The 57,671-nt window shown below is 47.5% G+C and carries 48 protein-coding genes and 1 pseudogene (2 of these 49 running past the window's edge); 10 read left to right on the top strand and 39 right to left on the bottom strand.

The genetic code is table 11. The features are described from left to right. The 9 genes from TCA2_RS17720 to TCA2_RS17680 all read right to left on the bottom strand — a co-directional run. Positions 1–560, bottom strand: partial view of a carbohydrate ABC transporter permease gene (locus tag TCA2_RS17720; RefSeq protein ID WP_047912924.1) — the 5' portion only. It extends 262 nt beyond the left edge of the window; only the first 560 of its 822 coding nucleotides appear in the window; its start codon is at positions 558–560; its stop codon lies off the left edge, out of view. Positions 561–563: 3 nt separating this feature from the next. Beyond that, positions 564–1,499 carry a carbohydrate ABC transporter permease gene (locus TCA2_RS17715; protein ID WP_047912923.1) on the bottom strand — a complete coding sequence of 312 codons (936 nt, stop codon included), beginning with the start codon at positions 1,497–1,499 and terminating at the stop codon, positions 564–566. A gap of 182 nt (positions 1,500–1,681) precedes the next feature. Further along, on the bottom strand, positions 1,682–2,998 hold the full coding sequence (locus TCA2_RS17710; protein WP_047912922.1) for an ABC transporter substrate-binding protein: 1,317 nt from the start codon (positions 2,996–2,998) through the stop codon (positions 1,682–1,684). Between the two features lie 317 nt (positions 2,999–3,315). Further along, a complete protein-coding gene (locus tag TCA2_RS17705; RefSeq protein WP_047912921.1) occupies positions 3,316–5,385 on the bottom strand; it encodes a glycoside hydrolase family 65 in 2,070 nt (689 codons plus the stop codon). A gap of 147 nt (positions 5,386–5,532) precedes the next feature. Next, a complete protein-coding gene (locus TCA2_RS17700; RefSeq protein ID WP_047912920.1) occupies positions 5,533–7,089 on the bottom strand; it encodes an extracellular solute-binding protein in 1,557 nt (518 codons plus the stop codon). A 102-nt stretch (positions 7,090–7,191) separates the two neighbouring features. Further along, the gene (locus TCA2_RS17695; protein ID WP_047912919.1) at positions 7,192–8,058 is read right to left on the bottom strand and encodes a carbohydrate ABC transporter permease; all 867 of its coding nucleotides are present in this window, start codon (positions 8,056–8,058) and stop codon (positions 7,192–7,194) included. Then, entirely contained in the window at positions 8,058–8,921 is an 864-nt protein-coding gene (locus tag TCA2_RS17690; protein ID WP_238546447.1) for a sugar ABC transporter permease, read from the bottom strand. The genes TCA2_RS17695 and TCA2_RS17690 overlap by 1 nt, the downstream gene beginning before the upstream one ends. Before the next feature lie 272 nt (positions 8,922–9,193). Beyond that, positions 9,194–11,482: a helix-turn-helix domain-containing protein gene (locus TCA2_RS17685; RefSeq protein WP_047912917.1), complete on the bottom strand. Its 2,289-nt coding sequence runs from the start codon at positions 11,480–11,482 to the stop codon at positions 9,194–9,196. A 270-nt stretch (positions 11,483–11,752) separates the two neighbouring features. Continuing rightward, the gene (locus TCA2_RS17680; protein WP_047912916.1) at positions 11,753–14,203 is read right to left on the bottom strand and encodes a glycoside hydrolase family 105 protein; all 2,451 of its coding nucleotides are present in this window, start codon (positions 14,201–14,203) and stop codon (positions 11,753–11,755) included. A 310-nt stretch (positions 14,204–14,513) separates the two neighbouring features. Here TCA2_RS17680 and TCA2_RS17675 point away from each other — a divergent pair, with 310 nt between their 5' ends. The 3 genes from TCA2_RS17675 to TCA2_RS17665 all read left to right on the top strand — a co-directional run bounded on the left by TCA2_RS17675 (position 14,514) and on the right by TCA2_RS17665 (position 16,880). Beyond that, complete coding sequence (locus TCA2_RS17675; protein ID WP_052512142.1) at positions 14,514–14,849, top strand: nuclear transport factor 2 family protein; 336 nt, start codon at positions 14,514–14,516, stop codon at positions 14,847–14,849. Positions 14,850–15,131: 282 nt separating this feature from the next. After that, the gene (locus TCA2_RS17670; protein WP_047912966.1) at positions 15,132–15,866 is read left to right on the top strand and encodes a Fic family protein; all 735 of its coding nucleotides are present in this window, start codon (positions 15,132–15,134) and stop codon (positions 15,864–15,866) included. A 36-nt stretch (positions 15,867–15,902) separates the two neighbouring features. Beyond that, entirely contained in the window at positions 15,903–16,880 is a 978-nt protein-coding gene (locus tag TCA2_RS17665; RefSeq protein ID WP_047912915.1) for an aldo/keto reductase, read from the top strand. 110 nt (positions 16,881–16,990) lie between these two features. Here TCA2_RS17665 and TCA2_RS17660 read toward each other — a convergent pair whose 3' ends face one another. The 5 genes from TCA2_RS17660 to TCA2_RS17640 all read right to left on the bottom strand — a co-directional run bounded on the left by TCA2_RS17660 (position 16,991) and on the right by TCA2_RS17640 (position 24,186). After that, positions 16,991–18,568, bottom strand: coding sequence for a response regulator (locus TCA2_RS17660; RefSeq protein ID WP_238546439.1), 1,578 nt, complete (start codon positions 18,566–18,568; stop codon positions 16,991–16,993). Then, positions 18,537–20,465 (bottom strand): sensor histidine kinase, encoded by a 1,929-nt coding sequence (locus TCA2_RS17655; RefSeq protein WP_047912913.1) that lies wholly within the window; start codon positions 20,463–20,465, stop codon positions 18,537–18,539. Before TCA2_RS17655 ends, TCA2_RS17660 begins: the two co-directional genes overlap by 32 nt. 108 nt (positions 20,466–20,573) lie before the next feature. Further along, positions 20,574–22,241 carry an extracellular solute-binding protein gene (locus tag TCA2_RS17650; protein WP_047912912.1) on the bottom strand — a complete coding sequence of 556 codons (1,668 nt, stop codon included), beginning with the start codon at positions 22,239–22,241 and terminating at the stop codon, positions 20,574–20,576. 55 nt (positions 22,242–22,296) lie between these two features. Then, entirely contained in the window at positions 22,297–23,187 is an 891-nt protein-coding gene (locus TCA2_RS17645) for a carbohydrate ABC transporter permease (RefSeq protein ID WP_047912911.1), read from the bottom strand. 21 nt (positions 23,188–23,208) lie between these two features. Then, complete coding sequence (locus tag TCA2_RS17640) at positions 23,209–24,186, bottom strand: sugar ABC transporter permease (protein WP_047912910.1); 978 nt, start codon at positions 24,184–24,186, stop codon at positions 23,209–23,211. A 182-nt stretch (positions 24,187–24,368) separates the two neighbouring features. Here TCA2_RS17640 and TCA2_RS17635 point away from each other — a divergent pair, with 182 nt between their 5' ends. Next, entirely contained in the window at positions 24,369–24,953 is a 585-nt protein-coding gene (locus TCA2_RS17635; protein ID WP_047912909.1) for a GNAT family N-acetyltransferase, read from the top strand. A gap of 161 nt (positions 24,954–25,114) precedes the next feature. Here the strand turns inward: TCA2_RS17635 and yicI are convergent, their stop codons facing one another. The 8 genes and pseudogenes from yicI to TCA2_RS17600 all read right to left on the bottom strand — a co-directional run bounded on the left by yicI (position 25,115) and on the right by TCA2_RS17600 (position 36,062). Then, positions 25,115–27,436 (bottom strand): alpha-xylosidase, encoded by a 2,322-nt coding sequence (yicI, locus tag TCA2_RS17630; protein ID WP_047912908.1) that lies wholly within the window; start codon positions 27,434–27,436, stop codon positions 25,115–25,117. 23 nt (positions 27,437–27,459) lie between these two features. Then, positions 27,460–28,290: a carbohydrate ABC transporter permease gene (locus TCA2_RS17625; RefSeq protein WP_047912907.1), complete on the bottom strand. Its 831-nt coding sequence runs from the start codon at positions 28,288–28,290 to the stop codon at positions 27,460–27,462. Continuing rightward, positions 28,290–29,213, bottom strand: coding sequence for a carbohydrate ABC transporter permease (locus TCA2_RS17620; protein WP_052512140.1), 924 nt, complete (start codon positions 29,211–29,213; stop codon positions 28,290–28,292). Before TCA2_RS17620 ends, TCA2_RS17625 begins: the two co-directional genes overlap by 1 nt. A 17-nt stretch (positions 29,214–29,230) precedes the next feature. Then, entirely contained in the window at positions 29,231–30,475 is a 1,245-nt protein-coding gene (locus TCA2_RS17615) for a sugar ABC transporter substrate-binding protein (RefSeq protein ID WP_052512138.1), read from the bottom strand. 248 nt (positions 30,476–30,723) lie between these two features. Next, positions 30,724–31,776 carry a LacI family DNA-binding transcriptional regulator gene (locus TCA2_RS17610; RefSeq protein WP_193746075.1) on the bottom strand — a complete coding sequence of 351 codons (1,053 nt, stop codon included), beginning with the start codon at positions 31,774–31,776 and terminating at the stop codon, positions 30,724–30,726. A gap of 218 nt (positions 31,777–31,994) precedes the next feature. Next, a complete protein-coding gene (locus TCA2_RS17605; RefSeq protein ID WP_370510367.1) occupies positions 31,995–34,970 on the bottom strand; it encodes a CheR family methyltransferase in 2,976 nt (991 codons plus the stop codon). A gap of 66 nt (positions 34,971–35,036) precedes the next feature. Next, a pseudogene (locus TCA2_RS28075) lies at positions 35,037–35,513 on the bottom strand (chemotaxis protein CheB); the annotation flags it as partial. 177 nt (positions 35,514–35,690) lie between these two features. Next, a complete protein-coding gene (locus TCA2_RS17600) occupies positions 35,691–36,062 on the bottom strand; it encodes a hypothetical protein (protein WP_052512136.1) in 372 nt (123 codons plus the stop codon). 250 nt (positions 36,063–36,312) lie between these two features. Here TCA2_RS17600 and TCA2_RS17595 point away from each other — a divergent pair, with 250 nt between their 5' ends. The 3 genes from TCA2_RS17595 (at position 36,313) to TCA2_RS17585 (ending at position 38,599) form a co-directional block, all read left to right on the top strand. After that, on the top strand, positions 36,313–36,969 hold the full coding sequence (locus TCA2_RS17595) for a B12-binding domain-containing protein (RefSeq protein ID WP_047912905.1): 657 nt from the start codon (positions 36,313–36,315) through the stop codon (positions 36,967–36,969). Positions 36,970–36,978: 9 nt separating this feature from the next. After that, on the top strand, positions 36,979–37,599 hold the full coding sequence (locus tag TCA2_RS17590; protein WP_047912904.1) for a hypothetical protein: 621 nt from the start codon (positions 36,979–36,981) through the stop codon (positions 37,597–37,599). A 178-nt stretch (positions 37,600–37,777) separates the two neighbouring features. Next, positions 37,778–38,599, top strand: a complete 822-nt coding sequence (locus TCA2_RS17585; protein ID WP_047912903.1) for a DUF4097 family beta strand repeat-containing protein — start codon at positions 37,778–37,780, stop codon at positions 38,597–38,599. 67 nt (positions 38,600–38,666) lie between these two features. Here the strand turns inward: TCA2_RS17585 and TCA2_RS27260 are convergent, their stop codons facing one another. Then, positions 38,667–38,804: a hypothetical protein gene (locus TCA2_RS27260; RefSeq protein WP_193746074.1), complete on the bottom strand. Its 138-nt coding sequence runs from the start codon at positions 38,802–38,804 to the stop codon at positions 38,667–38,669. 38 nt (positions 38,805–38,842) lie between these two features. Then, entirely contained in the window at positions 38,843–39,001 is a 159-nt protein-coding gene (locus TCA2_RS27255; RefSeq protein WP_193746073.1) for a hypothetical protein, read from the bottom strand. A gap of 248 nt (positions 39,002–39,249) precedes the next feature. Here TCA2_RS27255 and TCA2_RS17580 point away from each other — a divergent pair, with 248 nt between their 5' ends. Together TCA2_RS17580 and TCA2_RS17575 are read left to right on the top strand one after the other, a co-directional pair. Then, positions 39,250–40,692, top strand: coding sequence for a methyl-accepting chemotaxis protein (locus TCA2_RS17580; protein ID WP_047912902.1), 1,443 nt, complete (start codon positions 39,250–39,252; stop codon positions 40,690–40,692). 321 nt (positions 40,693–41,013) lie between these two features. Then, complete coding sequence (locus TCA2_RS17575; protein ID WP_047912901.1) at positions 41,014–41,661, top strand: DUF1796 family putative cysteine peptidase; 648 nt, start codon at positions 41,014–41,016, stop codon at positions 41,659–41,661. Positions 41,662–41,764: 103 nt separating this feature from the next. Here TCA2_RS17575 and TCA2_RS17570 read toward each other — a convergent pair whose 3' ends face one another. From TCA2_RS17570 to TCA2_RS17550, 5 genes are all read right to left on the bottom strand, one after another. After that, positions 41,765–43,120: a glycoside hydrolase family 30 beta sandwich domain-containing protein gene (locus tag TCA2_RS17570; RefSeq protein WP_338000042.1), complete on the bottom strand. Its 1,356-nt coding sequence runs from the start codon at positions 43,118–43,120 to the stop codon at positions 41,765–41,767. A gap of 67 nt (positions 43,121–43,187) precedes the next feature. Continuing rightward, positions 43,188–44,828, bottom strand: coding sequence for a sugar ABC transporter substrate-binding protein (locus TCA2_RS17565; protein WP_047912900.1), 1,641 nt, complete (start codon positions 44,826–44,828; stop codon positions 43,188–43,190). A gap of 208 nt (positions 44,829–45,036) precedes the next feature. Further along, a complete protein-coding gene (locus TCA2_RS17560) occupies positions 45,037–45,924 on the bottom strand; it encodes a carbohydrate ABC transporter permease (protein WP_081872626.1) in 888 nt (295 codons plus the stop codon). A 26-nt stretch (positions 45,925–45,950) separates the two neighbouring features. Then, complete coding sequence (locus TCA2_RS17555; RefSeq protein ID WP_238546437.1) at positions 45,951–46,946, bottom strand: sugar ABC transporter permease; 996 nt, start codon at positions 46,944–46,946, stop codon at positions 45,951–45,953. A gap of 304 nt (positions 46,947–47,250) precedes the next feature. Further along, positions 47,251–48,261, bottom strand: coding sequence for a LacI family DNA-binding transcriptional regulator (locus TCA2_RS17550; protein ID WP_047912898.1), 1,011 nt, complete (start codon positions 48,259–48,261; stop codon positions 47,251–47,253). A gap of 512 nt (positions 48,262–48,773) precedes the next feature. On the opposite strand from TCA2_RS17550, the gene TCA2_RS26265 reads away from it, so the two are divergent. Further along, positions 48,774–49,313: a stalk domain-containing protein gene (locus tag TCA2_RS26265; protein ID WP_081872624.1), complete on the top strand. Its 540-nt coding sequence runs from the start codon at positions 48,774–48,776 to the stop codon at positions 49,311–49,313. A 225-nt stretch (positions 49,314–49,538) separates the two neighbouring features. Here the strand turns inward: TCA2_RS26265 and TCA2_RS17540 are convergent, their stop codons facing one another. From TCA2_RS17540 to TCA2_RS17495, 10 genes are all read right to left on the bottom strand, one after another. Further along, positions 49,539–50,711: a dicarboxylate/amino acid:cation symporter gene (locus TCA2_RS17540; RefSeq protein WP_047912897.1), complete on the bottom strand. Its 1,173-nt coding sequence runs from the start codon at positions 50,709–50,711 to the stop codon at positions 49,539–49,541. Between the two features lie 314 nt (positions 50,712–51,025). Then, on the bottom strand, positions 51,026–51,595 hold the full coding sequence (locus TCA2_RS17535) for a DUF4256 domain-containing protein (protein ID WP_047912896.1): 570 nt from the start codon (positions 51,593–51,595) through the stop codon (positions 51,026–51,028). 104 nt (positions 51,596–51,699) lie between these two features. After that, positions 51,700–52,566, bottom strand: coding sequence for a GNAT family N-acetyltransferase (locus TCA2_RS17530; protein ID WP_047912895.1), 867 nt, complete (start codon positions 52,564–52,566; stop codon positions 51,700–51,702). A gap of 79 nt (positions 52,567–52,645) precedes the next feature. Then, the gene (locus TCA2_RS17525; protein WP_047912894.1) at positions 52,646–53,104 is read right to left on the bottom strand and encodes a hypothetical protein; all 459 of its coding nucleotides are present in this window, start codon (positions 53,102–53,104) and stop codon (positions 52,646–52,648) included. Positions 53,105–53,179: 75 nt separating this feature from the next. Next, on the bottom strand, positions 53,180–53,584 hold the full coding sequence (locus TCA2_RS17520; protein WP_047912893.1) for an Imm7 family immunity protein: 405 nt from the start codon (positions 53,582–53,584) through the stop codon (positions 53,180–53,182). A 21-nt stretch (positions 53,585–53,605) separates the two neighbouring features. After that, positions 53,606–54,754: a WXG100 family type VII secretion target gene (locus TCA2_RS17515; protein WP_047912892.1), complete on the bottom strand. Its 1,149-nt coding sequence runs from the start codon at positions 54,752–54,754 to the stop codon at positions 53,606–53,608. Between the two features lie 215 nt (positions 54,755–54,969). Next, on the bottom strand, positions 54,970–55,350 hold the full coding sequence (locus TCA2_RS17510; RefSeq protein ID WP_047912891.1) for a hypothetical protein: 381 nt from the start codon (positions 55,348–55,350) through the stop codon (positions 54,970–54,972). 17 nt (positions 55,351–55,367) lie between these two features. Then, a complete protein-coding gene (locus TCA2_RS17505) occupies positions 55,368–56,462 on the bottom strand; it encodes a WXG100 family type VII secretion target (protein WP_047912890.1) in 1,095 nt (364 codons plus the stop codon). A gap of 110 nt (positions 56,463–56,572) precedes the next feature. Then, entirely contained in the window at positions 56,573–56,956 is a 384-nt protein-coding gene (locus tag TCA2_RS17500) for a (deoxy)nucleoside triphosphate pyrophosphohydrolase (protein ID WP_047912889.1), read from the bottom strand. A gap of 231 nt (positions 56,957–57,187) precedes the next feature. Beyond that, positions 57,188–57,671 carry the final stretch of a restriction endonuclease-like protein gene (locus TCA2_RS17495; protein WP_047912888.1) on the bottom strand. It continues 1,931 nt past the right edge of the window, so 484 of the gene's 2,415 nt are visible here — the last part of the coding sequence; its start codon lies off the right edge, out of view — the gene reads right to left on this strand; its stop codon occupies positions 57,188–57,190.

The raw sequence follows: 57,671 nt of genomic DNA, 5'->3' as shown, positions 1-57,671 counted from the left end.
GGAAGAATAATATACCTGTAAATACCGAGGAACCCCGTCCCGTCGATCTGTGCCGATTCCATAATTTCATTCGGGATGCTCACATAGAAGTTGCGGAAGATGAGCGTTGATATAGGCAGACCATATATGACATGCACCAAAATGAGCCCCGGCAGTGTATTGTACAGCTGAATCTGCTGCATGAATTGAATGAGCGGAATCAGTATGCTCTGGTAAGGAATAAACATGCCGAACAGAATCAGCGTAAAGATCGTTTCCGAGCCTTTGAACCGCCATTTGGCGAATACATAACCGTTCAGCGACCCAAGAAGAGCGGACAATATCGTTGCCGGAATGACGAGCAGCATGCTGTTCCACAAATGCGGAGCCAGTCTTGCAAAAGCTTGGCTGTAGCCGGACAAGTCGACTCTTTTGGGAAGGGACCACATTTGATTCAGTGTAATGGCATCAATGGATTTGAAGCTGGTGACAAGTACGACATAGACCGGAACCAGAAACAGAACTGCAAACACAGCGAGCAGCGCATATACGAAAAAGCGGGAAAGTCTTCTCTGTGCCACGCTCTAATCCCCCTTTCGGCTGGAGATGAGGTAAGGTACGATGAGGAACGAGACGAACAGCAGCAGCAGAATGGCAATCGCAGACCCATTTCCGTAGAAGTTGCCACGGAATGTCGTTTCAAACATATACACGCCTGGCATATCGGTGACAAACATCGCTCCAGGGCCCGTCATCGAATAGACAAGGTCAAAGATCTTCAAGGAAATATGTCCAAGAATAATAACAGCACTAACGATAACAGGCTTCAACAGCGGCAATATAATGGAGGTAAAAATCTTGCGCTCTGTAGCTCCATCCACGCGTGCAGCTTCGAATAAATCCTCCCCGATAGCCCGAAGACCGGCGAGGAGCATCGCCATGGTATAACCCGCCATCTGCCAAACAGCCGCAATAATGACGGCAACCAATGCCACAGGGAAACCGAATTCAATCTGCCCCATTTTGAAAAAAGATATAATCTCTGTACTGACATACCATTTGGGAGGACTGGATACACCAAGATTTTGCAGCAAAATATTGATTCCCGAGGAAGGATTCAGCAGCCATTGCCAGACCACTCCGGTTACGATAAAGGAAACGGCCATCGGAAAAATGAAAATGTTGCGAAAAAAGCCTTCGCCTTTAATTTTCGAATTCACCAGCATCGCGAGCAGCAGCCCGATCGCCAAGCACGCGAAGATGAAGAACACAGTAAACATGATCGTATTGCGGATATCGGATTGAAACCGGAAATCCTGGAATAGAAAAGCGAAGTTCTTGAGTCCGGCAAAGGATAAATCCTTCACAAGACTGTTCCAGTTACTAAGTGATACATATCCCGTCCAGCTGATGAAACCGTATACAAAGATGCCGATTGCAATCAGAGAGGGCATGAGCAGCAAGATCGCCCATACGGTATCAGGTATTCTTTTTTTGCGAAGAGTCGATGGTGTTCCCATTGTTTTCGCTCCTTTCTATCCTGATTATAGAATCAGGGAGCTGACTGCAAAGCTGGACTATCTTCAGATGATCTGGACATTTATGAGCTTACGCAATTGGCCAGATCATACAGGTGGGTAACTCCATTTGAAAAAAACAGCCTCCCCGGATCATATGGCCCGGGAGGCTGCCTGGTGGTCAATTACAATCCTTGGGAGGCTGCCGACTTAAGCCCTTGTACTGCCTGCTCTACATCTCCACCGGTAACGAAAATATTGATGACCTGATTCGCCTGTGTCAGGAATCCTTCAGAAGCGGCAGATCCGTGCGCAAGACTTGGTGTAAGCGCACTGTTCTTGAAATCCTCTATCGTTTCCTTGCCGTACACGTCGTACTTCTCCACATCCGCATCAATGCGGGCAGGAATGGATCCTTTCTCCGGATTAAAGGCATCCTGTCCTTCCACAGAGCCCAGCACCTTCAGAAATTCCTTCACCGACTCGGGATCCTTCACTCCGGTTGGTAATCCGAACGTATCCGTGATCACCATGAAGCTGCCGTCTGTACCCGGTGTAGGCGCGTATCCAAAATCAACACCCACCTCAAGCTTCAGGTCGCCCGTGAAGTAACCCTTTGCCCAGTCACCCATCACGTTCATGGCTGCCTCTCCGCTCGATACGAGCTGGGAAGCATCCTGCCAGTTGCGAGCCGCGTGGTCTTCATTTACATATGTCAGCATTCTCTTGAAGGTTTCGAGTGCTTCCTTCACCTTCGGATCGTCAAAGCTGATGTCTCCTGTCCACAGCTGTCTGTAACCATCGGCACCGAGTGTACCGAGAAGCACCGTCTCAAATAAATGCGTTGCCGCCCAAGGCTCCTTGTCTCCAAGTGCCAGCGGTGTAATGCCTTTTCCCTTCAATGCATCCGCTGCTGCAAAGAACTCATCGAACGTTGTCGGCACTGTAAGTCCGTTATCATCGAACACTTTCTTGTTATACCACAGCACATTGCCCCGATGGATATTAACCGGTACAGACCAGATGCTGCCGTCACTGCTGACGAGATCGATCAAATCCTGAGGGAACTTATCGTTCCACCCTTCCGCTTCATACAGCTCATTCAGCGGCTCCATCTTGCCAGCCGCCACCCAGCCCGAATTGAGCTCTGAACCGCCGTGAACCTGAAATGTCCCCGGAGGATCTCCCCCTTGCATCCGGCTGGCCAGCACGGCCTTCGCATTCGTTCCTGCCCCGCCGGCAACAGCAGCATTAATAACCTCAATGCTCGGTTGTTTATCCTTAAATACTTGAATCAGTGCTTTGAGGCCTGCTTCTTCTCCGGCACCCGTCCACCAGCTGAATATTTCAACCTGCTTACTGTCCGTCGAAGCAGGCGGTGCCGTTCCTTCTCCTCCGGTGGCTTCGCCCCCGGCAGGCGCCGAGGTTGAACCCGAACTGCATGCGGATAAAGCCAGTGAACCTAGTAGTGTCAGCGTTAGCCATACTGGTGATTTCTTCACATCAACACTTCCTTTTCATTCCGTTTGGATGGATGGTTATACTTACACTCACTTGCTTGCACCTCAGATTATAAGCCCCAAAATGTAAGCGCTACACTGGATTATGTTCAGGTCATCTGGACTTTATTTAGGGGGATATCCTATCCTTGATCGCTCAATAGCTGCCACAGAAGGCAGGCCTACAATCTGCAGCCCAATTAATCGCTAAAAATAAAAAAAGAAGCTCCAGGCATGAGTTATCATGCATGAAGCTTCTCTAATTACGGATGAACGCTTTATATAGAGAACTAATTATGTTCTTTAAGCTGGATAGCATCTCACAACCTCTGAACAAGCCCCTCCTGCTTGACGGTCCAGCTGCCATCCTGAGGGAAGCCGGGAGCATCACCGTTAGGTCCGTCAATCCAGCCCGCCGCCATCAGGGCGACTGCTGCAAGGAGTCCTCCATTGCCCGGTAAATAGGCCAGCAGATCATCCCGCTGATAATTGTGCCCATTTTTCAAATACGTATTTTTCACCTGGTCCATGAGCAGCATGTCTACGGCGAAGTCACCTTCGCCCAGTCTCGCCGCCGTCATCGCTGCCGTTGGAAAATCCCATCCCCATGAAGTTTCCCACCGCCACGCTTCTCTTACTCGGTGCAGAGTAGAGAGCATAACCGACCGGTCGATCAGCTTGCCGGGCAGAACACCAAGCGCCGCCAGCATGGACGGGTGATCTATATTCGCTCTTCTATACGTATCCGTACATAGCTCATGCGCCTCATATACACCATTTACCGGCTTCGGTACTGATAAATGCTCCATGACATGACGCCACTTCGGCTCGTCTGGCAGCCCAAGTCTCTCTCGCCACAAGAGTGCAATCTCAAGACCATGCCGCCAATATTCCAGTTCATATACGGGATTCATCGTCTCGCTGCCCCGGTGGTTCTCTTGTGCCGGGATAACGGGCGGACCGAGCACATAACGCTGCCCAGGCTCATCCCACACCGCGAAGGAAGCCATAAATTCAGCAGTTTCCATCACAATCTCCTTGTACCGTTCAAGCACAGCCTCTCCCGGATTGGCCTGATAGCACAGATAGGCCAGATCAATCGGATGCGGCTGTTGCCAGATCAGCAGCGTCGCGACGCTGGACGGGCTCTGATCGCCTTCCGGACCCACCATCTTCGGCCATCGGGCACCGGTATACCCTTGTGACACTGCCAGTTCACGTGCCTTCGGCAGAATCTTATCGTACCAGGACAGGCTGCGCTCCAGCAGATGAATTCTTCCCCACTGGGCAAAGTGAGCCGCATGCCACCAGTGCATTTCGAGGTGGGGCTTACCAAACCAGCTGTTGTACATCAGCCCGGTCTCCTGCGGGGGAATGGTCCCTGCGGAATGCAGCGCAGTCTGATATTGGGACAAGATGATTCTGCGCTCCAGCTCGGCACCCCGCGGATCACGGCTGCCCGCGAGCTCAATAGCCCCGCCGCTCTTCCAGAACTGCTCCCAATGTACGCCAGAAGAAGATCGGATAGCCTCGGCGGAAGCCAGCTCCTTGACCTCATCGGCAGAAGGTGCATAACAGACCGTCAAATCGAGCTGCGATAAGGAGCTGTTCGGAACCAGGCGATAGGCATGCCGGCCGAGCTGGACAAGTTCGCCGTCAGTCCATGCGAGCTTCACTACATACTTGTCTTCGTCCATGATTCTCCGGATCTCAGCTCCATGCTGATCTGCATGATGCAGCTCGCTCTTATGCTCCTCTTTGATCTCCCAGTTCAGACCTATACTGCTGCCCCAGCCGCGGGACTGTGGGTGGGGAGCAGGAAACCGGACGGATACAAACAGCCTGCCTTGCTCGATGAGCTCTGACTCTACAGTCAACCCGATCTGATCCAGCCGGTCATGGCAGCTGGTGAGAACGGTAACAGGTACGCCCTCTACACAGAACCGGCTCTTGATGATTCCGGTCCACAAATCAAGCTCTTGTTCAATGTCGCCAAGGTCCTGGAGCCGAATACGGCTTCCTTCCGAGGATAGCAGTTCAAGTCCGATGACACCGAGCTGGACCCGATGCGGATTCTGTCTCAGCCAGTGGAATACCTCCTCCTGACCGGCAGCATCGGTAGCATATCCCACTTGGCGTCCGTGCGTTTCAAATGAAGTGAGCTTTACATCCTCGTACCGATACAGATCATGCCCGCCCGTACTGTGCCATCCCCAGTTGGACTGGGTTCCTAGCGGGAACGTATACTCTTCAGGGAAGCTTTGCATACCGGTAATATCTACGGTGTAGGCAAACTCCCCATTCCCTACAGACAGTGGTGATAGGGTCTCGGCCTGCCGCAGCACCGGATTATGCCGGGTGACAAGCGATTTGCGATCAATTTTTTGCATAAGGCTAGAAGTCCTCCTGGTATTTTTTTGATGCCCAGCATGTTTTTTCGAACCATTCAATGAGGCGGTGCCTTCTCGGATCATATTAAGCGGTAAGTACTGTGCTTATGGCGGACGGCCTCATTGAATGTGAACCTGGTTGCTCCGTTACTGCTGGTAGCTCTGCACCTTCTCATACCATTCCTGTGCCCGCTTCGTGACCTCTGCACCGCCAGAGCTGTTCCAGCGCTCCACGAACTCATCAAATTTCTCCAGCGGCCATTCACCGATTACGATCTTGGACAAATATTCCTGGAACAGCTTATGAGACTGAATATCCGGATACCCTTGGTATACAGACGAAGGTAATCCGTCTCCCGCAATACGGCGGGCATCCGCTGTTGCCACTTCAAAGATGTCCTTGACCATCTGAACCTGATCCTCCGGGAAGGTCTGTTCAATTCGAACATCCATGGTCTCCTTCGTATTGTAATTCAGCATACCCAGCCCAATCGGTGTATTGTCATCCGCAGGGAGCAGCTGTTTCTTGCCGTCTACCACTTCATGGTGCACGCCTTCAATACCGAAGCGAATAAAATCCTCGTTCGCCGGATCGTAGAAGAAGTCAAGCAGCTTCAGCGATGCCTCTGCCTTGTCCTCGGATACCTTCGGAATCATCCACTCCGGCTCGCCTACACTTTTTTGGGTGACATAGCCTTCGTATCCTTCCACGGTCGGGATCGGCATTCCTTTGACGACGGCTTCTGGGGCAAGCGTCTGGATCGCGGCCAGCCGATCCTTCAAGTTTCCAGGCAGATGATACCAGCTGCCAACCAGATTGTTGTTAATCTTCGCTGTCCAGATTTCGCCCTTGTTCAGGAAGGTCTCGTTATCCAGCAGCTTCTGTTCGTACAGATCACGTACAAAGACAATGGCATCCTTCATGTTCTGTGTAACACCTGCATACTGCAGCTTGCCGTCGTAAATATCCCATTCCGGCTTCCCTTCCCACATTGCCACACCGTACATGGCGAACAGATGATCCATCCAGGTTCCGAACTCCCTGCCTGTCGTTGGAATCTCATCAGCCTGACCATTGCCGTTAGGATCCTCGTTCAGGAAAGCCTTCAATACTTCCACGTATTCTTCCTGTGTTGTCGGCATTTCGAGCCCTACTGCATCCAGCCAGTCCTGCCGAATCATTGGCGCACGCTCTGGAATCATATAGATCTTGGGAACATAATAAATCTTACCGTCTGGTGAGGCTGAACGTACAATATCCCAGGCTTCCTGAGGAATGCGCTTCCATAAGTTCGGAGCATACTTCGGCAGCAAATCGTCGAGCGCAAGAGCGCCATTCTGCGAGATCAGCGTCTGCTCTACGCCACCCACCGGTCTCATAATATCCGGCAGATCACCGGAAGCGATCATCACGTTCATGCTTTCCACCGGATCACCGCCTGACGAGGTTGTCTGCAGATTATACTGCACTCCCGTCCTCTCTGCGATATACTGCACATGCGCATCATCCGGCGTTGGCAGCTTGCCCTTGCTCAGATGCGTCTTATAGACATCGACTACCACATAATCCGGATTGGTCGGCGCAGCTGAGCTGCCTGTATCCGTATTGCTGCTGCAGCCAGCCAGCACCGTCGTTATCCCTAGCGTCAATGCCAGAACAGACCAAGTCCATCCTTTATGAGTCCACTGATTACGATTCCACAAGTGAGATCTCCCCTTTTTCAATAGGTTATATGACCCGCGATTTACACCATTCGCATATTCAAAATCATGAATTCATCACATGCAGTGATTCCGCCGGATGGGCTAGCCCTTTAATGAACCCAGCATCGCTCCTTTGACAAAATATTTTTGCAGGAAGGGATATACCAGAATGATCGGCGTTGCCGCAAATATAATAGTGGCCGCCTTCAGTGTTGTAATGTTGTAATCGAAGCTGCCGAGCATATCTGTCACACTCAGCATTTCCGGCGATACAATATATTCCCTCAGCTTCACCTGAAGCGGATGGAGATTCGGATCTCGGATGAACAGAATGGCCCGCTGGAACGTGTTCCAATAACCTACAGCATAGAATAAGCTGACTGTTGCAAGTACGGGCTTCGATAACGGCAGGAAGATCTGGAACAATACTCTGAAATCATGGCAGCCGTCGATCTGTGCCGAGTCAGACAACTCAGCAGGTATACCCATGAAGAAGGTACGAATAATGACCATGTTGAACGTGCCGATCAGTCCTGGAATAATCAGTGCCCAGATGGAATCCAGCATCCCGAGCGATTTGACCGTCAGATAGAACGGGATGAGCGGTGCATTGAATATCATCGTGATCACAATGCCGAACATGACATGTCTCTTGATCATGAACTTCGGATGCGCCAGCGGATAGGCGGTGAGCACAGAGAATAAGACACTGAGCAGCGTACCCACCACCGTAATGAAGATCGTGACGGCAAACGAATTCCACAAATCCTGCCGATTCAGAATGTACTCCCACGCTCCGAATGTAAATTCGACCGGGAACAAGAATACTTTCTTTGAATCCGCCGCAATCGGCGAACTGAAGGACATGGCCAGCATTTGCACGAGCGGTGCGAGCATCGTAAATGCAGCCAACGTCAAGAAGGTGTAATTGACGACCTTGAACACTTTTTCTCCAAATGTATTTTTCATCACCACAACCCCTGCTCTGTTTTTCTCGCAAGCCGATTAAAGATATAGAGCAAAATAAACCCAATGACGGACTGGAACAGACCAATGGCTGTTGTCATGCTGTACTGCCCCTGAAGTACCCCTGCCCTATACACATAAGTCTCGATAATATCTCCCACCGAATACGTCATTGGTGTCAGCAGGTTAAATATTTGATCAAATCCAAGCTCCAGGAAATTACCGATATTCAGTAGGAACAGTACTGTAATGGTCGGCAGCAGAGACGGCAGCGTAATATAGATTGCCTGCTTCCATTTGCCGGCACCGTCGACGACGGCTGCTTCGTATAGATTTGGATTGATCGCTGTGAGAGCTGCAAGATAAATAATCGTTCCCCAGCCCACTTCCTTCCAAATTCCTGACAGAATGACGATCGTCCGGAAAGCCCCTTCCTGCTGCATAAATAGAACAGGCTCATACCCGAACCAGCCACGGATTACGTTCACAAGTCCTCCTGTGGCCAGCAGCTCGAATACAATGCCGCCTACAACGACCCAGGACAAGAAGTGCGGAAGATAAAAAATACTCTGATACGTGCGCTTCATGAATCTCCCTGCAACCTCATTGAACAGCAGCGCGAGAATAATCGGCGCCGGGAAGCTGAATACAAGCTGATAGAGCGCAATGAGCGCTGTATTGCGGAGCACGTTCCAGAAATCCGGATACGTAAAAATGAACTTGAAATTATCGAAGCCAACCCAGGGACTGCCCCATATCCCATTCATAATCTGATAATCCTGAAAGGTAATGATGCTGCCAGCTAACGGAACGTATTTAAATAAGATGTAATACACAATTCCCGGCAGGATCATGAGGTAGAGCATCCAGTACTTGCGGACATTATGCAGGTAAGGACGAATGGATCCTCGTTTCGGTGTGGAATGAGACACCTCCGGTTTCGCTGTGATGTCAGCCATGTGTATGTTCGCCCGCCTTTCTCTTCTATAGTCGTAATGCCACGAGGGACACCCTCAATGTACGACTGACGGGGCAAATCAGCAATTGACCATTCCGCCAAAATATGGACATAAAGAGAAAAATCCACCCTTCTGCAGTATTTGCTCATAGGGTGGAGCTTCGGTTCATCATGTTTTGATCAAACAGTATATTTTTTGTATTTCATATGCTCTCTGTATTTTCCGGGCGTAATATCCTTCAGCTTGCGGAATACACGGATGAAGCTGTTCTCATGCTGATAGCCGACCATTCTTGCAATCTCCGCCAGCTTGTAGTCGGTCTCGATCAGCAGCTCGCCCGCTTTTTCCACACGCAGCTTGGTAAAATAATCGTGAATCGTCTCTCCCGTCTCTTGCTTGAACAACTGGCTCGCCAGACTGACACTGATATGCACAGAGGAAGCAATCTCCTGTACCCCTACATTCCCGTCCAAATGCCGTGTCATAAAATCAATCATCTGCTGCACCATCACAGCTTCCCTGCTGACAGCAAGCGATGCAAAATGATCTGCCAGCCTGCTCGTGTATTCATAGAGAAGCTCCATCATATCCGGCAGATCAAGCGTATACAGCTGGCGAATCTGAATGACTTCCTCCGGATCGGCCCCTTCCTTGGACACTTCCAGCTTCATCAATCGCTGACGAATATGGGTGAGCATGCCCGTCACCTCCGAAGGATACCATCCTTCTGTCCTCATCTGTTCCTCCAGCTTGCTTAACATTCGAGTAGCCTGCTCCTTCGAGCCTGACTCTACCGCCTGGAGTAATGCCGAAACGATGGATTCATCCTCTACGGAATCGGTCCGCTCATGGGAGGCTACTTCTTCAAAGGTAATGACCGTCCCATACCCTTTATATAAACGGTAGCTTAGTGCATTCTCCGCTTCATAATACGCACGCTGCAGCTTCATGACGTTCTCCGCCTGATGGCTGATCCCGATCGACGCCTTGGTCTGCAGAATATCCTGCAGCATCGGAAGGATCTGGCTGAGCTCCGCTTCCATCGGCTCCTCCTTATCCACACTGGGCTGGAGTACTAGGGCCAGCTTATCCTTGCCTAGATCCACGCTGACACTGCGGTAAGATGGAGCAAGCAGCTCCTCTGCAATATTATTCATTGCATATTTATATAGAAACTGATCATTGTCACTCCATTTATCCGCCCATTCCGAATACCGATCAATGGATATCAGCACGACACGAAGCGGCCTGTTCGTCCATTCCTTGAAATATTGACTCCACCTTGCTTCCATCTCTCGCCGCCCGGACAAATTACCCATGAAAATATCCTGTACGAACTTCGATGAGGCTTCTGCCTTCGTATGACGGATCTGCTGAGACAGGTCTTCATGTGCCCGCAGCAGCCGGACGGTAATATTCTCAAGCTTGCCTAGATCGAGACTGTTCTCTTCACGTTCATAATTTTTGAGAAGGGAATGCAGCCGGCGAATGGGCTTGAAGGTCACCGCATGAAGCTGAATGATCAGCCAGGCTCCGAGCACCAGCATAATGAGGGAGACCAGCAGCACGACGCTGCGGATCTTCTTGGAATTTGCCAATATATCGTCCTGAGAAGCAATGGAAACATATCTCCAGTCGGTCAGAGGAGAAGGATTGTAGGTCAGCAGCAATGACTCCCCGTTCAGCTTAACATCATCGTATCTTTGATCTCTCAGCTGCTGTGTGTGCACATAGATATCGGAGGGTTCAGCATGGGCATCCCCGATCTGATACACCAGATTTCCTTCGCTGTCGAGAATATACTGGGCACTCTCGATCTTCGAAACGGCACTTGGTCTCATCTGCGCGAACAGCTCTGACTTATTGAAATTCAGAGCAAGTATGCCCTTCATCTCGCCTTGGACGACAATTTTTCGAAAATAGGTAATTTCGTTCGTTCCGTTCTTGCCGCTCCCGCCTGCTGCCGTTCTCGATTTGACAAGCATGGTCTTCTCCTCAAGCTCGCTCCCTACGCTCACCCAGTCGGAATCCGGAAATGTGCTGAACCGGGAGCTGTAGCCCATGGGATAAGATACAAAGCTCTCTTCATCTGCATTAAAAATGTATGCGCTTTCTATAATGGGTGAATTAATGACCACATATTTCAAATACTCAATGAGCTGCCGGATTTCCGTTTGCGTGATCTGCTCCCCCTTGGAGAGGTAGCCATATACACCCGAATGCAGTGCCATCTTGATGGCTGTGCTGTCCGTATCCTTGATATAATCCTCGATAAAATTCATCTTATCGCTGAGCAGCTGGTGATGCATCTCGCTCAGTTCACTTTGGAGCACCGACTTGGATGTGTAATAGGAAGTCAGGCTGACCGCAAGTATAATGACGAACACCGCAATGGTCAGCGCAAAAACAAGTCTCGTCTGAGTCGTTGAGAGTAATGCGCGGAGCGAGTTTGACACTTTGGACATCATTCGCCTTCCCCCATCCTTTATTCGCTTGGATATCCGTATCGTTTTAATTAACATTTTCTTTCCATATGTTATCACAACTTGTATGACTGGCGTTCACAAAAATTTAAATTTTTACCTATTTGAATCCATTTCATAATCCCTTTAGCTGCTTCAATCCAATCCACCTTTTTAATGATTTATGAAATGGATTCATTTGTGAAAAAGAAATAACCGGACTGTATAGCCCGGTTATTCGGTGAATTCATATCGTTGGCCCCTGCATACCTTCCGTTATTGGCTGTGGACTACCGATGATCTTGCCCGATCTGTACGACGCTCCTTCAAATATTCGAGCAGCCTTAAGGACTCGATTCCCGCCAGCAGCACAATACCGATGCCGTGGGTGTCATTCAGCAGCCAAGACAAACGCTCCTTGTAGTAATGCGGAGAGAAAGAGTATCCCGAGCCTCGGCATACGCCGTATACATTCCCTTCACGATCAATACAATGGCGTATAATGCCTTCGCAGCCACGGAAGACCGCATCGGCGTATAGGTGCTGAATTCCCTCTGGAAGCCAGCCATACCTTATCCCGCGGGAAAAAGCATAAATAAACATGGAAGAGCAGGACGTCTCGCTGTAGGATTCATGATCGGTCAGCACCTGATGCCACAAGCCCTGCTCATCCTGAACCGCAAGATAGCCCTCGCACAGCTCCCTGTAGAAATGCAGCAGCTCGTCATAATCCGAATGCGTCTTCGGAAGAACAGCCAGCAGCTCCGTTAGAGAAAATAATACCCAGCCATTCCCCCGTCCCCAGGGCACAGTACAGCCTTTATCAAAATTCAAATTGTACACATGATGCATCATTTTCTGCTCAGGCATATACAATCTTTTCTTATACAGCAGAAACTGGGCAGCGGCATCATCCAAATACCGGGTCTCGCCGGTAAGCTTATAATACTGGCTAAGAAACGGGGTGCTCATGTACAGGTCATCGCACCATATCGTATTAACCATCAGCTCGCTGAAGCTGCGGTAGCGATATAACGTTCCATCAGGCAGTCGATCCTGCTCACGTGTAATATAGTCCGCAATACGATGCGCTGCCTCCTCGGCTCCTCTCAGTTTCTTCAGCTCATGAGCTCTGAGCATGGTGGCGCCGAAGGAACCACAGTCATCCAGACTATCAATCAGCGCAAGCTGATGGTTTATCCCTGGGGCACCATGCCGCTTGCTATCCCACATGACCAGCTCATCCAGAGACGTACACTGTTCAATATGATCCTCAGCATATTCAATATAATCCGGGCGGGACAGCTCTCTTCCCGTCTCCAGAATGCCATACAGCGTCACACCTAGAGGATAATTCCATTTACCATATAAGCGGGATTCCAGATAAGGGCGAATCCGAGCGGCCGGCTGGTCAGCTCTGTAATAAGTCCGTTCTTCTCCCTCTCCAAATAGGCGGTCCATATGAGGAACGTCTCGCGGCGGAGGCACATGATCCTTAGAAAAAGGACCCAGATACAGCCAGTGCCCTGTTAAGCCTTCAACGGGGTATGGCTTGGCCCAGGTTAGAGCTTCGCCTGTTTCATCTTCGGTCAGTACTTCCAGATCAAAGCCCCAGGCTTTACGGGTACGCGCTGACACAATGACAATATCATGTACACCGTAGTCCAGCTCCTTCTCCACCTCGAAGTAGCCCTGCTCCTGATCACTGGTGTACAACAAATTCCCGTCCACATATAGCTTGAATGTTCCTTCGTGCAGCCCTTTCCATGTCACTTTCCGTTCGCTTGCGGTGCTCCGGTGATCCAGCTTGGACCATGCCAGCGCAACGGCCCCAAAGGGACATCGTACTCCATATCCATCGGATGTGACTACTGTTTCGGCACTTGCATTGGTGCGGGCATTGGCTCTGTCATTTTCATCTTCAATCACGTTCGCATCCACACTTACGCTGGCATCGGCCTTGGCATTGGCGTTAACCGTCGCTTTCTCTCCAATCCCTGTCCCTGGATCAAACACTCTTGCGAAGGCACCAAGCTGCTGCTCCTCCTCGCTCCATTCCCTTCGGGGATACCAAGTCATATCTGTAGCTTCCTCTGATGCCGATATTTCCGTCACAAAAACACGTGCCAGCTTGGAGTCGATCTCATGAGAGACCACCTCCTTGGCATTGCCTGGTATCCAGCGTGTATGCTGAGGTTCGCTGTACACCCAGCCTTCCTGCCCATCACGCTCCATGGTTGGAGCAAGAAAATGGACGGGCGCGCCTTTAACAGAACCTGTGCCGAAGCTGGCACCGCAGCCAGTGGGTGTTTTCTCAAACTCCAGAACAAAGAAGTTCCAGCCCTTACGCAGCTTGCCGCGTAGTCCAGCCTTGCTCTCCGGCATCACATCCTCGCGATGATTCGATTCAAATGCCAGCAGTCCGTTGATAAACACCCGTGTATGGCTGTAACAGCTGATCCGATAAGCCTGTGTCGTTTCCTCATCAGCCCAAATTTTGGCCCAGGCATAGACGAACTGTCCATCCTGCAGCTGAGGAAGCTTTACCATAAGATTCATATCGTAACGGTATTCGTTATCTCTAATAAAGCCTTCCACATTCAGCACCCGGTACGTTGGCAGGGTCTTCGGATTCGCACCGATGTATCGGTTTACAACGGCTCTAAGTACATCCTCTGTTCTGTCCAGTGAAGCTCCAAAAGAACGTTCTTTGTTTACATATGGCATCGCCTGCAGCGCCTCCTAACGACGAAATGATATGGTTAGAATAAATTCCAGTCCATGGGCAGAACAATGGCGCAAATCTCCAAACCGTATCCCAAAGCATCACATTCCTGCAAAAACGATTCGGTTTGTTCTGTGTACATTTGGTTGATTGAACCCTGAACATTGTAGAGCCAGCAGAATGAGCATATGTCTCCTGTAAAGAGGGTAAGCAGCTCAAAAAATGATATATGTTAATGGATAATTTTGTGATACAATGCGGAGAAGCTTTAATACATTAAACTCATTTTACGAGAAAAAAGGAGAAATTACCGTGTCCATTACTGATGTTATTGATGCACAGCTAACCGCGTACAATGCGCGAAATATTGAAGATCTGCTCGCTACCTATCACGAGGACTGCGTCATTGAAGATGCTGTCGGCAACATTCAGAACTCTGGCAAAGAAGAAATCCGCGAGCGCTATACGGCTTTGTTCGAGATCAGCCCTGAGCTGAACGCAACCATTACGAACCGCATTGTGCACAATAACTATGTCATTGACCATGAATCCGTCACAGGACATCGCGGCAGAACAGACATACTGCTGGCTGTGCCAGTGTATCGTGTCGAGAATGGTCTGATTACACACGTAAGATTCATTGGATAATGAGGCAATATCCAGGGATTCCAATTCGGAGTTATCCTATACAATAGAAGGTCTGTACCTCATAAATTGAGGACAGGCCTTTTTTTATGAAGTTTTATTTCCTATCTGATGTCATTGGCTTCACTCTATTGTCATTGCAACAAACGTAGCAAACGCTTCTGCTTCTTCAAGAAAAGGAATATGATTACTATGCTCAAGCCATATCGCAACAATAGGAGTAGTATTGAAACTAGTTTCGTTTGATATAATGCTAGTAAGAAGAAGAGGGAAGGAACAATGCTCATGTTTAATCAAATTGATGCTCTTCGAACAGAAGTGGACAAGAAACGTCCCATCGACCCAAAGCTGATGAGTACCATCGCTCAGAAATTTCGTGAAGAGTGGACTTATCATACGAATGCAATTGAAGGAAATACTTTTACTTATCGTGAAACAGCATTCTTCTTAAGAGAAGGACTGACGGTCAAGGGGAAATCTTTAAGAGAGCATCTTGAAATAATAAACCATGCGGAAGCAATTGATTATCTTCACGAAGCCATTCAACAGAGAGATTTAACAGAGCGGATTATTAAAGATTTTCATGCCATTCTTTTTCAGGGAGTGAGAGATATTGACTTTTCTCCTGGTGACTACAAAAAGATGGATAATCATGTGCTCACGATTTCGGGGAATATCCATCAATATGTTCCTGCAGTCCAAGTACCTTATGAAATGGAACGCCTAATACAATGGTACACCGAAAATTCAGACATGCATCCCGTGAAGCTTGCATCATTACTTCATCATAAGCTCACAGCGATCCATCCATTTACAGATGGTAACGGGAGAGTCAGTCGGCTTGCGATGAACTTTGTGTTGCTAAAGCATGGTTATCCTCCTGCCATCATTCGTAATGAAAAGCGCCAAGATTATTACTCCGCACTGGAGCAGGCAGATAACGGGGAACTAGAACCCTTAATTGATCTCATCTCTGCTGAAGTTAAGTCTAATCTAGAACTAATGCTATCTGTCACTTAAACCTCACTTATACCATCTAGCAAAGGAGCGATACTTATGAAATATACATACCTCGGACGCAGTGGCATGCAAGTTTCTCTTCTCGGTCTTGGCACCAACTCCTTCGGCAAAAGAGCGGATGAACAGACTTCAGCCCGCATTCTGCATCATGCGATCGACAGCGGAATTAACTTTATTGATACCGCCAATATTTACGCCGGAACGGAATCCGAGCGCATAATCGGACAAGCACTAAAAGGCAGAAGAGACCAGGTTGTGCTCACGACCAAGGCCGGACTCGTCGCAAGAAGCGATTCCCCGAATGGACGCGGCTCTTCCCGTTATCATCTGCAGCAGGAGCTGGAGAACAGCCTGAAGCGGCTGCAAACGGACTATGTGGATCTGTATCAGATTCATACCTTCGATCCGAATACACCGCTGGAAGAAACACTTCGTACGCTGGATGACATGGTGCGGGCAGGCAAGGTGCGCTATATCGGTGCCTCCAACTATGCAGCTTGGGAGCTGATGAAGGCACTTGGCATCAGTGATCTGAGAGGATATGAGCGTTTTGTCTCCAATCAGGTCAGCTATTCGCTGGCAGACCGAACGCCGGAGCGTGAGCTCGTGCCCATGTGCCTGGACCAAGGCGTCGGCATCATTCCTTATTTCCCACTAGCTGGCGGCATTCTCACTGGAAAATATACAGAGAAGTCTTCTGCTCCCGCCGGCTCCCGGGCAGAGACAGATCCGAATTTTCAGCGATTCTTGGAGGATCATAATGTAACACTCGGACAGCAGGTGGCTGATCTTGCAGCGGAGACCGGACATGCTCCGAGTGCATTATCCATCGCCTGGCTCATGAACCGGCCTGCCGTATCTACCGTTATCGTTGGAGCAACTCGTACCGAGCAGCTGGATGACAACTTAAGAAGTCTCGACATCGAGATCAATACCGAGCTTGCCGAGAAGCTGGGTGAGATCAGCGACCGATTTATATATTCGAAACCTTTTGCTACCTACCGCATAGAATAATACAAAGGCTGGACCTTAAGCTTTACGCCCCCCGTAAGCTCATTGTCCAGCCTTCCTCATGTCTGTTTACTCCATCGTCTCACCGCTTGCAGCTTCAATAATGCTCCGCTTCACTCTCCACGTTCTGATTCCATACCTCCGAGCTGACGATATTCATGCGGAGATACGCCCTCCAGTTCCTTAAATACACGGGAGAACTGTTTGCTGTTCTCAAAGCCCACTGCGAGACTAATCTCCGCCATTTTCATGGTAGACTTGTTAAGCAGCAGCTCCTTGGCCCGCTGGATACGTACCTTTTTGAGATAGGATACAAAGTTGTCTCCCGTATACGCCTTGAACGCCTCGCTGAAATACGAATAATTAAGCGATACATGATTGCTGACCATTGCCATATTCAGAGGACGCTCGTAATGCTCCTGTATATAACGGACCGCCTCTTTCATATCCGCATGCTCACTATGCGCCAGCCGGATTCGGGACACATAATCATTTACGCTGACAAGCAGGTATTCCAGCTTTCTGTAATACTCGTTAAAGCTCTGAAAATTGTTCAGGCTGCCGACCAGCCTATACATCTTCAGCACTTCCACCGAAGACTCCCCGTATTTCCTAAACACCTCATCGAACACATTCTCATTGATCAGTCCGCTTACCTTCTCCAGATAAGTCATATCCATCTGCTTCAGATGATCCAGCTCAAAAATGGAGGCGAGCAGCTTCTTCATCTCATCCACCCGATCCGTCCCCAGCATATTTCCGAGCTTCCGCAGGCTTCCATACGGCAGTGGATAATTCATCCGATTCGTAAGTGCTGCATCGTATTCAATATAATAAGCGCTTGGATGCAAGAAGGTATATCTCAGCGCAGCCTGTGCCTCAAGATATTGCTCCCGAACCTGTGCCAGATCGTTCTGCTCCGTGCTGATTCCGATACGGAAGCCGTTCCATCCCTTCTCTTCTGCCTGTCTTGCCAGCTCCTGATACCAGTCTGAGGTATTTCCTGCGAGAATAAGCCTTCCCTCTATATCCGTGAGGACAAGCTCTGCCCGAACATCCATCGAATGACTAAGCCGTTCGACCAGACGCTGAATTTCCCCTGTAGGCATGACAGACCCATCCACATATCTGCACAGCACCATCGCGACAGCATAAGAGCTTGCTGGTAAAATACGAGCTGCCTGCTGCAGTTCTTCTTCCATCACGGGCCCTCTGCCAAATAGAAGCTGACGCAGCCGATTCTTGCGCTGCTCCATTTGCAGCTCATGTTTTTCCTGAGTTCGTTCCAGATTCGCGGCTTCTAATTCGCTCAATTCCTTATCTACGCGATTCAGCATATCGAACAGCTCCGTTCTCTGAATCGGCTTCAGCAAATAATCCTTTACCTTGTACCGGATCGCCGTCTTCGCATATTCAAAATCATCATAGCCGCTCAGCAGCACGACGGCCGGCTTTCTTCCTCCCGTCTCACGATCCAGCTCCTCCAGCAGCCGGATGCCATCAAGTACAGGCATACGAATATCGGTTAATATCAGATCTGCACGGGCTGCACGGTTCAGCTCAAGCGCCATTTGTCCATTCGAGGCCAGTTCAATATGATAGGCTGATGGATATTCCCGCTCTATCATCGTTTTAAGTCCCAGGCGAATATTTTTCTCATCATCCACGATTATGAGTTTCCTCACCTTCATCTCCCCCTGTCATGACCACTGTTGGCAAAGTAATGGTAACGATCGTACCGACCCCCTGTGTACTATGGATCATCAGACCGTATTGTGCTCCAAAAAAAAGCTGAATCCGCTGATGTACATTCATCAGCCCAATCCCAGCAGATGGATTCGATCGGCTGACCTCATTCGCTGCACTCGAAGCAGGTACGGTTTCTGAATTCACCTTCTCGGAGCTTGAGCTGTGGAGCTGATTCCTTAGCAGCTTCAGATCTTCCTCCGCCATGCCCGATCCGTTATCCTGGATCCAGATTCGGCATTTGCCGCGGACCGCCTCTGCCCGGATAATAATCGTCTTATCCTTGGATCCGCCCTCCTCGGCTTCCTCATACCAGCCATGCTTGACGCTGTTCTCCACAATGGGCTGAAGCGACATCTTCAGCACTTCGGTTTCCAGCATCGCGTTCGGCACATCGACACTCAGCGTAATCGGTGTATCAAACCGGATATTCATGACTTCAATATAATTTCGGATATGCCTCAGCTCATCTCTCAGCTTCACATAATCCCCTGACCATTTGAAGTTATACCGCATCATCCCTCCAAGTGAGGTAAGCGAATCCGCGATTGCCCGCTGATCCTCCATCTCGGCCAGCATTCGGATATTCTCCAGTGTATTGTACAGAAAATGAGAGTCAATCTGATTATGCAGTGTTCTGAGTTCGGCTTCCTTGGACATCGCTTCCTTACGGACAGCCACAGCGACCAGCTCGTTAATCTTGTTCATCAGCTTATTGAAATGAAAGGCCAGCTCGCCAATCTCCCCGCCGCCCCGGATAACGACTCCCGTATACAGCTCTCCGCGACGCGCCATTTTCATCGCATCTGTGAGTCTGACGAGATTTTTCAGAATGAAGGAGTTGAGCACATAAGCAATAATTGTAAAAATAATAATGAACAAAATATTAATCCCGATCGTCGTGTTACGGATCTTGGAAATTTGCGCCAGCACATCTTCCATGGACAGTACATTTAGCAAATGGGCATTCAAACCCTCTAGCGGGACGCTCAGAAATATATAGGATTTGCCCGCCTCCTTGTATTCCATCTGCCAAGGCTCACCATCAGACAACGCTTGGAATTTAGCCTGAATGGCCTGCTCCATCATGGGAGCATCGCTGAGCAGTGACTGTTTCGCGCGAGAGAAGATCTCTCCTTCTTCATCAATCAGAAACAGCTGGGACTGCTCATCCTGGACCGTAAAGGTTCGGGGTGAGAATTCCGAGAGCAGCATATCTACCTGAATAATGCCGGAATGTTCTCCACTAATGACACTGATCTCACGCAGCAAAGATACCTTGGGCTCCTGCTCTACCGTTCGTTTAATAAGATCGAGGTCGGTGTTCTGAAATGACCACATCTGCAGATCACCAAGACCATACGTATCCTCGTACCAGATCTCATCCTTGATTCGTCGTTCATTAAAAATAATCGGCCATATTTCATAGGCATATGGATTGTCCGTGAACAGATGCAAATGCTCAATGTTCGGATTGTTGAACTGGATTCTTGTCAGATTAACAAAAGCGCTCATATTAAAATCGACCAGTTCTCCCAGAGGAGGCTCTGTCTTCCTCGTCAAATAATTCAGCACCTCTTTGTCCGAAACAGCAAGCTGCGCCGAACGCTCCATGGACTCAATCTGGTTCATGATATGCAGCTTCTCCATATCGAGAATATAGGCACTCTTGTCTACCGCATCCTTCATATAAGTCTCATTAATCGCACGAAAAGAAACGATGGATACGAGCAGACTTGGCACCAATATTATGGCAATATACGCTGCAATCAGACGACTCTGCAGGGATCTGTGCTCCCACCAGGAGACAAAGCTCTGCACCAGATTGGTTCCTCTTCTCATCACAATAAACCCATCCCATTTCTGCATGTATTTGCGGGTAAAAGCTCGAAAAACCCGCAGTCTGCGGGTCATTCGAACCTTAACATTTCATTTCATTACATGATCAGCCTATTTCAGAAATTCAGCCAGCTTCGAAACGTTCTCCTCGTATTTCTTCTGCTGGAAGGCCTGAACCTCTGCAAGTCCTTCCTTCTCACGCTTCTCTTGATATTCCGTCCAGACGGAATCAAACTCCGCTTCGGATTCTGACATCAGCAGCTTCGGCAGCGTCTTGCCCCACAGCTGAGCAAGCTTCGTATTAATAATTCCTTCCGGCGAGTTCCCTGTCGGATTGAGTAATTCAAATTCGGAAGCGCTTACTGTTTTGCCCTTGGTCCAATCCTCCATTTGCTTGAACGGCTCAACTGACGGCGGAGTCCACTGTGCAGTAATATTCGTGTTCATCAGCATCCAGAAGGTAAATGAAGCACCGTACTCTTTGTCGAAGGCGGAACGATCCTTATTCAGCAGTTCTAAGGCTTCCGGCTTAAACTGATCCTTGCCGTCAATCGTGTCATAGGTGACACCTTTCTCACCTAGGTAGAGGTCCTTGTTGCCTTCTTCACTGTTCAGGTAGCTCAGGAAGCGGATCGCACGTGCCTTATCCTTCACATTCTTGGAGATCAGTGTCACCGTCCAGCCTGAAATTCCCGGTCCATCCAGCGTTGGTGTATCCAAGTTGGTGTTTGATGGTCCATCTACAGCGATGTATACGGAATTCGGATCATTTGCATACAGCGTATTTTGCTGAGCAGCAAGGTCACTGCGCTGATAAATCATGGCAAAGTATCTGCCTTGCGCAATTTTCTCTTCCATTTGTGGACGTTTATCGATGAAGATATCCTTGGATAACAATCCTTTTTCATTTGCAGTACGCAAGGTCTTCAGCCATCTCACATACTCGGGATCCGTTGCACGGTCGTAGAGCTTGCCGTCCTTCTCCTTCGGAATTGCGAGCAGGTTCTGAATATATCCTTCAAGCGAGTAGTTGCCGTTCTCCGTAAATTCATGCATACCCAGTGGAATGAGCGGCTGACCATTCACATCAGGGAACTTCTCTTTGGCCGCCTCAAGTGCGGCAAGGAAGCCTTCCGGTGTTCGCATATCCGGGCTGCCGATCGCTTCATACATATCTTTTCTTACGAGAAATACTTGGTTTGAAATATAGGTGTCAGCATACTGCTCATAATCCTTCGGTGAGGAAGAAGCATTCGGATAAGCATATACTTTACCGTCCGGCTGTGTGTACCAGGACAGCTTCGCTGCATCCGATGCAGTAAAGAAGTATGGATCATATTCTTCAGCGAGCTCATTCAGCGGAAGCACCAGACCTCCGTCGATCATCTTCTGAACGGCATCTTCACCTTTATCGAGCGTAATGAAATCCGGGAGTTTACCGGATGCTATTAAAGTATTCATTTTTTCGCTTTCATTTCCTGCCGGTACGATAAAATTAAGACTGACGCCTGTTTTTTCTGTAATATATTTTGTTGTAGGATCTACACCCCACTGGTTTGGAAACCAGGAGAAATTCAAGTACCAATCGAATGTAATCGGTGAAGTATCCACTTTCCAGCCCGGATCATCCTTCGTCAGCTGAACCGCTGGCGTCTCTGTGTCCGGTGTCTCTGTATCGGTCTCTTCTGCTCCTCCCGAGGAAGAACATGCCGTGGTAAAGATAAGTACGAGTGAAGCCAGCAGAATCAGAACTCTTTTCAAGCCCCATGTTTGGTTCATGCATTTAACCCCTTTTCGGCTTATTTGTATACCGTTCCTATACGATGTCGTACACTTAACCTTTGATGGATCCGATCATCATCCCCTTTACGAAGTACTTTTGCAGAAATGGATATACGAACACAATCGGAAGCGTCGTGACGACCATGGTCGCCAGTTTAATCGACTGTGAAGTCACCGTCTTGGTCGCTGCCGTTCCCTGCACAGCCGCTACCATCTGATTGGAGCTCGACTGGGCAACGACGCGGTACAGATAAGTCTGTATCGGCTGCAGGTCGGTATTGTTGATATAGATCATTCCGGTAAAATAGTCATTCCACTGATAAACACCATGGAAGAGAGAAATGGTCGCAATGACAGGCAGGGATACCGGGAGCACAATTCTCAGGAAGATCGACCAGTCGTTGGCACCATCAATACGTGCAGCTTCCTCCAGTCCTTCGGGAATTTCCCTGAAGAAGGTCATAAAGATGATGAGGTCGAAGAAGCTGAACATAACGGGAATGATGTAGACGAGAAAATTGTCCAGCAAATGCAAATCCCGAATGAGCAGGAAGGTCGGAATGAGTCCTCCCCCGAAGAATAAAGTGACGGTTCCCATCAGAATGTACAGCTTGCCTCCGATCAAATCCTTGCGAGAGAAGGCGTAAGCCACCATGGCGGTAAAAAAGACGTGCACTGCGGTACCAACCACTGTCTTTGCAACGGTAATCCCCATTGCTGTCATAATGCCAGGGCTGTCAAACACGGCCTTGAAATTATCGAGACTGAATTCACGAGGCCACCAGTAAATCCCGCCGCGCATGGCATCCGTTCCATCGTTAAAGGCATTTACAAGAACATACCAGATGGGATACATCGTCAGAAAACAAACAATGAGCATAATCAGGGTATTCAATGTATCAAAAGCGAACTCCCCTTTGGTTCTGCGATTAAGCGTCCACAAGGCTATAGACCCTCCTTTCTCCTAATAAAGGGATGTTCCGTTAATCTTCTTCGATACCTTGTTAGCAAGCAGCAGGAGAATAAGCGCGATGACCGATTTGATCAAGCCAACTGCCGTCGAATAGGAATAACGTCCGGACAAAATTCCGGTCTGGTACACATAGTAGTCGATAACATTACTTGCACTGTCGTTCAGGGAGTTGCGCAGCACGAGAATCTGGTCAAAGTTAGAATTCAGCACACCGCTCACCGCGAGAATAAACAGAATTGTAATCGTTGATTTGATGGAAGGCAGCGTAACGTACCACATCTTCTGGAATCGTCCAGCGCCATCAATCGTTGCTGCTTCATACATTTCAGGCGATACACTGGATATGGCGGCCAGATAGATAATTGCAGACCAGCCAAGCTCCTTCCATATATCAGAGGCAATAATAATCGTCCAGAAATATTTTGGCTCGGCCAGATAGCTAATCGGCTCATCGATGATATTCAGTGCCATCAGAATGTTATTGAGCACCCCGATATCCGACAGCCATGTCGCCAGAATGCCTCCAAGAACAACCCATGATAGAAAGTGAGGCAGGTAGGAGATCGTCTGTACTGTGCGTTTGAATTTAATGCTCCTCAGCTCATTGAGGAACAGGGCGAACAGGATCGGAAGCGGAAAACCGATGATGAGCTTGAGCAAGCTCATTCCGAGCGTGTTTCGAATCACATTACCGAGACTATCATCATCCAGGAACTCTCTGAAGTGCTCCAGCCCTACCCAGGGCGCTTCGGATATGGAGCCGATAATGTCGTACTCCTTGAAAGCGATAATAATGCCGTACATCGGGATGTAGTTGAATATGAACATCCAGACTACACCAAGCAGAGCCATTGTCTGTATGTGCTTCTGTCTAAGAAATTTCTTCCCCAGCTGGAGTGCTGCTGAAGCTCGGGGAGCCTTGGCATTCTTAGCAGAAACGGATGGTGCTTGGCGAGGTTCCATGTCCATAGAGGAGCCCCCTTCATTTTGTAATATTCATGTGTAAGCACTTACATTTGATAAATCCATCATACTTTCAATTCAAGCGATTGATAAGGTGTGAAATTTCGTTTTTGGTGCTCATTTTTCGGGTTGATCATCGTCACGTACCATGTTATGTTTATTAGAAAAATTTTCTAGGAGGGGCTGCTATGAGCAACGCCAAGATCAATCCGATTCTGCTCAATTTCCCGGACAGCATAGATAGCGAAAGGCTGATCATACGTGCACCGAGACCGGGTGACGGTACGCTAATAAACCAGGCTGTTAAAGAAAGCCTCGCGGAGCTGGCACCCTGGATGCCTTGGGCCAAGACTGCACCAACGATAGCGGAATCCGAAACGCAGATCAGGCAGTCCGCGATTCGCTTCGCAGAGCGCACGGATCTGCAGCTCCTGCTGTTTAAGAGGGATTCCGGCAGTCTCATCGGCAGCAGTGGACTGCACCGGATCAACTGGGAGACCCGGAAGTTCGAGATCGGCTACTGGGTCCACAGCGCTTATGCGGGACAAGGCTACATCACGGAAGCAGTGCATGCCGTTACCGATTTTGCAGTGAAGGAGTTTGGCGCGAATCGAATTGAGATTCGCTGCGATGCCCGAAATACAAACAGTGCTAATGTAGCCAAACGGGCAGGGTTTGTACTGGAAGGTACACTGCGGGGAGACAGTATTGGGGTAGACGGTACGATGCGTGACACTTATGTATTCTCGAAGGTTCGGGGTCAAGAGTTCTAATATCATCATCATCAGAGTTCTAATATCATCATCATCAGAGTTCTAATATCATCATCATCATCATCATATCGAGTGGTTCAGATCCAAAGAACCTTACAATAAACAGGCCGGGTCACTTCACAGCGACCCGGCCTGTTTTACTGAATTCGTCTAATTTTATACTACACCGTCATTTCAAATGTTCCTGTCGTAGACAACGGCGTAAGAAGTACCCCTTGTTCTGTTGTCTCCAGAGATGCTCCTTCTACACGGCTCAGCTCTGGTAAGCCTCTCAATAGAAGCTGCCACGGTTTCCCTGCGCCTGATGAGGTCACGCGAATCACGCCGCCCTTACGCTCTGCCTGCACCGAGAGTTCTTCTTCTGCTGCCGTATTGTACACAACCGTTGTGGCAGTAGCTCCCTCCTGCAATTCAAACAGATGAAGCTGTACTTGATCCGCAAAGTCATAATCCGTGCGCGAATCGTTCTGACCCACCGCAATGAGGCTGTTCTCCCGTACAAACAGCGGGAGGCTGAAATAATGATACTGCTCGCTGTACCACTGACCGCCTTCTCTCGTCTCGCCTGTGAGGAAATGCGTCCATCTTCCCTTCGGCAGATAATAACGCCCTGCCCCCTGATCATTGAAGATGGGTGCGACAAGCATGGAATCACCCAGCATATATTGTAGATCAAGCGGCGCACAATTGAGATCGTCCATAAATTCAAGCACCATGGATCTCATCATCGGTACACCTTGTTTTGTAGCATCTACAGATGCAGCATACAGATAAGGCATAAGCGTGCTCTTCAGGTTCGTAAAATAACGCAGCACATCCACCGCTTCCTCATCAAACAGCCACGGTACACGGTATGACTCATTCCCATGCAGACGACTGTGGGAGGACAGCAGGCCAAAGGCACTCCAGCGCTTATACAGATCCGGCGTAGCCGTCTGCTCGAAGCCGCTGATGTCATGGCTCCAGAAGCCGAATCCGCTCATGCCAAGAGACAGTCCGCCGCGCAGTGTTTCCGCCATGGACGCATAGGTCGCAGAGCAGTCTCCGCCCCAATGTACCGGGAACTGCTGACCACCGGCTGTTGCAGAACGGGCAAACAGCATGGCTTCATTCTTGCCGCGGGATTCTTCAAGCGCCTCAAACACCGTCTTGTTGTAGAGATACGTGTAATAGTTATGCATCTTCACAGGATCGGAGCCGTCATGGTATACGACATGGGTCGGTATGCGCTCACCAAAATCGGTCTTGAAGCTGTCTACGCCCATGTCCACCAGTTCAATGAGCTTGTCTTTGTACCAACGGACCGCGTCCGGATTGGTAAAGTCGACGAGGCCCATGCCGGATTGCCAGCGATCCCACTGCCATACGGTTCCATCCGGATTCTTGACGAGATAGCCGTGCTTCTTCCCTTCGTGGAACAGATAGGATTTCTGCCCGATATAAGGGTTGATCCAGACACATATCGACAGTCCTTTGCTCTTCAGACGCTCCAGCATGCCTTTAGGATCAGGGAATACATCCTCATCCCATTTGAAATCACACCACTGGAATTCCTTCATCCAGAAGCAGTCAAAGTGGAAGACAGACAGCGGAATATTTCTCTCCAGCATCCCGTCCACGAAGCTGTTTACGGTCGCCTCATCATAGTTCGTCGTAAAGGAGGTCGTCAGCCAGAGCCCGTATGACCATGCCGGAGGCAGAGCCGGTTTGCCCGTCAGGGTCGTATAGTTGTTCAGCACTTCCTTCATATCGCTGCCGCCTATGATGTAATATTTGAGGCTTTCGCCGGGAACGCTGAACTGCACCTTGGATACATTCTCGGAGGCAATCTCATAGGACACACGCTCTGGATGATCTACAAAAATGCCATAACCGTAGTTGGACATATAAAACGGTACATTTTTGTAAGCCTGCTCGCTGGAGGTTCCACCGTCTTCATTCCACATATCGACGACCTGGCCATTTTTCACAAATGGAGTAAAGCGTTCGCCAAGCCCGTAGATGTATTCTCCGATTCCCAGATCTAATTGCTCGCGCATATGCACGACAGGCTCCAGTGTGGACTTAATGTAGGCCGGGCCTTTATAGCCGGTGCCTGTCAGTCTTCTCTCACCATAGTTATAATCTACTTTCCAGCCGCTTGTAAGATCGACGTTCACACGGAGGTCACCACTCGCTAGGCTTATCTTGGTGTTATCCTGTGCAATATCAACGGTTGAATTTGCATCCTCATGGATATGAAATTGAGGCAATACCTCATCCACATCGTTGTGAATATACTCAACACAGATCACGTCCTTCATCGGTGAGCTGTATTTTACCGTAAGAAGGGTGGTATTGAGTGTATGGCCTTTGTGCTCGATTTTTTTGGTCGATGCGTATACAGTAACGGAATCCTCCTTCACCTCAACATCACGAATTTCCACAGGGTAAAGTACGTTTAGTCCAGATCTTACATGCCAGTAGCCGTCAGTAAATTTCATAGCCATTCTCCTATCTCTTTTAATTAATCTTTCATCGAACCTGCGACGATGCCTCCGACCACATAGCGCTGCAGAGCAATAAAGATAACGATAATCGGCAGTGCAGCAATGGTAGCTACCGCCATCAGGTTGTTCCACTCCGTCCCGTATTGTCCGATGAATCGGTACAAGCCGAGTGTCAGCGGACGTACACTGTCATCGGTCGTTAATGTCAGAGCGAAGACAAAATCTCCCCAGCCAAACAGGAAGCAGAACACAGCTACCGTCATCATGCTCGGTACAACGAGCGGAAGCATAATCCGTGTGAAGGCTGTAAACCGGTTGCATCCGTCAATGGCTGCTGCCTCTTCAAGTCCCTTGGGAAGCGCCATAAAGGCAGGTCTCAGAATGAGTACTGCAAAGGGAAGTGCATGAATCATGTCTGCAAGGATCAGCCCCAAATAGCTGTCAACGAGCTGTACCTTGGAGAACATAATGAAGAGCGGCATCGCCATGGTAATCCCCGGCAGCATTTGAATCGCGAGCAGCAGAATCATGATGATGGATTTGCCTCTGATATTCAGCCTCGCCATCGCATAAGCACCTGGAACAGCGAACAGCAGTGTCATGAGCATCGTGCCGATCGCCACGATAAAGCTGTTGCCGATATACCGCAGCATATCCTGATTCTTGATGAAATTATCGACATAAGCCTGGAAGGTCGCATTCAGTACGCCAAACTTCGGCGGCGTTGCAAACAGGTCGGTTATCGGTGTAAGTGACGTCTTGATCATCCAATACACCGGGAACAAAAACATGGCTGTGATCAGAATGGACACGAACGTCATGAAGTATTTTTTCTGGGATTGTGCCATTATTGAGCCTCCTCCTTACTCGTCATCCGCAGGTAAACGATAGCAAGCAGGATCAGAATGATGAACATGATCATGGATACTGCTGCCCCCTGGCTGAACTCAAATTTGAGGAAGGACATCTGATATGAATAAATCGGCAGTACATTTGACGAGTTGACCGGACCACCCGCTGTCATGATAAAGATGAGATCAAACACTTTAAATGTATTGATGATGCCCAGCATAACAAGGATCAATATGGTCGGTCTCATGAGTGGAAGTGTAATGTGGCGGAACTGCTTCCACTTGCCGGCTCCATCCAGTCTGGCCGCTTCATATAGCTGCTCCGGCATACCCTGAAGACCGGTCAGCAGGATGATCATATTGAACGGTATCCCAATCCAGATATTGGCTACGATTGTCGACAGCAGCGCGGTGCTGTTGTCACTGAGCCAGCTGTGAGGCTCGCTGAGGATACCCAGCCACTGCAGAATAAAGTTAATCACGCCGTAATCACCGTTCAGCATCCACTGGAACACAGAGGCCGTAATAACAACCGGCAGCATCCAGGCAAGGAGCATCAGCGAACGCATCACATTGCGTCCCGGGAAGGTGCGATTGAAGAACAGGGCAAGTGCAAATCCAATCCCGAATTGAAATAGGAGACTAAATACGGTAAATACCAATGAATTACGAAGTGCGGTGAAGAACACCGGATCCTTAAACGTATCGATATAATTATCGAGGCCTACAAAGCTGTGCTCCTTCTTGAAGTTGTAGACATTCACATCCTGCAGACTCAGTGTAATGTTATAAATAATCGGAAACAGGACGAACACAAGCATAAACAGAATGATGGGCAGTATAAACAAATAGTTGGACCATGTTGAAAAACGTTTGGTAGGACTAGGGCGCTTCACCGAAGGCACTGTGCTTGGCTCCATCGTCAGTTCCCCCTTTCTTATTCATTCTCTTGTTGTTCCTTGAGCAGCTCTTGGATCGTATTGCTCGCTGTCTCTTGTGCTGCTTCAGGCGATTTGGCCCCTGTCAGGGATTCCTGAAGCATCGTCTGAATCGCTTCCGAAATGCTCGCATAGTTCGGACCGTACGCTCTCGCTGTGGAATCCAGCATGCTGTCGGCAAACACCTTCATATGCTCATCATCCTGCCAGAACGGATCCTCAAGCAGATCTCCCCGGCTTGGCAGACGACCATTCGTTTGAAGCAGCTCCTTCAGACGCTCCGGCTCATTAGCAAACTGAATGACATCAAAGGCAGTCTCCTTGTTTTTGGATGCTTCAGATATCGCCCAGTTCTCCCCACCCAGCACCGTCGCCGACTGCTCATCTGCAGGAAGCTCGGCCACATCCCAGTTCACCTCGGAATTGGCTTCGAGGAATGGGATCTGCCATGTGCCGTTGACCATCATGGCCACTTTGCCTGCTGCAAACTGTGTAGCGGTGTCGGCCTGTTTCTGAGTCACTACGTCCCTGGACATATAACCCTGATCCACCATATCGGTCATCATAGTTAGCGCTTTCAAAGTTCCCGGAGCATCAAATTCCGGAATGTCAGCCCCTGCCTGCAGCATGAAGGGGAGAAATTGAAAGGTTCCTTCTTCCGTCTTCACAGCACTTACAGCGAAACCAAACACGTTATTCTTAGTCAGCTTCGCAGCCGCTTCCTGCAGCTCTTCCCAGTTCGTGGGCGGTGCTAGTCCGGCTTCTTCAAAAAGATCGGTGTTATAGTAGAGCGCAAGGTTATTGCTCCCTACAGGCACGCCATAGTTTCGTCCGTTATACATTGTTGAAGACCAAGGTCCTTCTATGTAACGATCCGCTTCTCCCCAGGCTTCGACTTCTTCCGTGATGTCTGCGAGTACCCCTGCGGCCGAGAAGGTCTGATGATCTGCACTGTCGATCCATAGAATGTCCGGTCCCGAATTACCGATAGAACCGAGAAGCAGCTTCGTCTTGATATCGGAGTAGGCCACATAAGTTCTCTTGATATCGACATCAGGATGCTCCGCCTCATACTCCGCAATAATCTTGTTAATTGCATTGACACTTCCGTCCGTTGTCATCGTATCCCACCAGGTGATGACTTTTTTGCCGCCTGAATCTGCGGATCCTGATCCGCTGGAACAAGCAGTCAGCAGCAAGAACACGGCTAGCAATATTGATAACGCCTTCATTTTGTTGTTCATAATACGCTCCCCTCTTCGTGCAGACATTGATTCTTCTAATTGCCATTAACTCTCCTGAACATGTGGTTTATAAAAATCACCCCTCTCAAGGTCCTTTATCATCCTCAATGATATAAATTTCAAGCAAAATGATGTACGTACATCATTTTATGCAAAAAGAAATGCAATTCCTGCGATATAGGCTTTCGCTTCCATAGCAATAAACGCTACTTGCACGCAAGCATTAAGCCTATACCGCAGGACAAAACCTAGATATAGTACCTTGCATTCTCCTTCGTGACAAGCTCCAGCTTCGTGATGTTTTCCTTCACATTTATTTTCTCACCATACGCGAGATAGGCAAATAGAGTCTTAACAGCCAGATACCCTTGATTAACCGGGTCCTGACAGATCGTGGCGGTTACAACATCATTCCGCATATAGCTGTAAATCTCTTCTGTCATGTCATGACCAATGAGAGCCACCTGGCCGGCGAGACCTGACCGCTCCAGATGCTGTGCGACCACATTAAGCTTGGCGCTGGTTACATAGACCGCATCCACTTGCTCAAATAATGACCTAAACACATCAGCCTGCTCATAATCCTCTTGCTTCAGCTTCAGCAGATGGGTCATCTCCACATGCTGGTCAGCAATAACCTCACGGAACCCCATAATCTTCTGCTGCAGCTGGAACGTCGTTGCCGACGGAACCGATGAAGCATCCGATGTAATGAGGCCAAGCTTGGCATCACGCCCAGTCATTTTGCAGAGCAGATCTGCCGCAAGCCTTCCCGCAATACGATAGTCACACCCTACATAGAACAGGCGCTTGCTGAGCGGAGAATCATTATTGAACGTACAGATTCCCATACCGGAATCCATAGCTTGATCAATAAGATCTGCCATCTCTTCCGAATCGTTGGGTGAAATCGCAATCGCATCAAATTCCTTGGAGCTGATAATATCCTGCACGACCTGCTTCTGCTTCTCCATGTCATACTTCTCGGATTTGAAGAGCTCAATCCTTAGACCGTAATCTCTCAGCTCCTCGTAAGCGATATGGACACCCTTCTCGACCTGCCACCAGAAGTAATCCGGCAGCTCAGGGAATACCACTGCTATGGACACTTCCTTCTTCCGTGAGAGAAAGCTCGCCGATTTATTAGGTCTATAATTCATTTCATTCAATTTATCCATAACCTTACGGTACGTCTCGGGCTTCACATTACCCCTGTTATTCAGCACGCGATCCACAGTAGCAGCAGAAATCCCGATCCGCTGTGAAATCTCCTTGATCGTTAGTCGTTTCGTTTCTTTCATCGCATTCTCCATCATTTGTATCCGCTTTCCTGTTTCATTTCATTGGCGGATTTAATATGTTTCTGATCATATCGCTCTTATCACTATCTGTCAATCAAAAATTGATGTAATCATACATTTGATGATGTTCGTACATCAATTATCTCGTATAAGAAGCGCAGGACACGCTTGCAGCACTTAGGTCCTGCGCTTTTGATTTGAATGCCAAGAAGAGCGTATTATAAACTCCCCTCTACAGGCAACAAGCTTCGAGCTTGGTTGTTCGAGGTTGGAATTTGAATGATTACACCGGTTCCTCTTCCTACTTCACTTTCAATGTGTATGGTTCCTTGGTGATTCTGGATAATCTTATAGCTGACCATGAGACCCAGTCCCGTTCCCTTATCCTTCGTTGAGTAGAACGGTTCACCAATTCGGGCGAGCTTGGCTTCCGGTATCCCTGCCCCGTTATCCACAAACGAGATCACGATATTGTCATTTTCGTTCAATGTGACCGATATATCGATTTTCCCTCCGCCTGGCATGGCCTCAATCGCATTTTTTAATACATTAATGAATACCTGCTTCAGCTGATTCTCTACACACATGACTTTGAGCTTCTGTTCATACATCACCGTGATCTCGACATTATTCATGATGGCCTGTGTCTCCAGCAGCATAATGACATCCTGAATGATCGGTTCCAGCTCATGCTCTGAGAACTCAATAGCCTGCGGCTTCGCGAGCACCAGCAGCTCGCTTACAATCTGCTCAATCCGGTTAAGCTCGGTCAGCATAATTTCGATATAGGCATTCCCGTCCTCTTTTTTGGAGAGCAGCTTGGTGAAGCCCTTCAGGGCAGTGAGCGGGTTGCGGATTTCATGGGCAATGCCGGCGGCAAGCTGCCCTACTGCCGAGAGCATTTCTGTCTTGCGCAGCATCTCCTCCGCATTTTTGCGTTCGCTGATGTCCTCCGATAATTTCACGAAGTGAATAATTTGGCCCTGCTTATCTGTAATCGGAATGATCTTGACCGATTCCCAGAATTCCTCTCCGTTCTTGCGATAGCTTAAGATTTCCCCTTTCCACGTTTCACCGTCCAGAGAAGTCTTGAATACGTCCTTCATTGAAAATTCACTATAGCTGTAGCAGCCTAAATCTCGCCCCTTCGCTTCCTGCAAAGCGTAGCCCGTCACTTCAGTGAACTTCGGATTCGCATATTCGATCTTCCCTGCCACATCGGTTATGATTGTCATGCTCGGACTCTGTTCGATCGCATAAGAGAGCTTCAGCAGCTCTTCATTCACTGCCTTCAAATCTGTAATATTGACAAAAGTGAGCACGACACCGCTAGTGAAGTTATCCTCTGTACGATAAGGCAGTATTCTCATGCTGTACCAGGTGCCGTCCTGGCTTTGAATTTCCTTCTCCAAAGGCTCTAATGTCTTCAGCACATGCTGCGCATCATCCACAAGACCTTCATATCTAAAGTGATGTGAAATATGCTGAATGGGACGTCCATAGTCCACATCCATCAGATTAATCTCCTTCGTAATCGCAGGAGTAAATCGCCGGATACACATCCGCTTGTCCAGGAAAATGGTCCCGATTCGGGTGCTCCCCAGGAAATTATTCATGTCATTATTGACATCCGTGAGCTCTTGGATCTTGAATTGAAACTCGGTATTTACCGTTACCAGCTCTTCATTAACCGACTGCAGCTCTTCGTTTGCACTCTGCAGCTCCTCGTTTGCCGCAACGAGCTCTTCATTGGTGGCCTGAAGCTCCTCGTTGGAGGTCTCGAGCTCCTCTACCGTCGCCTGCAGACTTTCCTCAGAACGCTGGAGCTCCTGCTCCAGCTCAAAGATACGCATCTTCAATGTGTTATCAATATGCACAGGCTCCATCACGACTTCCTCAGCCTGCTTCAAATGCTGCGGATCCTCAAACAAGAGCAGTACATATTTATCATAGGCCTTGTTCTTGCGCGAAAAAGGGCGGATATGCAAATCGATTAAACGATCTCCCTGGTTCGTATGGATACGAAGTGCAGGGTACACCACATTTTGCAATGAATCACGCACCTTCTGAATTCCAGTGGACACGGTCACCGCTACATTCTGATCGATCATTTTGTACAGATTCCAACTAGGCTTACCTTGCGACAGCACTAAATACTCATTAATGGCTCCAACCAAATGAATCACATCATTATGATGATTAACGACCATCCCCGGCGAAATATGCTCTTCTGCAAGCATGGTATACAGATCGCCTGATCGTTTAACATGAACCTGCTCTCTCGGCTGAACCGTAGCTGCGGCAGTCCTTCGATAGGAATGCTGGCCGGAGCTTCTTCCTTCCATAGAGAATGACTGAGAATCAGACTCGGAATCCGAGGACATTTTACCACTCTTGTGACAGAAGATATTCCATCTCCGGTCAAAAGCCTCAAATTGATTCGCAAACCTACCTAACGTTTCACTCGGACCCAGGAAGAGAAAGCCCTCCGGATTCAGTGCAAAATGAAATAACGATAATACCTTGACTTGCATCTCCGGCTGCAAATAAATGAGCATATTCCGGCAGGTAACCATATCCAAATTGCGGAAGGGCGGATCCTTGATAATATTTTGGGGTGCAAAAATAACCATCTTGCGAATATCCTTGCTCACATGAAACATATCATCATCTCTGATAAAAAACCGTTCCACGTCCTCTTCTGACAAATGATGAATATTGCTCTCCGAGTAGATCCCTTGACTCGCATACTCTATGGATTCCTTGTCCAGGTCGGTTGCAAAAATCTTGATATTATAATCATCACCCAGCTGTTGTGCATACTTCTTAAGAAGGATGGCTATTGAATAAGCTTCTTCTCCGGTTGAACATCCAGCCACCCATACCCTGATTTCCTTAGAATAGCTCTTCTTCTCAAAGATACGGGGCAGCACCTGGTCATAAATAATTTGAAACGCTTCTGCATCCCGAAAAAAATTGGTTACACCTATAAGCAGATCCTTTCTTAACGAGGTAAGCTCATCTCGATGCTCTTCAAGATAGGTCATGTACTCCTGAACGGAGGCAACGTTGTTCATCGCCATCCGGCGCTCAATCCGGCGCAGCACACTGTTTCGCTTGTAATAGGTGAAGTCAATGCCGCTCTCTTCTTTTATTTTCTCAAAAATCAGTTGAATAAATTGCTCCGTACTCATTCGTTCCTGCTCTCCTGCAAGTGGGTATACTCCAAAGGATCGTATATGCTGGAGAAGCCTCTCCGACATATCCTTTGGGTTTAATATTTCATCGACCTTGCCGGTCATTTTCGCAGAGCTTGGCATGCCGTCAAATTTGGCTGACTGCCCGTCCTGAACGATGACAAGACCGCCTGCTTTTTTAATTTCAATGACTCCCTTGGAGCCGTCTGTTCCGGTCCCGGACAGGACAACCCCTACCGCTCTGTTGCCGTATTCGGCAGCCAGCGAGACGAAGAAATCATCAATGGACAAATGAATGGCAGATTGCCTAACTGCATCTGCCAGCTGTAATTTACCATCCCGGATGGTCATTGTCTTACGGGGAGGAATCAAGTAGACATGATTAGGCAGGATCTCCATTTCATGCTCTGCGACCCATATCGGCATCGTCGTATACTTTGACAAAATTTCTGACATCAAGCTCTTGTAGTCCGGCGATAAATGCTGGACCACGACAAAGGACATGCCCGAATCAGGAAGCATATGATCAAAAAAAACTTCTAATGCTTCAAGTCAACCTGCAGAAGCACCAATGCCTACTACACATACCGGAGAGGAGGATTCTGGGTGCTTCTCTTCCTCTTCTCCATTCACCATGATGTTCCAAGACTCGCGTTCCATGTGCTTACTCCCCTTCCATGTCCCTGCGTAAGTTACGTCGTTACGAACTGTTTCGGACTATTCCATATCGGGCTCAAGCTGGTCCATTGCTGCGATCAGACAATAACGATAGAATTCTAATGTAGGTTCGTCCAGATCTTCAAGCAAATAAAGAGACTCGGAGATATAACGAAAGTTATCTGTTAAGTGACGTGTCTGCATCCCATGAATGACAAGTATTCCATTCAGCCATACGGCATAATCAATAAATAATTTAGAATTGCGCAGTGCAGATGCGGTATGAAGATGCTTCATATGATGAAGATTATCCTCTTTGCATTTCATGATTCCCTGCTCCCCATATCGGTCCGCCAGCTCAGGAGCATTCGCATAGATCTTTGAAACGACCTCTGCTATAAGATGTTCATAGTGCATTGTTCCGTCTGTCATGAGTACATCACCTTGTTTTTTGATTAAACCAGAAGAATTAGATGTAATTAATTAGAAGTGTCATTATTTTCATATAAACGACGATATTATCAGTATATCAGTGAGTCTCTCCATCATATAGGATATTTTTGAATATGGGTCAATTTCGACAAAAGCTTCTACCAGTCCCTTTCTTTCTCCCTAGTTCTTTCGATTCGTTTATATTAAAATGAGTAGCATTACACACAATATCCGAAGTAGGTGTCATGTCATGTATATGGAAGCAGAACAATTTGCAGAGAATATGTTGCAAGGAAATACAGAGACCTGCTGGAAAAACTTACTACAACATGTTGAGTCCGGCCGAAACAGTCTCTTCATATTTGAGCAGCTGCTTGCACCCGCCATGCGTTACGTGGGTTCCTTATGGGAAACCAATCAGATTACGGTAGCTGATGAACATCTTGCTTCTGGGGTATGTGACGTCCTCCTGTCGAGATATGCGGCGCTCAAAAAAAAGCCTGCCATCCATGGCTACCGTGCCATGCTGTTATGTGTGAAGGGTGAGGCTCATTATTTCGGGCTTAAGATGGTGAATACCATGTTCGAGGAGAATGGATTTGATACACGCTTTTACGGACCTAATCTGCCCTTGGAATATGCAAGTCTAAGCGCACTCAGCTGGAAGCCGGATATTGTTGCTCTGTCCGTCTCTATTGTCTATCATCTGCCAACCTTGCTGGAGTACGTTGAAGCTTTTGAGAAACTCATCCCCCGGCCTGTCATTATGATTGGCGGTCGTATCATTGAGAAATACAGTGTCCATGAGGCTGTAGACGGCAGAGCAGTCTTTCTGTCCGATATGCATGAGCTTGAACAGTGGATCATGTCTTACAACAGAGCCAATCAGCAGCAGCATGTGAGGTGAGTCTTCATCTTGAAGTTATTCCATCCATCTAATATTCCTGTCCCATATATTGTAATTGACGCAGAGCTGGGCATCATCTCTTGCTCCGAATCGGCGTCCCCTATATTCGAGCCGGCTTCCCATTTCACAGATTGGCTGGACGAAGGTTCCATCACCAAAGCTAAACGGTTCATTTCGCCCGTTCACTCTGGCACAAGAGTTGAACTCATTATGAACACGAGGAAGCAGCCCTTCTCCCTATACGATATTTACCAGCAGTGGGATGAGCAAGGCAACGGGCATCTCATCTGTATAGAACAGCTTCAGAAGATACAGACCCTAACCGATAAGCTTCAGCTTCTTCATGAGGACCTGCAGCAGCTCCCATCTCCTATCCATCAAGAGCCTGACAGACCCCAAGCATCCAAGACCAGCAGAGCATCGGCCAGAGAGCGGGAGCTCCGGTCTACGCTGGAAACGATCCGCGATCTGGTCGACATGCTCTACCCCAGCTTAATCGAGATCGATCAGACCATCTATGCAGACATTATCAAGAACCAGATCGAGTCCGCACTCGCTGAGCCAGCTGCAGACAATGTGCACCCTATTTCCAGCAAATTCGATGATGGTCGTCCGCAAAGTAAGAATTGATCAATAGAAATAGCGACATCATATGTCAGATCTACCTGCCGGTACTGCTGCTGAAGCGGTCCGGTTTTTTCGTATGATTCAACCATTTGCCTTGTTTTTCGCTTGCCGTCTTACTTTTACTCCTTCCGTTAGAGGGTAATAAAGTGTAAACGACTCTAACACAAAAGGAGGAAGGCGCATGAAGAAGCAGATAAATGTCATGATATTGGTGACGGCCGCCCTTGCAATAACTTCATGCGGGAATGATCCGTCATATCGCCAGACCGGAAGCAGCAGTACCGTAGAGCAGCAGGCCACGCTCAGTCAGAGCCCTGCATCATCAGTCGGTGAAGAGAAACGTACGGGTTCAGGTCATGCAGTTAAGCCGCAGCATGTAACACAGACGCAGGAAGTGGATGCCACAGACATTCGTTCTATACGGATGGCAGAAGATTTTGAGGGTAATATCTTCGTCAAAATGGAACCGAATGCAGATCGCATTACCGCTACACTTAACATTGAGCATTGGTCACAGGAGGAGCAGCCACTGCTGTTCGTTAACACGGTGGATCAGACCTTGACCGCAGGAATCCGATATCCGGAAGGAACTGCGAGTGAGCAGGTGAATCACACCATTGGCAATGCGGCAGCTCAAGAGAGCGCGACACTATCCATTATCGTGCCTGAGAAGCTGTATGAAGAAATGTCACTCACAACGAAGAGCGGCTACATCACGGTGGAGCGAATGAATGCTGCATTCCTGCAGGCAAAGACCGGCGCAGGAAATCTGGATATGAAGCAGGTCAATGCCGAGGAGCTGGAGGGTGAGACCGGAGCCGGCGATGTGTTCTTCAAGATCAGCGAGCCGAAGCATTATCAATTCATGGCCCAGACCGGGAGCGGTAAGGTCGAATTGCTAGGAGAAGTTTACGAGGATGATGGCCGAATGATCGCCAAGGGAAACGGCTTTAATGAGGCTCAATTAGTAACAAGCAGAGGGAATGTGAGGGTCTATGAGTAAACTGAAATCTATTGCTAGTAAGTAAGAAGCCTGGATCGGTTAAATCCAGGCTTCTTTTAGCTGCTTACTATCTGGCATCCTCGGAGCTTCCTTCAAGTTGTCTGACCCGTTCCTCCAATTTCGCAATACGTTTGTGTATCCGATAAATAGCAGGAGTGACACCTATAATAACAATAACAAGGACGATGCCAAGAATGTCCAACATATCCCTTCCTTCCTGAATTGAATTAACCCCTGTATTACTCACTTCTTCTTCCGATTAACCAGATAGAGTCCTAATCCACAGATTATGATCGCTGTGATGGACAGCATGACGTTGCTTGACGACATATCGGTGATGAGCAAGCCCAAGATGGAGATAAGGATCAGAACCGAATACATCATATTAATAATTGCCTTCATTCAATCTTCTTCCTCCTGCCTCAAGGTAATTTATACCAAAATGAAAAATTCGCTAAGATATGTAATTATTTTGGACGATATAGTTATATATTGAATCCAATTCATAAATACGTAAATCGACGCATGTGATTTGGACCAATCATGTTTATCTTAACATTTTAATAAGATACCAGGCCATTATTGGAGCAATATTCTTTTGTGAGAAGATAAACATCTAACTCTATTTTTCAATTACAGGGGGAACATGAATGACGCAAGATTTACTCGAACTTCACAAAAGAAACGGTCTGCTGGTATTACTGCTGTGGATATGTACCACCCTTGGTATCGTATCGACAATGGATTCATTGGATGGGGTGCTGTCGATCGCCTATCCCGCCATTCCTGTTTGTCTATTAAGCACCTTCTTATATTGGAAAAAGCTCTTCATACCGCAAATTAAATACTTAATGGTTATCGGTATCAACATTATTAGCTTCTCAATTATGTCGATGGGCTCGGCTGTGACCAACTCTCTCGTATTGTACCTGGGACTGGCCTTCTGCTCCCTTTATATGGATCGATTTATTATGATATTCAACGGAATCATCGGGCTGGCTCTGTTGAATTATTTTGCCGCTACCGCCTATATCAATGTGGATGTCATCAGCCTCAACACGTTCTATATCGTCGTCCTCCTGACCTTGATTGGCCAGAGTACGGTCGGTACCCGAATACTGAAAAATATGGACGTCAGTATGAAGGAAGCGAACGAAGCCAAAGAACGAGTCGAAGTGCTCATTAATGAAGCAAGAACGGTTTCTACAACGCTGAATACCTCAGGCGAAGAACTGAATGAAAATGCCGTCATGGCAGGAAAGATCAACGGCGAGGTCCTCGCTGCATTTCACGAAATGTCAGCAGGCATCGAATCCCAGGCAAGCAGTGTTTCGGACATCAGCTCCGCGATGGAGAGTCTGAATGATTCGGTGCAGCGCACATTTGCGGCCTCAGAGACAACAAGTGAAAAGGCCAATATGGCTGCCGAGCTGACGAAGGAAGGCCAAGACCAAATTACCGATCTTGCAGCCAAAATGCATCAAGTCTCTGAGCTCGTTGATAATACAGCCGTGATTATGGGTAAGGTCAATTCGGAAAATGTTAAAATTGGCGGCATCCTGTCTTCCATTGAGGAGATCGCCAAGCAGACCAATCTCCTGTCCTTCAACGCTTCGATTGAAGCGGCTCGCGCAGGAGAACACGGCAGAGGCTTCGCGGTTGTCGCCGAGGAGATCCGCCAGCTTGCTCAGCTGACACACCGTGCATCATCAGATATCGGAGGTATTCTATCTTCGATTCAGAATAATATCAGCTCAGCCGCGGTCCGCATTACAGAAGGCCAGACGGCGTCTCGCTCTGGCGCGGAATCTGCGGATATCATCACGGCATTATTTCAGGAAATCAATGCAAATACGAAGGAGGTTATGGATCAGGCAGATCATCTGCTCGATCTGAATATACAGCTCCAGTCTGCATCCACTCAAATTACCGATGAGATTGCCTCCGTATCCTCGGTCACAGAACAATCTGCTGCCTCCGTCGAGGAAGTGCTGGCAAGCGCCGAGCTGCAGCAGCATCGGGTGAACGAAATTGTGTCAAGTATTCAGAAGCTCAATGAAATCGCTCAAGCTATCGACAAGACCTTGCAGTAACGTTAACGGTAACAGCAGCAATACAAGATCATTGATTCTTCAGACTAATCATACCCATTTCAGTGAACCACTCATATAAAAGGAAGCCTCCCTGCGTTTTAAACGATGACCCGGACTGTGAGTCGTTTAATGAACAGCCAGAGATGCTTCCTTTTTCTCGTTTATAATAGAGGGCTGCTCCTGTCAGCCTTCGCCTTGGTGAAACACAGCCCAATTCCAGTGACATATCAAAAAAAGCTGCCGCTCATCTCCTCGAAGGTCTAGTCCTTCCTGCCGGATCGCACATAGAATGTATAAATGATCAGGAAGAAGTGATTGGACATGATTCTGCAAGAAATTCAAGGTGCCTATGATTGCTACGTAAGCCTCGGAAGCTCATGCGAGCCGGCAGCCCACTTGCGGCGGAAAGGGCTTCGCACCTTCTCTGCCCCGCTCGACTGGTCTGTCTCCTTATCACTGACTGATGTAAATCGGCTGCTGCAGAATCGTTTCCAGGGATACATGGAGCTCCCCAACATGGGACTGATCGACGGATATGCCACCTTTGTGGACAATGAGAAGGTGACACCGCTCAAATCCTATTTTGTGAAAGACCACTATTATAATGTCATTTCGGTTCATGATTTCCCGGTCGTTGAGGGGCAGACATGGACAGCAGTCTATCCCGAGTTCAAGCAGAAAATCGACATACGCAGCCAGCGTCTTCTGGAAGTATTAAGCAGGAGCACAAGAGTGTTGTTCATTCGCTGGGGCAGCACATATGAGGAAGCGATTCAGCTGCAAAAGGTACTTCGCCCCCTTACTGGCGGCAGCTATAACATTCTGATCGTGAACGGTATCGATGGACTGACTTCCGTCGTCGATAACGGTTGGGCACTTCCAGGCATCTGCTCTCTAGGCATTCCGAACCGAGCCGGCGATGATGCAACATGGGATGATTTGTTGAACGGGTTTAGTCTACAGACATAAAAATGGAGGGACAAATCTTCACTACCAAAAAATAAAGGCAGCAAAAGGTGAGATGATTCTCCACTATTGCTGCCTTTATGAATTGAAGGAAATTGAAAAATGGTTAAGCGCCGAAGGCGAGAGTTACCGCGCTTTTCGCTTCCATTCGGAAGCTTAGAGCTTCTTCTGTACCCGGCATCTGGACCTGTACATTATTTGCTTCCTCACTGTCATTGAAGAGTACGACGGCGATGGAGCCGTCCGTATTCCTGAACGCCACGGAACGAACGGTTTCATTACTGCTGGAGCCGATGCGCACTGCCTTCGGGCGAATATGCTTGCTGAAATGGGCAAGCGCATAATAATCAAGCGTATACGTCAGGTCCCGGGTCTCTTGATGAACGGTCACAATACCGCGGCAGGTACTCTTGCCAAAGCCTGGCACCGCCGGCCCATTGTTCTCATCGAGTGCCATATTCCACAGCACAAACGATTTGCTGTAATTGCGCAAAATTTCGATGCCTGTACGCATAACATTGGAGAAGGCCTGCTCAAATGGCGGAATCCATTCTCCTCCGGAGCCTTCCGTGAAATGAACTTCTTTGTCCGGGAAGGCCTGGAATACATCGGTCTGTGCAGTTGGGCGGCCCCCATACCAATGCCATGCAACACCGTCCACTGCTTCCAGCGCCTGGTTAAGCACGGTCAGCGGGTACTCTGGCTTATCCCAGTTGTGATCGTAGCACAATATCTTGGTATCTATTCCATTTCTGATGAAGCTTGGCTTCAGATGCTCCTTAATGAACCGTGCCTGATCCTCCGCCGGAAATATCATGCCTGGATAATGACCTGGCGAATACAAGGATTCATTCTGCGGCGTGATCGCATAGACTGACGAGCCATGCTCTGCATAAGCCTTAATGTACCGTACAAAATATTCTGCATATACCGGATAGTACTCCTCAATCAGCTCGCCGCCGATCATGGAGCCGCTTGTCTTCATCCAGCCCGGCGGGCTCCAGGGGGAGCCCATCAGCTTGAGCTGAGGATTCAGCCGCACTGCTTCTTTCATGAGCGGAATAATGTCTGCTTCATCATGCCCGATAGAGAATTTCACCAGCTCAGGGTCGGTGTCTCCCTCCGGCAGATCATTGTAGCTGTAGAAGTCCCGGGCATAATCCGAGGCTCCCATCGGATTCCGTATAACGGACAGGCCGATCCCTTCTGCAGCGTCAAACAGCCGGCGCATCAGCTCCTCACGCTGCTCAGGCGAGAGCACCTGATGAATTAGATAGGCTGCCGAATCGGTAAACGATGCTCCGAAGCCATCCATCTCCTGATACTGCTCACTGTCATCGATGATGATGTTATATGTCTGTGCCTGAGTATCCGGCGGTGCAAGCTCTGCTCTCGTTTTGTTCACAAACAAGGATTGTTCTCCATTTGATTCGTAGATGTTCAGGTCCTTCAAGTTCTGCATGCTGTTCTCCTCCGTGACCCCGTACTTTATTTCCGTTCTTCGCTGTATGCTCTAAGTTCAAACTCAATTAAAGTCCAAGCTTCTCTTTGTTCGACTTCATCTTCTCACTGCGGACTTCTACGATCTTCTCCCAGCTGTTCGCATCGAGGAACTGCTTGTATTCATTCAGTACCGCTTCAAATTGGGCATCGTCCTTCGACCGGATCATACTGACCATGGAAGTGTTCCACTTCGTATTAATTGCGGTAAGAGCGCGGGCTTCGGGAGTCCCTTGATCCGGGTCGATATTTTCAAGGATAAAATGCGGCACGAGCTTACCTTCACCCCAAGCCTGCATCTGCTTGATTGATTCAGGGAATGCATCCTCACTCAGTGTCTTGTGCTTGTCATGTCCGAAGAACATGAATTCACCCATCCGGTATTCCTTCTTGAACTGATCTGCATTGTTCTGCTGGATTTCTTTGACCTCTGGTGTAAACTGTACGGTTCCGTCAGCGTTCTTCACATATGTCTCGCCTTCGATGCCATAGTTCATCAGCATTTGCCCTTCCTCACTGAGGAGATAGGTGAACAGCTGCATGGATTTGGCAGGATCGGCGTTCTGCTTCGTAATGAAGCTGACCATCCAGCCGGAGATCCCGGATTGATTCAGCTTCGGTGCGTTGCCAACGGTGCTCTGCGGTCCGTCAATGGCGATATACTCCTTGCCCGGATTGGCCGTCATGAAGATCTGGAGATTGCCTCCCTGCTGCGGTGTGCCATCCAGCATAATCGTTGCATACTTGCCGGATTTTACTTTTTCCTCAAATGCCGTTCCATCATCGGCAAAGCTGTCATCGCTAATGTTGCCGTCACGATATACCAGATTGAATGTCTTCAGCCAAGTGAGATAATCCTCATCCAGATTACGGTTGTAGAAGCCGCCGTTCTCACCCTCCAGCGGTACGCCGATGAAGTCCTGCAGCACGTCGCCTAGAGATCCAGTACCTTCGCCAATCGAGTTAAAACCAAGTGGAATAAGCTCAGGGAACTGTGCCTTAATGTCCTTCATGACAGCCTGGAATTCCTCTGGTGTGCCTATGCTCGGACTGCCGATCGCTTCATACACATCCTTGCGGATAATGAAGGCGGTCTTGGCCGGAATCGTTCCTTGATCGTAGTCCTCCTGCGTATTGGAGTAGTTCGGGTAGCCATACGTCTTGCCGTCTGCGAGCTGGAACCAGTTCAATGTATCCTGCGCCGCCACGGTGTTGAAATAAGGATCGTATTTCTCAGCCAGATCATTCAGCGGAAGCGCCCAAGTCGAAGCCTTCTGCACGACGGGGGAATTGATGCCGAAGGTCGTAATGAGATCCGGCATATCGCCGCCCGCAAAGAATGTATTCAGCTTCGTATCATCTCCTGTGATGAATTTGATGTTAATGTTCAAGTCTTCCTTGATCTTCTTCGTTACGACATCATTGCCGTAATCGGTGTTCCACCAATCCGCATTTACATACCAAGTCAGCTCTGTAGTCTCTTCCTTCGTATCAAGCTGCCAGGCCGGCGTAGCTGCATCCGGTGTGTAACGATCCTCGATGGAGATCCAGTTGGCTTCCTTGGAGCCGGAGCCTCCCCCGCCGCAAGCACTGACCAGAAGCATGACCGACAGCAGCAGCGCTGTCAGCGTAAAACCTTTTTTGCCATAACCCAACGTTCTCTTTGACATATTTCATACCCTCCTCTTGATATTGAAGCGCTTACTAAAATGACTTCATAACCCACTAAAATATTCAGATCTATGTTGTGCTACTTGTGATGCCGTTGTTTTGTGGTCCAGGTTGCTGTAGTGATGGCAGATGACTTGCGCTGCCGTATACCTTAAGCTTTTCAAGATGTCTTAGCTGGAAAATGTCTTATAACTGAGCGGTTATTCCTTATTCCTTGACCGCTCCGAGCATCATGCCGGAGATAAAATAGCGCTGCAAGAGCGGATAGATAATGACAATCGGCAGCGTGGTGATAACGATCGTCGCCAGCTGAACGCCTTTGGTCGCCGTCTCAATGACCACCGATCCCCCGATATTTTGCATGGACTGTGTCTGCGACTGCACAATAATCTCATACAGCTTCATCTGTAAGGGATACAGCGCTTCATTCGTGACATACAGCTTGGTTGTCATAAAATCATTCCACTGCCCGACACCGTTAAACAGCGCAATCGTTGCCATGGCCGGCATGGACAGCGGGATAAAGATTTTGAGAAACACCTTCCAGTCACCGGCTCCGTCAATCTTGGCCGATTCCTCCAGCGCTTCCGGCACACCCCGGAAGAAGTTCATCAGAATGACGACATCATAATAGCTGAGCAGCGCCGGAATGATGTACACCCAGAAGCTGTCGAGCAGGCCGAGGTCCTTAATGAGCAGGTATGTAGGGATCATGCCGCCGGAGAAGAACATCGTAATGACGCCCATGGAGACGTAAAGCTTGCGGCCGCGTACATATTTTTTACTAAGACCATAAGCGACCATCGCACAGAAGAATACATGAGTGACCACCCCAATGACGGTCTTGGAGATCGATATGAAAAATGCCTGCCAAATCGACGAATCCCGGAACACCGCCTGATAATTCTCCAGTGAGAGCTCCGACGGCCAGAAGACGAACCCACCCTCTGCCAACGCTCTACTGGAAGCAAACGATGAAACAAGGACATTCCAGAGCGGAACAATGATCACTATCATCGTAATGACGAGCAGCGTGGTATTCACCGCGTTAAAGATCCGGCTGTCGATGTCTCCTTTAATTGCTTTTGAGTTCACAAGTATTGCCCCCCTTATATAAAACCTTAAAGCACGGATTGATTATCGTTCAGCCTGCTCGTGATCTTGTTCGCCGTCAGCAGCAAAATAACCGAAACGATCGATACGCCAAGACCCACTGCTGTCGCGTAGGAGAAGTCCCCCTGCGTCATCCCCATCCGGTAAACATAGGAATTGATAACCTCTGCACTCTCCCGGTTCTGTGAGTTCATGAGCACGAGTGTCTGATCCAGGTTCGAGCCGAGCAGTCCGCTCACGGTTAGAATCAGGTTCAAGCTGATGATCATCTTCATGTTCGGAATCGTAATGTTCCATATTTGGCGAAGCCGGTTGGCTCCGTCGATCTTGGCAGCCTCGTAATAGGTAGGATCGATCTTGGACATGACCGCCAGATACAGAATCGTACCCCAGCCCGCTTCCTTCCAGATGTCAGACAGAACAGCGATCCACCAGTACTTGCTTGGGTCAAGCAGGATATTCTGCGGCTGTGAGATCAGACCGAGAGATAGCAGAATCTGATTAAACAGACCTGTCGTCGACACCCAGGTGATGAGCATACCGCCCAGCACGATCCAGGAGAGAAAGTGAGGGAGATAGGATACGGTCTGGACAAATTTTTTGAATCGACTCCCGCTTAGTTCATAGATCATGATCGCTAGAATGATAGGTACAACAAACCCGATGGCCAGCTTCAGGAAGCTGATGCCAAGTGTATTGATGACCGATTCCCAGAAATACTGATCCGTCATAATAATCTTGAAGTTGTCGAGCCCTACCCATGGTGCGCTGTCAATCGTGTCAATGACCGTGTAGCTCTTGAAGGCGATCGTGAGTCCATAGATTGGAATGAAGTTGAAGATAATCATAAATAGTACGCCCGGAAGAATCATGGACTGAAGCTCCCACTGCTTCACGTAATCCACGCAGAATTCCTTGATCCGCTGCCCCATAGGCTTCTTGGCTGGCGGCTTCCTCATACGGGACGAGGCATCCGCAGGCTGGATCAGAGCTGGTTTGCTCATGTGCTTCTCTCCTTTTTGCTCCTATACTCTGGATCAGAGCAACAAAATAGTGTTCATGAAATGGATTCAGTCAATGCAGAAATTTGATATTTTCACCGAAAAATAAAACGTTTTATTTTGGTCAAAAAAATATGGTTCTTTTTTAGAGAATGACTGCTGAAATTCCGGATGTCTGCCTCAGCTAGGCTTACGATCTAATGAACAGATTGAACAGAGTGCAACCAAATTTAACAGAAACCTAATTTGTAAGCGTTTACTACTAAGCTGGACGGGAACTTCCCCTTTTATAGTAAAGCGTAAAAGGTTAGTCCCGCACCATTTTGATCTGCGTAGAGCCTCTAACGATAAGCTCTCCCGGCAGCTTCTCATGCCTGCCTTCTTCCTTCTCCTGAATCATGCGAATCAAATGGTTCACAACCAGGATTCCCTGCCTAGCAATTTGGTTGCGCACAGTAGTCAGCGAAGGTGAGAAATACTGCGCAATGTCGATATCGTCAAAGCCAACGACACTTGTATCCTGTGGAATCTCGTATCCGAGGGATTTGAGTGCCCGCATGGCCCCGATCGCACTGAGGTCATTCCCTGCAAGAAAAGCATCCGGCAGCTTACTGCCATGCACATTAACGAATGATTTGACCGCGCCGTACGAGCCTTCCTCTTCAAAATAACCTTGCAGAATATAGTCCTCGTCCGCCTTCAGCCCGTAATCCCTCAATGCCGCCAGATACCCGGCCTTCCGCTGCTCGCTGTCGAACATCGTCTCCACACCGGCGATATAGGCGATGTTCTTGTGGCCCAGACTGATCAGGTATTTCGTTGCTTCGTACGCATCCACATAGGAATCGAAGATAATGCTGCCCATGTTTTCGTTCTGTATCTCGCGGTCCAGAAATACGGCCTTGATGTTGTTCTGCTCCATAATGGCGATGTCATTCTCGTCAATTCGCAGCTCTTCATAGACAATGACCCCATCGACCCTTCCGCCAAGAATGTTGCTCATAATGACCTGCTTATCCTTGGTTACGAAGATGTTCAGACCGTAGCCGTGGCGGTCACATTCCCGTGACATCGTCTCGACCAGCGTATAGAAGTACGGTCCTGACACGCTTGTGGTGAAGAAGCCCAGCATCTTCGATTTGCCCGATTTCAGCAGCTTGCCGTTGATGTTCGGGACATAGTTCAGGCGTTTCGCGACGTCCAGAATATGCGACTTCGTCTCCGGATTCAGCACATCCACGTCGTTCAGCGCATTGGAGACCGTCGAGATCGACACCCCCGCCTCCCTTGCCACATCCTTGATCGTTACCTTTCTCATCTGCTGTCTTCCTTTTTATAAAAACGTTTTTATGAACTGAATATACTATACGTGTGATTTTATGGCAACTGTTTTTTATTTTCAGATAAGAATGCCAGTTTATTTCTTTCTTTTTGACTGAATAGAGCGCTGCTCCAGTACATAACCAATGCAAAGGATCAGCAGACCGGGGTACAAAGTGAAGAGATAGATATGTTGTGAAGCAAGACCCATCGGGTACAAGACTCCGCCACACATGACTATTAGACCTAAAATTTGAGCTTTTCTATAAATTTTCATTTTAATCACCCTTATCATTATTAATAATAATTAGTTTGATTATTAGATTGAAATTAATCATACCTCCAGCACTCCCTAACCACTAATACCACCCTCATATCAATGCACTCCATGCATATTTCGTATTCCTCACGAATTTCTGAAAGATACAATAAAACCCTTTCACGTTCCATAATTTACATACTATGATTGGTTAATATAAACAATGTAATATAAATATTAACATCTAAGGAGTGTACATAAAGGCTACAGTAAATGGTAGTACTTTCACCTTAAATACCCCCGGAGAAATCCTCAAAGGCTCTACGTTGGTTCCATTGCGATTTGTAAGTGAATCCTTGGGAAACAGTGTAGGTTGGTTTAACAAGAGCAAAACCGTTACGATCAGCTCCGCATCCATGCTGAAGGCAAAAGTTACGAAAGTGACGGACGGAGATACTATAACGGTAAAATTGAACGACTGTACCGAGGAGAAGGTTAGATTCATCGGAGTAGACACTCCTGAATCTGTCCACCCTGATGCAGATCGCAATACAAGTGAGGGTGTCGTCGTTTCTGAATATACAAAGAAACAGCTTCTCAATAAGATGGTTATGCTCGAGCTGGATGCAGGAGAAAGAGATCTGGCACCTGGTAAGACTGTGACCAGCGGTAAGACTGCCAAGGCAGCTGCCGGCTATCTGAAATGGACGACCGCGAATGTGCATAACAATGATGAGAATGATCCAGCTGAGTTATACGATATGAATGGCAAGTTAATCAGCAAATACTAATCATTAATATCATATCAGTTCCCTCTTGAGGATTCATCCAAGATCGCTGCATAAAAATAAGAACCTTAGGAAGCCAATGCTCCACTAAGGTTCTTTGTCTTGTTAAGATGAATTTCTATCACCTGTTGTTCTTCGGATCAAGCGCATCAGGGATGAAGGAGAAACATCAAAACAGCCCAGTTTCCTGTAACAGGAGCTGAGCTGTTTTGCTTCACTATATATAGCTTATGCAGGCTCCGACTTGCTCATTCGATCCGTGATGATCGCAATTGCACCGTCACCCGTAACATTCGTTGCTGTCCCGAAGCTGTCCTGGGCAATATATAGTGCAATCATCAGAGAAGTAAGCGTCGTATCGAAGCCGAGCATGGACTCCAAGAGACCGAGTGCAGCCATCACCGCACCACCGGGAACGCCGGGTGCAGCCACCATCGTCACACCCAGCATTAAGATGAAGGGGAACATGGAGCCGAAGGTAATCGGCATTCCTGTCAGCACCATAACGGCCATCGAGCAGCTAACGAGCGTAATCGTACTGCCGGATAAGTGGATCGTCGCGCACAGCGGAATAACGAAATCAGCCACTTTCCCCTTGACTCCATTCAGCTTCGTCTGACGAAGCGTCACCGGAATCGTTGCAGCCGAGGACTGTGTCCCTATCGCTGTAAAGTAAGCAGGAATCATATTTTTAAGCAGAGTGAATGGATTCTTACGCCCAATCTGTCCTGCCACCACATACTGTATGACCAAATATAGAATGTGCAGAACGATAATCATAACGAACACTTTAATAAATACAGACAGAATCATCGTCACTTGTCCACCATACGTCAAATTGGCAAACACACAGAAGATATGGTAAGGAAGCAGCGGAATGATCACCGAAGCGATTAACTTCTCGACAATGGCTCTAAAGTCAACCATGACATTTTGCAGAGCTTGTCCCTTAATGACCGCAGCCCCAAGCCCCAATGTGAAGGCCAGCAGCAAGGCAGTCATGACCCCGAATACAGGCGGCATATCTACGGTGAAGTAAGGCGCAAGCAGTGCCTCTTCCGGATTGCTGAATGACTGGGTAAGGCTTCCCGCCTCCAGTATATACGGGTATAGCAAGGTTGCAGCAAGAAAGGCCAGCATGCCTCCTATAATGGAAGAAACATAGGCAATACCTGTCGTCATTCCAAGCAGGCGTCCTGCTCCTCTCCCCAGTTCGCCGATTCCCGGCGCTATGAATCCGATAATGATTAAAGGTATGGCAAAGCCTAAAAAATTACCAAACAATCCGCTAAAAGTGGCAAGTCCAGCAACAAGCCATTCGGGGGAGAACGAACCTACGGCAATCCCGAGCAGAATGGCAATCAATATCTTCGGCAGCAGGCCGAGCTTCTTCTTATTCATGATGTCATCACCTATTAATGTTATATTTTAATGTCCACTGCACAAGGACACTAGTCCTCTTAACGCGGAATTCTCAAAAATATATCACATAATAGTGTAATTGTCATGCCCTAAATGTATGAAATTTGAGTATTATTAAATAATTTCCCTAATTTATATTTCTTTGTCTTGTGTGAAGGTATCCTTGGACCAACAGCGTCCGCTAAAAAAAGAAACCTTGACGGCAGCATGCCATTCAAGGTTATTTGTTTCTCTGGGATTATCTGATGTTTATACATTAAAAATGCCGTTTAATGATGCTGCTCAATCCACCACTAAACTTTCAGCAAACCGCGGAAGCCTCTGGCTCCATAATAGGAATCTGCTCCATTGTGGTATACAAACACCGTATCATACCGGTAGTCGCAAAATATCGCCCCACCCAATTTACGAATATTTGGTGGCGTAAGGACCCAGCTTGATGTTTTGTTATCAATCTTTCCAAGCTTCTGCTGAAGCTCCCGGAATTGTTCTTCTGTCAGCATTTCAACGCCCATCTCAGCTGCCATGTTCACCGCACTGTTCTCTGGCTTATGCTGCTTCCTAGACTCCAGCGCTTCATGATCGTAACAGATACTTCTACGGCCTTTTGGGCTCTCTGCGGAACAATCACAGAATGTGTATTCCCCAAGCTCTGCGTCATAACCAATTACGTCCGGCTCTCCGGCAGTTCTCTCCATCTCAGATAGCGACCACAGTTTTTCCGGCTGGGTGAGCAGTCTATCTTGTACTGCGCTCCATTCGATTCCCTCATGGCGATCCATATGTTTCTCAAAACGCTTTTTTAATATAGACAGGATTTCTTCCTGTTGCTCCGGTGTTAATGTCCTCTGTTTATTTTCCATATAAATATAACCTCCAGTGCTTGTTTTAGATGATGGCTATCACTTACCGTCCTCGAGGATCTTTATTGCATGTTCTATACTCTATCTTCTTATTTCTTTCCATCTTAATCAAGAATAAGCATCATTTCATATTGATGTCCAATCGTTTCAAATCCTACTTTATCCAAAAACAGTTTCATACCCTCACACGCATCATCTACATTAATCACTCGCAGTTGCTTGCCGTTCGAATGATTCATCAATGTGCCTACTATACTCGTCGCGATCCCTTTGCGCCTGTACTCAGGAAGCACCGCAATTTGCGGAACATCGCCTGTTGCTGGGTCTACGATGCCGTAACCGATAATCTTCTTCTCCAGCCTTACGACTGCATAGACAAACTTCTTCTGCACAGCGCGAATGGAATCGATCGAATTTTGCCAGGAGGGGCTGAAATCCCACAACATTTGCAGTTGCTCCCATGTATCCGAATCAATTTCTGTCAGGTACTCGATGGCATAAGTCAGCTCTTTTGCATGGTAACGGCTCTGCTCCAGCTTATGGAACGAGAAGTTTCTTGTAATCGAAAGCCCTTGCTTTTTGTATAGCTCAAAGGCAGCTTCATTGTTCTGAAGAACCTCCAGCAAATACTGCTCCACCTGATTCCGCTTCAGCTCTTCCCGTACCGATTGGAACATGCGGCTCGAAATCCCTTGCTGTCTATGTAGAGGAGTGACGCCAGTGCCAAGATCGTATGCGGTTCGTGTCCCATTCCAATTTCTCAATCCGTTTAGGATAAACCCAACAAGCTCATGTCCAGGCTCTTTGAACGCACCGATCGAAATCTCCGGAGAATATCCTCTTCTTACAAGCATCTTTTGAAACGCTTCAAGTGATAGATTAATATTCACCTGATAATCTGAAAAAGCCTCTAGAAACACGTGGTGCAAGGTTTGAGTATCTATGTTATCTAGTGTTTCGTATGTGTACATGAGCTCAGTCCTCCTATTAAATAGACACAGATAATGCAGCAGTCTTTATGTAGGCACACTGGATCAATAAACTCATAGATCATATAAAGCAAGATTTAATTTTGGCTTCAATATCTTTGTTCATTCCGTAAACTTCAAAGTATGAAGTATCAAATGGACGAATTTCCAATTCTGCTTCGTGGTTTTGTAATCCTTCACTTTCTTCTGTTTCCGGTAATAAATGAGTGTCCCAGTCTATTTTTTTACCTTTTTCAATTCCAATGAACACTCCGGAATGGAATTGCACTATTTTTTCCACTTTTTTGATGAGTTCATCTGTACTCAGGATTTCAGAGTAAGGCTTCGGAAACAACACCTCTGAGGGCTGAGTACTGCTACCAAACACATCAAAAGCAAACCAAGTAAGATTGGAAGTTTCATGCTGAATACAGGTTAATATTTGAGCAAGTTGTTTTCCTAAACAACCTATTTCATTTTCAAAGTACTCCCCACTTAATCTAAGTGTAAATATAGGTTCCTTTAAATAATTATCTTCCATCCTTCCTACCTCCATTCGCAATTATCCGTATACTCAGAATGCCGAAATTTTTATACGGTCATAGCTTACCAAATTCTAAAATTCAGAATCGTCGGCTACAACAGGGATTAATGGAGACAAAAATGGATCGTCTTTTTCTTGAATGCTTCCCCTCGCAAGAACGTAAACTTTAAATTCATTAAAATGTTTAGGGTGCTCATCATTAAAAACATAGAGCATTCCATATGAGCCAGGTGCAAGATCCCCTATGTTCCGCATTATTTCCACTGGATTATAATTTGAAGAAGGCTCTCGATTCCACAACCCCGTCATCCAAAGATGATATTGTCCATTTATTGCCTTCATTTCTATAACATCTACATTAGGTTGTAAACCCTCAATATACACTTCAATTGATTCCAAAATGTTTATTTCTTTTTCCTTATTCGTCTCATCGTTAGTATTTTCTAATACAACTGCCCATCCATGATATTGATACATGTTTAGCTCCTCTCTAGTCCTTTATTTTAATGAAGAGATATCGATAACAATTTCAACATTATACCTCTTTTCATATTCCTTTAATTGTCTAATTACTTTATCTGCAGGTGCAGTCTCAAAATGAAAATATGCCTTCCCACCTGTTTCAATAGAAGCTTCAATGGTAGCCTTTGCCTGTTCCCTAAATTGTGAACTCAAACTATTCATTGAAGTTTTGGTCTGACCAATATACTGTTCAGAAATCACATCAAACTCTCGACCTTTTGGATCATTATTGAATATCATTCGAGACTGTCCACCAATTTTTTTTGCAAGCAAATCTGCATTTACATCTTCCTTATTCGCTTGTTTTAGTCCACCTGAATACTGGGTATAGATACCTTTACCGCTAATGAAGTTAGAAGCAGTGTCACCCTTCCCTACAGCACTATTCTTAGAACTTCCTCCATCTCCACCCGTATCAGGTTTATGATTCGGCCCCGCCTTAATCCCAAGCCGACTAACTAGGAAGGAGCCTAACATCACACCTGCCTGTTCTCCTACGAAGTTAGCTTTTCCGGACTCATCTGCCTTCACTTGTATTTCTTTTATAAAGGCTTCACGTTCTCCTTCATCCATAACCATGTTTTTGCCCCATGCAGCGAAACCAATTACATCTTCGGCGGTCCCTACAGTTGCATTGTAAGCCATGTCCCCTAAAGTCCCGATGGGATTCTTAACTATGGCTGTTCCCGTATCCTTTAATGATTCGACTACGCTTCCTAGACCTTTTTTGAGTCCTCCTGCCAGATCCTTTGCGGTGTCTCCCACTTGATCTATGAATGATTTAGGCGGCGCGCTAATGTAATTTGTCGTACTTAGTTTAGCGAAGAGCTCCATCCGCTGTTCTCCCATAAAATCCTGCAGCTGATCCGCATCCATGAATCGAACGGCAATTCCTTTGAGTTGCTGACTGATCACATGCATACGCTCTATGGTTACATTCATCTGTTCATACGCTGTCTTAAAATCCGTTTGAAAAGCCGTTCCTCTCTGACCATACCAATTGGACATCAGCATAAAAATCTGCCGGAGAAGGTTCTCATTGATCATCTTAAGCTGGTTCGATGCATTGTCGAATTGATCAGATACCGATAACAGCACATCGATGGGAACTTTGATTCTTGTCATAAGCTACCTCTCCATTTGATAGATAGGTATAATTTTACTTATATATCACCCTGTGGAAAAGGTACCCATGTCCCTTCAATGAACACGTCGATTCATACGGAAGACCTTCATTAATGAGCATGAATGACAATGCGTGGTGCACGGCGGACGGAGTCAGTCAGTAATACAAAAAAGAAACCTTGAAAAGCCCGCAGCCAGTCAAGGTTCAAACAATTTTAGTCCATCAGAAATTCCACATTAATTCGGTCAACCTGGAACTCTACAGCTTTGCCAATTAAATCAGGATAGTTAGCAAAATATTCGTCATCGTCAGAAATAACGATCCCTGCATCAATTGAATCTTCATTAAGAACACCACGAATATAATAATTATAGCTTGTACCGATTCGTTCAAGTTCTTTTTTACTATCACATAATTCACGAATTTCTAAACCATCTAAAATCGTAAACCCTATGGAAACAGGGTATTTTTTTCCCCCTTCAACTTCATAAGGGCAGATAAACGCAAAACCCGTAAACTCTATTCCTTGTATATCGAGTGTAACTTCCTCTTCAATGTGCGGGTCTAACCCTTTAACCAGAGCTAAATACCTCATTTTTATTACCTCATTTCTTATTCCGAAGGGTTAATTACTGAAATATTCTCACCATTTATAGTCTTCCAGAATTTTTTACCACTCTGAGTGTGATATGTGGTAATTTCATTGTTATTGTTTGTTCCTACAAATTCAAACTTAGCGTTACCGTCCTTGTTATTACCCATAAATCGTACATATCCTGTTCGTATTTCATCTTTGTATTCATATTGCACCTTAACTCCATTGTTGATTACATCTTTAGCACCGTCAAGATACTCATTTGCACTTTTGTAAATTCCGCCAAATTCTCCACCATGCTTATCGTAGTGACTTTCAAGCTTAACACGGTCAGCAAAGTTAGAAGGATGTTGAACCGCCCCCCCAACATTCTGCTTAGAATTTCCTCCATCTCCACCCGTATCAGGATTATGATTCGGCCCCGCCTTAATCCCAAGCCGACTTACTAGGAAGGAGCCTAACATCACACCTGCCTGTTCTCCTACGAAGTTAGCTTTTCCGGACTCATCTGCCTTCACTTGTATTTCTTTTATAAAGGCTTCACGTTCTCCTTCATCCATAACCATGTTTTTGCCCCATGCAGCGAAACCAATTACATCTTCGGCGGTCCCTACAGTTGCATTGTAAGCCATGTCCCCTAAAGTCCCGATGGGATTCTTAACTATGGCTGTTCCCGTATCCTTTAATGATTCGACTACGCTTCCTAGACCTTTTTTGAGTCCTCCTGCCAGATCCTTTGCGGTGTCTCCCACTTGATCTATGAATGATTTAGGCGGCTCGCTAATGTGATTTGTCGTACTTAGTTTAGTGAATAGCTCCATCCGCTGATCACCCATAAAATCCTGCAGCTGATCCGCGTCCATGAAGCGTACGGCAATTCCTTTGAGTTCCTGACTGATCACATGCATACGCTCTATAGTTACATTCATCTGTTCATAAGCAGTCTTGAAATCCGTTTGAAAAGCCGTCCCTCTCTGACCATACCAATGGGACATCAGCATAAAAATTTGCCGGAGAAGGTTCTCATTGATCATCTTAAGCTGGTTAGATGCATTGTCGAATTGATCAGATACCGATAGCAGCACATCGATAGGAACTTTGATTCTTGTCATAAGCTACCTCTCCATTTAATAGATAGGTATAATTTTACTTATATATCACCCTATGGAAAAGGTACCCATGTCCTTTCAATGAACACGTCGATTCATACGGAAGACCTTCATTAATGAGCAGATAATTGTTCGACAAAAGGGATATCTGCTGGTGCAAATGAATATCCCGCCATCTCTCCTACTTGGATCCATCTATATTCATCATGATCTGATAACTCAATCGTCCCTCCTCGCATGTTTGCCTTATATGCAACAAGTCGTATCGTCACCGTATCATAAGCATGCTCATTCACAGCAAAAAAAGCATACGGCTCAATTTCGATGTTCATCTCTTCCAACAGTTCTCTTCTTAAACAATCCTCGGGCGATTCACCCGCTTCGATCTTTCCTCCCGGGAACTCCCATAAGCCTGCTTGAGATTTCCCTTCTCTTCTTCGTGCGATGAGGATACGACCATCCGTGTCTTCAATTATGGCTGCTGCTACTTCGATCATGTTGATCACCGTCCTAAATTATAGTACTACTGATATTCTACGTTACATTAATATTCTTCGCCAAATCCTCTACCTTCCGATACTACATCTCCATTAGCATTTAATAAATTCTTTGCCAACTTATAATGGCCCGCCCAGTAAAAAACACCTTGAAAGGCACGATGCCTATCAAGGTGTTATGAATAATAAAGATCAAGTCCTTACCATGGAAGCTAACATTGCTTCCCCTGCCTATTTATCCACCCGAATGTCTCTAACCTGCTGAGCCAAGTCCACCTGTGTATGATCCAGTTCCACCTTCACGGTACCCAGACGCCTCTTCTCCCGCCATTCTCTTAACTGTTCTTCTGTTTCCAGTCTCAGTTCAGCAATCTCGGTCGCCCGGTCAAAGATGTACTTGGAGGTATACAATAGCCTGTAGATTCCAAGTCCACCGGATACAATGGGCTGTGTTCGCTTCGTCCATTCCTCGATACGGAACTTCACATAGAGCTGATCCTCGGTCCCAGGTCGTGCAGGACGTTCCTTGATCTCCCCTCTTCTCATTACCTTCCAGTCCTTCACCTTGCCGACATAATGGATTCCTGTCTCTCCCGTTGTATCCGCGAATTTTCCAATGGATTGATATACTGCTATATATTCAATTTGCGTAAGTATTTGGTGATCTGCGATATTACTCAGCGGCAAATGGTAGTACTTGTATTGAAGTGAACTC

This window comes from Paenibacillus sp. TCA20 (genome assembly GCF_000732325.1).
Classification (GTDB): domain Bacteria; phylum Bacillota; class Bacilli; order Paenibacillales; family Paenibacillaceae; genus Paenibacillus; species Paenibacillus urinalis.
The sequence above is the reverse complement of the archived record's forward strand: the minus strand, read 5'-3'. Positions and strand labels throughout refer to the sequence as shown.

Bases quoted from the DNA above. Each gene is read 5' to 3' on its own strand.
- TCA2_RS17655 (WP_047912913.1), bottom strand. From the start codon at position 20,465: ATGAGAAGAGGAACCAATCTGGTGCAGAGCTTTGTCTCCTGGTGGGAG.
- TCA2_RS17610 (WP_193746075.1), bottom strand. From the start codon at position 31,776: ATGAAAGAAACGAAACGACTAACGATCAAGGAGATTTCACAGCGGATC.
- TCA2_RS17520 (WP_047912893.1), bottom strand. From the start codon at position 53,584: ATGTATCAATATCATGGATGGGCAGTTGTATTAGAAAATACTAACGAT.
- TCA2_RS17550 (WP_047912898.1), bottom strand. From the start codon at position 48,261: ATGAGAAAGGTAACGATCAAGGATGTGGCAAGGGAGGCGGGGGTGTCG.
- TCA2_RS17640 (WP_047912910.1), bottom strand. From the start codon at position 24,186: ATGGACATGGAACCTCGCCAAGCACCATCCGTTTCTGCTAAGAATGCC.
- TCA2_RS17715 (WP_047912923.1), bottom strand. From the start codon at position 1,499: ATGGGAACACCATCGACTCTTCGCAAAAAAAGAATACCTGATACCGTA.
- TCA2_RS17605 (WP_370510367.1), bottom strand. From the start codon at position 34,970: ATGAGTACGGAGCAATTTATTCAACTGATTTTTGAGAAAATAAAAGAA.
- TCA2_RS17565 (WP_047912900.1), bottom strand. From the start codon at position 44,828: ATGTCAAAGAGAACGTTGGGTTATGGCAAAAAAGGTTTTACGCTGACA.
- TCA2_RS17540 (WP_047912897.1), bottom strand. From the start codon at position 50,711: ATGAATAAGAAGAAGCTCGGCCTGCTGCCGAAGATATTGATTGCCATT.
- TCA2_RS17535 (WP_047912896.1), bottom strand. From the start codon at position 51,595: ATGGAAAATAAACAGAGGACATTAACACCGGAGCAACAGGAAGAAATC.
- TCA2_RS17575 (WP_047912901.1), top strand. From the start codon at position 41,014: ATGATTCTGCAAGAAATTCAAGGTGCCTATGATTGCTACGTAAGCCTC.
- TCA2_RS17625 (WP_047912907.1), bottom strand. From the start codon at position 28,290: ATGGCACAATCCCAGAAAAAATACTTCATGACGTTCGTGTCCATTCTG.
- TCA2_RS17705 (WP_047912921.1), bottom strand. From the start codon at position 5,385: ATGCAAAAAATTGATCGCAAATCGCTTGTCACCCGGCATAATCCGGTG.
- TCA2_RS17555 (WP_238546437.1), bottom strand. From the start codon at position 46,946: ATGAGCAAACCAGCTCTGATCCAGCCTGCGGATGCCTCGTCCCGTATG.
- TCA2_RS17510 (WP_047912891.1), bottom strand. From the start codon at position 55,350: ATGAGGTATTTAGCTCTGGTTAAAGGGTTAGACCCGCACATTGAAGAG.
- TCA2_RS17650 (WP_047912912.1), bottom strand. From the start codon at position 22,241: ATGAACCAAACATGGGGCTTGAAAAGAGTTCTGATTCTGCTGGCTTCA.
- TCA2_RS17595 (WP_047912905.1), top strand. From the start codon at position 36,313: ATGTATATGGAAGCAGAACAATTTGCAGAGAATATGTTGCAAGGAAAT.
- TCA2_RS17620 (WP_052512140.1), bottom strand. From the start codon at position 29,213: ATGGAGCCAAGCACAGTGCCTTCGGTGAAGCGCCCTAGTCCTACCAAA.
- TCA2_RS17530 (WP_047912895.1), bottom strand. From the start codon at position 52,566: ATGTACACATACGAAACACTAGATAACATAGATACTCAAACCTTGCAC.
- TCA2_RS17690 (WP_238546447.1), bottom strand. From the start codon at position 8,921: ATGCTCTACCTCATGATCCTGCCGGGAATTGTGTATTACATCTTATTT.
- TCA2_RS17585 (WP_047912903.1), top strand. From the start codon at position 37,778: ATGAAGAAGCAGATAAATGTCATGATATTGGTGACGGCCGCCCTTGCA.
- TCA2_RS17505 (WP_047912890.1), bottom strand. From the start codon at position 56,462: ATGACAAGAATCAAAGTTCCTATCGATGTGCTGCTATCGGTATCTGAT.
- TCA2_RS27260 (WP_193746074.1), bottom strand. From the start codon at position 38,804: ATGTTGGACATTCTTGGCATCGTCCTTGTTATTGTTATTATAGGTGTC.
- TCA2_RS17635 (WP_047912909.1), top strand. From the start codon at position 24,369: ATGAGCAACGCCAAGATCAATCCGATTCTGCTCAATTTCCCGGACAGC.
- TCA2_RS17615 (WP_052512138.1), bottom strand. From the start codon at position 30,475: ATGAACAACAAAATGAAGGCGTTATCAATATTGCTAGCCGTGTTCTTG.
- TCA2_RS27255 (WP_193746073.1), bottom strand. From the start codon at position 39,001: ATGAAGGCAATTATTAATATGATGTATTCGGTTCTGATCCTTATCTCC.
- TCA2_RS17580 (WP_047912902.1), top strand. From the start codon at position 39,250: ATGACGCAAGATTTACTCGAACTTCACAAAAGAAACGGTCTGCTGGTA.
- TCA2_RS17695 (WP_047912919.1), bottom strand. From the start codon at position 8,058: ATGAAAAATACATTTGGAGAAAAAGTGTTCAAGGTCGTCAATTACACC.
- yicI (WP_047912908.1), bottom strand. From the start codon at position 27,436: ATGAAATTTACTGACGGCTACTGGCATGTAAGATCTGGACTAAACGTA.
- TCA2_RS17500 (WP_047912889.1), bottom strand. From the start codon at position 56,956: ATGATCGAAGTAGCAGCAGCCATAATTGAAGACACGGATGGTCGTATC.
- TCA2_RS17685 (WP_047912917.1), bottom strand. From the start codon at position 11,482: ATGATGTCCAAAGTGTCAAACTCGCTCCGCGCATTACTCTCAACGACT.
- TCA2_RS17660 (WP_238546439.1), bottom strand. From the start codon at position 18,568: ATGAAGGTGAGGAAACTCATAATCGTGGATGATGAGAAAAATATTCGC.
- TCA2_RS17570 (WP_338000042.1), bottom strand. From the start codon at position 43,120: ATGCAGAACTTGAAGGACCTGAACATCTACGAATCAAATGGAGAACAA.
- TCA2_RS17665 (WP_047912915.1), top strand. From the start codon at position 15,903: ATGAAATATACATACCTCGGACGCAGTGGCATGCAAGTTTCTCTTCTC.
- TCA2_RS17515 (WP_047912892.1), bottom strand. From the start codon at position 54,754: ATGACAAGAATCAAAGTTCCCATCGATGTGCTGTTATCGGTATCTGAT.
- TCA2_RS17525 (WP_047912894.1), bottom strand. From the start codon at position 53,104: ATGGAAGATAATTATTTAAAGGAACCTATATTTACACTTAGATTAAGT.
- TCA2_RS17680 (WP_047912916.1), bottom strand. From the start codon at position 14,203: ATGCCATATGTAAACAAAGAACGTTCTTTTGGAGCTTCACTGGACAGA.
- TCA2_RS17600 (WP_052512136.1), bottom strand. From the start codon at position 36,062: ATGACAGACGGAACAATGCACTATGAACATCTTATAGCAGAGGTCGTT.
- TCA2_RS17670 (WP_047912966.1), top strand. From the start codon at position 15,132: ATGTTTAATCAAATTGATGCTCTTCGAACAGAAGTGGACAAGAAACGT.